Below are 57,247 nucleotides of genomic sequence, written 5' to 3' on the forward strand. Positions count from 1 at the left end.
TGTCGGCTGCCCGCAGCAGCGCCGTCACCCGCACCGATGTTTCGTGCAGCCGGTTGAACACATCCAGCACCAACTCCAACTGCTCGACCGAATACCCGGCCATCGCCGCCCCGAACTCGCGCGCCATCACCTCGTAGTGCGGCGCGATCTCATCGATCCGCTCTCGGATCACACTGATATTGACCCGCCGCCGGTCCTGCGCATCGTGTTCGCGCCGGACATAGCCCGCTTTCAGCAGCCGGTCGATCATGCGCGTGATGGCGCCGGTGGTCAGGCCGGTACGGGCGGCCAGCTCTCCGGCGGTGGCCGGACCGCCGAGGCGGAGCAGGTTCAAGCAGCGCAGATCGGTCACATGCAGGCCCAGCCGGTCCGCGACGGCCTGGTGCATCATCACGCCGTCATTGGCGCTCCGCTGGGCAGCGATGCTCAGCGCGGTCGACAGGTCCACACGATTCGACACCTTGACACCCTTGTCTGACTCGGTCGCTATCTTACTCACTCAACTATTTACTCGATCAACTATTGAGCGAATCAGATCTTACCGGGGAGGGTCACCATGACCATCGATCAGCATGCCGATGCGGCCGCCATCCGTGAATTGCTCGATCGCCGAGCCGCTGCCTGGGTCGCGGGCGACGCCGAGGCATATGCGCAGGTCTTCACGCTGGACGCGGACTACGTCACCTGGCTCGGCACCCACTACAAGGGCCGCGCGGCCATCAGCGCCTGCCATGTGCCGCTGTTCGAGAAGTATCTGAAGGGCACGCGGCTCGACGGCGAGATCACCCAGCTCCGTTTTCTTACGCCCGATGTGGCCGTCATCCACGGCAAAGGCGCGGTCGTCAAGGGCAGGCGGCGCCGCAACCGCCGCAACACCAAAGTGCAGACAACAGTGGCCGTTCGGCACAAGGGAGAATGGCTGGTGGCCGCCTTCCAGAACACGAAACACCACTGGCTCATGGAATCCGTTTCGGCCGAGTTCGATTCGCGAACGGCCCCTTCGATACTCGCGGGCTGAGGAGGTAGGAACAAATCCGCTGGGCCTCGGCCGGTACGCTGGGGTGCTGTTAGCAGCTGATTGTCGATCTTGGAGGACCCTGTCGTGGCTCTCGTTGTTCAGAAGTACGGAGGATCCTCGGTAGCGACCGCCGAGCGTATCCGGCGCGTCGCTGAACGGATCGTCGAGACGAAGAAGCAGGGCCACGACGTGGTGGTCGTCTGCTCGGCCATGGGCGATACCACCGACGAGCTGCTCGATCTGGCGCAGCAGGTGGCGCCTGCGCCGCCGGCTCGGGAAATGGACATGCTGCTCACCTCGGGTGAGCGCATTTCCAATGCGCTGGTCGCCATGGCCATTCATTCGCTCGGCGCCGAGGCTCGCTCGTTCACCGGCTCGCAGGCGGGTGTGATCACCACCGGATCGCACGGTAACGCCAAGATCATCGACGTCACCCCGGGCCGGGTGCGCGCCGCGCTGGACGAAGGTCTGGTCGTGCTGGTCGCCGGTTTCCAGGGCGTCAGCCAGGACAGCCGCGACGTCACCACGCTCGGTCGCGGCGGCTCCGACACCACCGCGGTCGCACTGGCCGCGGCGCTCGACGCCGACGTCTGCGAGATCTACACCGATGTGGACGGCGTCTTCACCGCCGACCCGCGGATCGTGCCCGACGCGCAGCAGCTCGAGCAGGTCTCCTATGAGGAGATGCTCGAGCTCGCCGCTTGCGGCGCGAAGGTACTCATGCTGCGCTGCGTGGAATACGCGCGCCGCTACAACGTTCCGGTGCATGTGCGCTCGTCCTACACCGACAAGCCCGGCACCTACGTCTATGGATCGATGGAGGACATCCCCTTGGAGCAAGCAATCCTCACGGGCGTCGCGCACGATCGCAGCGAGGCCAAGGTGACCGTGGTCGGCCTACCGGACGAACCTGGCTACGCCGCCAAGGTATTCCGCGCGATCGCCGACGCGGAGATCAATATCGATATGGTCCTGCAGAACATTTCCAAGGTCGAGACGGGTAAGACCGATATCACCTTCACCCTGCCCAAGACCGAGGGCGCGCGTGCGGTGGAGATGCTGACCAAGCGTCAGGACGAGATCGGTTTCTCGCAGGTGCTCTACGACGACCACATCGGCAAGGTTTCCCTCGTCGGCGCGGGCATGAAGAGCCATCCGGGCGTCACCGCCACCTTCTGTGAGGCGCTGGCGAACGCGGGCGTGAACATCGACCTCATCTCCACCTCCGAGATCCGGATCTCGGTGCTGGTCAAGGACACCGAACTGGACGAGGCCGTGCAGGTGCTGCACAAGGCCTTCGATCTGGGCGGCGACGAGGTCGCCGTCGTCCACGCGGGAACAGGACGATAAGCATGGGTGTACGGGTAGGAGTCGTCGGCGCGACCGGACAGGTCGGCGCCGTCATGCGAAAACTGCTGGAGGAGCGCAACTTCCCGGCCGACGAGGTGCGTTTCTTCGCCTCGGCACGCTCGGCGGGTAAGACCCTGCCGTGGCGCGGCGGCGAGATCGTGGTCGAGGACACCGAGACCGCCGATCCCGCCGGCCTGGATATCGCGCTGTTCTCCGCGGGCGCCACCATGTCGCGCGTGCAGGCCCCGCGTTTCGCGGCGGCCGGTGTCACCGTGATCGATAACTCGTCGGCTTGGCGTAAGGATCCCGAGGTCCCGCTGGTCGTCAGCGAGGTGAATCCGGAGCAGACCCGCAATCTGGTCAAGGGCATCATCGCCAACCCGAATTGCACCACCATGGCCGCGATGCCGGTGCTCAAGCCGCTACACGATGTGGCCGGCCTGCAGCGCCTGATCGTTTCGAGCTACCAGGCGGTCTCGGGCAGCGGCCTGGCCGGTGTCGAGGAGCTGGTCTCCCAGGTGCGCGCCGTGGTCGACGATGCCGAAAAGCTGGTGCACGACGGCAGTTCGGTGCCGTTCCCGGCGCCGAACAAGTATGTCGCGCCGATCGCCTTCGACGTGATCCCGCTCGCCGGTGCACTGGTCGACGACGGCTCCTTCGAAACCGACGAAGACCAGAAGCTGCGCAACGAGAGTCGCAAGATCCTCGGCCTGCCCGAGTTGCTGGTCAGCGGCACCTGCGTGCGTGTCCCGGTCTTTACCGGCCACTCACTGTCGGTGAATGCCGAATTCGCCGAACCGATTTCGGTCGAGCGCGCCAAGGAAATTCTCGCCAAGGCCCCCGGCGTCCAGCTCACCGACGTGCCGACCCCCTTGGCCGCCGCGGGCAAGGACGACTCCCTCGTCGGCCGCATCCGCCAGGATCCGGGTGTCCCCGACGGTCGCGGTTTGGCGCTGTTCATCTCCGGCGACAACCTCCGAAAAGGAGCCGCTCTCAACACCATTCAAATCGCCGAAGTCCTGTTGGCGCAGCGCTGACATTGACCGAACGGGCCGTTCCGATCATGAGATCCGAACGGCCCGTTTGCTTTTCGGTCATCTGATATCGAGTTTCACTGACGAGCCGAGCAGCGCGGTCAGCGACAGCCCGAATGTGCGCCGGAAGGTTTCGCTCAGATGTGACGGGGAGGCGAAACCGGCATCGGCGGCGCAGCGCGTGAGGTCGTGTCCGGCGGCCAAGCTCGCGAAAACCATTCGGAGCCGCGCCCATTGGCGGTAGCGGCGGAATGTGGTGCCGGTGTGTGCGGCGAAGGTCCGCAGGAAGTGGGTTTCCGACATCCCGGCTGCATCGGCCGCGTGCTCGGCCCGGATGTGTGCGGTCGGATCGTCACGAATGTCGCGGACAATGGCATCGATTCGGGGATCTGTCGCCGATTGCCGAACCGATATCAGGGACTCCAACTCGGCGACACCGGTTCGGGCCGCGGAGATGAGGACGGCTTCGGCGCTCGGATCGACAGCCGTGGACTGGACATTGCTACCCGATCCGGTGGTGACCCCAGCGATCATCGCGATGCCGGGTTCGGCGAACAGCAATGCGATCCGGCCCTCCGAGACAATCCGGGCTGGTACCCGAGCCGGTATGAACACGCTGCGGGTGATGATCGTCGCTTCCGCCGCCGTCTCCACGGCGAACGGTTCGTCCAAGCTCAGGCCGAGATACCCGATCGACGTGGCATGCATCCCGACGCCCAGCTCCGGGCCGAGATATCCGACATGTCCGGGCCGCATCCACAGCACCGGCGCACCGCAGGTTTGTGAAAGCGCGGTCCCGGTCATGTTCGTCAGGCTAATCGGTGCCCGGCGCAATCAGCCGGTGCGAGCCGCGACGACAGGAGATGAACGGAAATGACGACCGAGGGAGTTACCGCGAAGCCGAGCTGGCAGACCCGAGCCATCACCGCACTGTTGGCATCGCGCGGGCAGAAGCAGATGCTCGGCAGCGCGGAGGGGATTCATGCGGCGCTGGAAAAGCGTGACCGTCGCGTCAAAGAGGTGCGGCCCCCGGCGTTCCTGCGCAAGGCGGCGACCGTCACCCGGGATGATCTCGGCGGTTGGCCCGTGTTCCGGGTAACGCCGAGCGCCGGACCCACCGACGTCAGCGTGGTTTTCCTGCACGGCGGCGGCTTTTTCGCCGAGATCGTGCGCCCGCACTGGAGTTTCGTCCGCGAACTCGGCGCTGCCGTTCCGGCGGAGGTCGTGGTCCCGATCTATCCGCTGATCCCACACAGCAGCGCCGCGGACATGGTTGCCACCACCGCCGCGATACTCGCCCGCACGATCGAGCAGCGCGGTTCGGGCAAGACCGTGGTGATGGGCAATTCGGCCGGCGGTCTGCTGGCACTGGCGGCAGCACATGTCCTGCGCGATCAGGGTGGGCCGCAACCATCTCGGGTCGTGCTGATCTCCGCATGGCTCGACGCCACCCTTTCCGACCCGGCACTGCCCGAGCTCGAACACGTCGATCCGTTGCATCAGCGGCCCGGAATGGCCGAGATAGCGCGGCTCTACGCCGACGGCCTCGACCTGCGCGACCCCCGCGTCAGCCCGCTGTTCGGGGCTGCCGAAGGACTGCCGCCCCTGACGATCTTCTCCGGCACCCACGAACTGGTCCTGCCCGACGCCCGAAACCTCACCCGCCGCGCCGAAGCCGCGGGGGTGCCGCTCGACTACCACGAGGGCCCGGGGCTGCCGCACAACTACGCGCTGATGCCCAGCCCCGAAGGCCGTGCGGTCCGCAAGATCATCGTCGACGCCTGCCGCGCCCCACGTCATGAGTTGTCCGCGGTCGACCGGGACAGCGCGAGCCGATAAGGGTCCTGCTCACCGCGCCTTGCCCGCCCGCTTCGACCGTGGTGCGATTCGGAAGCGGCGCGAGCCCAACGAACACGTGACCGGTGCGGCCCGGCTCGGGAACCATTTGAACGCGGTGTGACGGCCGAGTAGGCCTCGGTGAGGCTGCGCCGGGCGGCACGGTTCGGTCAGTGGGGTCGTAGTCCGTCGAACACGATCGCGAAGGTGCGGTGGCGTTGGTCGGGGGTGGTGTTGGTGGAGTTGGCGGCCAAGAAGGTGCCCTTCACCACGCGCATGAGGTCGTCGATATCGATATCGCGTCGTACGTTCCCGGATTGTTGTGCGCGGGTGAGTAATTGGGCGATGGCGGCCCTCAGCTCGTGGGCGGGTTTGTGGCTTTCGGCGCCTACGGCTTCGGCTAGGTCCCGTTTGACGGTGCCCTCGGCGACCATGCGGTCGAGGAAGTCGAAGAAGGCTTTGCCCGGTTCGGGCGCGGTGGCGAGTTCGCGGGCGTAGGTGATCATGCGCTCGACGCTGTCTACGATCGCGGCTTCGAAAAGGGCTTCCTTGGTGGGGAAGTGGCGGTAGACGGTGCCTGCGCCGACGCCGGCGCGGCGGGCGATTTCGTCGAGCGGGACCGAAATGCCCTCGGCGGCGAAGGCCTCCTGGGCGGCGGCGAGTACGCGGTCGCGATTGCGGCGCGCGTCGGCGCGCAGCGGGCGCGGTTCCTCGCGATCGGTCATGAGGGCTGAGTTTACTGGAGGCATTGACAAGCGGGGCGATCGTTCCGGATGATAAGCGGGGTCAACGTTCCGCTTAATTGAAGCAGGTGTTTTCATGGTGGAGACTTCGGTGGAAAGCCCTCGTGAACTGGTAGAACGGCTGTTCCGGGAGTTGCCGGCTCGCGATGCCGACGCATTTGTCGAGTTGCTCGCCCCGGATGCGGTGTTCGAGATCCCCTTCGTCATTCCCGGAATGCCGACCCGGCTGGTCGGGCGCGAGGAGATACGCGCGCATCTCGCGCAGCGCTGGTCCGGAATTTCGCGAATCGAGGTGCACGGGATCTATCCACAGGTGTACGAAACGGCCGATCCCGAGGTGGTTTTCGTGGAGAACGAGGTGGATATGACGGTGCCCGGCGCCGAGCGGGCGCGAGTTCGCACCTCCGTCAATGTCGTTCGGGTCCGCGACGGCAAGGTCACGCTGTTCCGCGACTACATGGATACGGCGCGCTTCGCCCGGCTTGTGGAGAACTGACCCAGCAGGCCCGGGCGGGCCGAAAATTCCCCTCGCTCCGCCCGGGTGCCCACTGCTAGCCTGCGCCGATGGCGAATCCTTATCCACAGGTGTATTTCGGGGACCGGATGATCGACGCGGAACAGGCGTCGGTCGCGGTCGCTTCGTCGGCAGTGCTGTACGGGCTCAGTGTGTACACAGTGTTCCCAGTGCTTGTGGATGGATCGGCACGCACCGCATTTCGGCTCGACGACCATTTCCGGCGACTCGAGGAATCCTGCAAGATCATCGGCATCGACCGGTTCGCCGCCGAATGGGACTTCGCCCGATTCCGCACGGCGATTATCGACCTGGTCGCGGCCAATGCGCCGAACGAGGACGTATTCGTCCGCGCGACAGTGCATGTCGTCGAATCGATTCCGGGCACCCGGGTCCGGGGCTGTGCCATCCAAGTCAGTATTTTCGTCTACGACGCGGTGCCGATCGTGCCCCAGGACGGTATGCGGCTGAAATCCAGTCCATGGCGGCGCATTCCGGATAATGCGATTCCATCGCGAGCGAAAGTCAATGGCGCGTACGTCAATTCGGTACTCGCCAAACAGGATGCCATCGACAGCGGCTACGACGACTGCATCTTCCTCGACGGCAACGGCCACGTCTGCGAACTCAGCGCCGCCAATATCTTCCTCGTCCGCAACGGCACCCTGATCACCCCGGATGTGTCCTGCGACATCCTCGACGGCATCAACCGCCGCACCATCCTCACCCTCGCCGCCGAAGACGGCATTCCGATCGTCGAACGCACCGTCGACCTCACCGAGCTCTACATCGCCGACGAAGTCTTCGTCACCGGCACCTCATCCGGGACCTCGCCCGTCACCGAAGTCGACGGCCGCCTGATCGCCGACGGCCACCCCGGCCCCCTCACCCAAACTCTCCGCAAACGCCACACCGCCGCCCTCCGCACCGACACCCACCACAACTGGCTCACATCCCTCTGACCGCTCCCGCAGAAGTCGTCACTACTTCGCACTACCTCTACCGTGTGCGAGGTAGTCACCGGCTATGCGCCGCGCTCAATCCATTGCGCCGAGTGGGATTGCGCGCGCAGGGCAGCTCTGATCCCGGCGCTGCCGTGACTACCTGACGCGGCTTTACTGTGTGCGAGGTGGCACGATGCGACGTGCTCGATCCTCAGCGGCAGCGCGGGATTCCGTCGCGGGTGGATCGTAGGCATCACAAGCGCTCGAGGGCGGCGATGGTGCCGAGGAAAAGTTCCACGTTGTCGTGCACGAATTTGTCGCGGGGGTACGGCAGCGCCTGCTGGATCCAGGCGGTGACGGTGTCGCCGAACGCGCCGACCAGAAACCGCGCGGTGAGGTCGATGACGGGATCCTCCGGAGCGCGGTCCGCAACCAGCTGCGCCAGGATTCCGCGGAACGCACGCGACACATCCTCCGAGCGCGCAAGCCGCCGCTCGGCCACGGCCGGATGCCCATATGCCTTGGTGGACAGGATCTTTCCCTTGGCGGGCGCGGCCAGGAAGAAATCGACCATGGCCTCTACCACCGCTGTGACCTGTGCCCGGCGGTCCGGTGCCGCGCTTGCGGACGCCGCACCGACGGCGTTCGCAAACTGGCGAAAAGCCAGCTCGAATGCGGCACCGATCAGATCGTCGAGATCGGTGAAACTCTCGTACACGAACCGGGTGGACAGTCCGGCGGCTTTGGCGACCGTGCGGATCGTCAGTCCGCCCGCACCCTCGGTAAACTATGTGCGCCCCGCACCGCTGCACCGGCCGATGATCGTGACCGCGATCCTCGATCGGCGCGAAGGCGAGCGCAAACTGCATATCCACGCCCGCCTCGAACACGACGGTGAACTCGTCGCCGAGGGCAATGCCCTGTTCATCGCGGTCTCGCCGGATCACTTCTTCGCGCAGGGCGCGAAGGAAGGCGATATCCCTTTCTTCGGTGTGTGATTCAGCGGATGCCCGGTGTGCGCGGATCCGGACCGAGGCAGACCAGAATGGCGCAGCCGGGTGCGGTATCGGCGAACGGCGGCGCCAACGGATAATTCAGGCAGCTGAAGACATTGCAGCCCGGATATGCCGCAGGTCCGATGCCGAAGACCGCGAGCAGCAGATTCGTGTCCACGAACCGCCTCGGATCCAGACGCAGCGGCGGCTCCACATACGGACCCGGATCGGGCACCGGACGGACTTCGAAGGCCGCGAACAGCCGACGGAAGAATTCGTACGGCAGCTCCGCGGTGTTCTGCACAATCCCCGAAATGCCCTCGTTGCTGACATCTCCGAAGACTCCGGTCCACACCACCGTCAAATCCAGGCTCGGCATGATGAAGACGTTCTGCATGCCGAGTCCCGACATCGAGTAAATGTCGGCGGGTAGGTAGTCGGGGGTCTCGGCACATCCCGGTCCGATCCAGAACAGATAGCCGTAGCATTCGTTCGCCGCTGACGGCTGGCGTGCCTTGTACAGATACGTCTGCGAGACGATTTGCTGCCCGCCCCAGCTCCCGTTATTGCTCACCAGCAGGCCGAGCTTGGCGAAATCGTTCGGCGGGATCATCAGATGGGCGTATCCGTAGGTGTGCCCGGCGCGGTCGCGCGCCCAGTAGTAATCGCCGCGTTCGATGCCGAGCGGATCGAAAAGCTCACGCTGCGCGAACTGCTGCAGCGGTTCCCCGACGGCCAATTCGATGACATAGGCGAGCAGATCGACATTGCGCTGGCTGTAGCTGAATGCCACGCCCGGCGGATTGTCCAACGGCACCCCGAGCGCCTGCACCGCACTATTCGGATCGATTGGAATCACCCCGGTGACGCCCTCGGTGAGCACGCCCACCTTCATGCCGGAGGTCTCGGTCAGCAGATTCTCCACGGTGATCGACCGATGCTGCGCATCACCGAGTCCGGGCGGCAGATACCGATCGATCGGCGCTTCGATATCGAGTTTCCTCTGATCCCAGGCTATTCCGGCGAGCAGGGAAACCACGCTCTTCGTCGCACTCCAGATATTCCAGGCGACATTCCCGGTCTGGTCGTTCGTCGGCCCCTCGCCGATCAGGCAATTGTGCCGGAACACCTGCACATTCAACCGATTACGCCCGCCCGCGAACTCCAATGCCTGCGCGAGCCGCCCCGAATCCAGTCCAACCTGTTCCGGTGCCGTCCGTTCCGGCTCTCGCCCGGACGACACCCCACATGACAGCTGCTCGGTATGCGTGGCCTGCGCACTTCCGGCGAAAACGCTTCCCGCAACCAGCGATACCGCGGCGATTCCGGCCAGGAATCCGTAGATGCGCCCCATGCGCAAAGGCTATCGCGACCGACCTCGCCAGACGGGGTAACAGGCTGAATGCGTCTCAGTCAATTGCCAACTCGGCGCGTCGCTAGACGTCATAACGCAATTGCCGCGCGCCGCTCATACAAATCGATCCGCGCTTCAGACGCCGTCAGCGGCGTGTCCGTACCCCGAACCAGCCGGCGCCCACGCCAAGGACCGCTAGTCCGGTCAGCACCGAACCGACGGGCAGCGACAGCCCGACAATCACGCACCCCGCCGCGCCGACGAGCGGCACCCAGCGCGCCGGACGATTCTCCGCCTCGGTCAAGGTCGCCGCCGAGACGTTGGCGATCAGGTAATACACCAGCACCGTGAACGACGAAAACCCGATGGCCGCACGCAAGTCGAAGGTTCCCGCGATGACCGCCACCACCGCACCGACCGCCGACTCCGCCCGATGCGGCACACCGAATCGCGCATGCACGGCGGCCAGCGAACCCGGCAGATATCTGTCGCGTGCCATTGCAAGTACCGTGCGCGAAACCCCGAGTATCAGCGCGAGCAGCGATCCGGCCGCCGCGAGCACCGCACCGACCCGGACCACCGGGGCGAGCCCGGAGACCCCGGCCGTCGAGACGACCCGGGCCAGCGGATCGATCGCATGCGCGAGCCCCGCAGACCCGAGCACCTCCAACGCGGCCACCGCCACCAGTGCATAGACCGCCAGCGCGATCCCGAGCGCGATCATGATGGCCCGGGGAATCGTGCGTCGCGGATCGCGCACCTCCTCGCCGAGGGTGGCGATACGGGCATATCCGGCGAAGGCGAAGAACAGCAATCCCGCGGCCTGTAAGACGCCGCGCGGTCCGATCCGGTCCGGCAGAGTCGTTGCAGCGGAATGTTTTCCGAACAATCCCACCCCGACGACCAGCACCAGCACGGCCAATACCGCCGCCACAGTGATCCGGGTGGCCAGCGCCGATTTCTGCACGCCGGTGTAGTTGATCGCGGTGATCGCGACGACCGCCGCGACCGCGACGATCCGCGAATGTTCTGGCCATGCGTAGCCGCCCACTGTCAGGGCCATCGCCGCACACGATGCGGTCTTACCCGCGACGAATCCCCACCCGGCCAGATATCCCCAGAACGCACCCAGACGCTCGCGTCCATACACATACGTCCCGCCCGATACCGGATACCTCGCCGCCAGCCGCGCCGAGGACGTCGCATTGCAGTACGCGAGCAGTGCGGCCACCGCCAGGGCAAGCAGCAGCCAACTGCCCGCCGCCCCCGCCGCGGGAGTAAGTGCGGCGAAGATGCCCGCGCCGACCATGGACCCGAGCCCGATGACCACCGAGTCGGTGAGTCCGAGCCTGCGTCGCAGTGCGTCGCCGTGCGTTGCCATGGCTGCATCATCGACCACACCGCGGTCGACCACGAGTCGAGCCGCTCCGGAAATACGAAACGCCGCCAGGTTGGTAAACCTGGCGGCGCTGAGTCGCCGGACGCCACGCCAACGTCACGACTCGAGTGCCGACGTCCCACAAGCGCCTCTCGGCGAGTGGTCGCTCGTAGCGACGAATAGGGTGAGGCCCGGGGCTGTCCGGACGCCGACAGAGGTGATCAACGGTCCGTCGGCCGGATCTATTCCACGAATTGCGATGTGATGCGCACAACGAAAATCACCCGGTGGGATCCCGCCGCGATCCGCGTCCTCCCGATAGCTTCGAGCTGCCTGGGCAGCGCGGACCTGTCTGTGCAGCACAGACGGGTGCCACGGCCCCGTCGCAAAACCGACTGATCGGTATCTATCGAGCTAGATCAAGCTGCCTCGCCATTCACGGCCCAGCGGTGGCTGTCGCCCGGTCTTTGCCATCACGGCAGAAGCCGACGTCCTCTCACCCGCGACCGGATATGCACCGCCAGATTTGTGGGCGGCACGCCGCCGCGCGGCGCACCCGGCGACCGTGATCAGATGCGGCATGGCCGCTCGACGGGCAGGTCCCTGGCACTGTCGCCTACCCGCGGGTGGTGGTTCGAGCCGGTACGGACTCGCGTGCCGCAATCTAGAATCAACGGGCTCACGAGGTGAAGAGGGGGATCGGCGTGTCCGATGATCTGGTACTTGCCGAAATGCTGGCAGCGTTGGAGCGCAGTCCGGAGGTGCTCGCGCTGCGGGTGCGGGTGATCGAGTTGCTGATCGATCGTGGCCGCCATGCCGAGGCACTGGCCCAGTGTGCGACCGCGCTCGGTCAGGAACCGGGACATGCTCGAGTGCTGGAGTTGTTGCAGCAGTGCACAATTGCGCTCGCAAGTGGTGCGGCGCCCCCCGCTGCACCGACCCGGCCGACGTCGGGCGAGCCGATGCTGAGCCAGCCATCGCCGAGAGAGCCTACGCTGAGTGACCCATCGCCGAGCCAGCCCATGTCGGCCCACCCATCGCCGACCCAGCCCGCGCCGAGCAATACCGCGCCAACCGAGTCGGCACCGGATGAAGCGAAAGACGATCCGTCGCAATATGATTGGGTGGCGGCCGAAGAACAGGTCGGCGATATCATCGCCCCCGCATTCATCGATGAGGGCTCGCGCGAATTCGTCACCGACTCCGATGTCGGCGTATTCGAGAAGCCCACCGTCAAGCTGGCCGATGTCGGCGGCATGCAGGATGTGAAGCGTCAGCTCGAACTCACGCTGCTCGGTCCGATCCGAAATCCCCGATTCGCCAAGGCTTTCGGCACTTCCGCGCGCGGCGGACTGCTGCTCTACGGCCCGCCCGGCTGCGGTAAGACCTTCATCGCCGCGGCGGTTGCCGGTGAACTCGGTGCGAACTTCTACCCGATCGAGATCGCCGACATCCTCGATATCTATCACGGTTCCGGCGAGCGCAATCTGCACGAGGTCTTCGAAATGGCCCGCCGCAATGCGCCCTGCGTGCTGTTCCTCGACGAGGTCGACGCACTGGGGCACAAGCGCAGTCAGATGTCGGGTTCGGCGTGGATGCGCAATGTAGTGAATCAGCTGCTCAACGAGATGGATTCGGCCACCCGCAGCAACGACGGCGTCTACATCCTCGGCGCCACCAACCACCCGTGGGACCTCGATGTCGCCCTGCGCCGCCCCGGCCGATTCGATCGCATGATCCTGGTCGGCCTGCCGGATTCGGACGCGCGCCGGGCGATCCTGCACTACCACCTGAAGGATCGTCCGGTCGCGGGCATCGATCTCCTGGCAATCGTGCGGCGCACCGACGGCTTCTCCGGTGCCGATCTGGCCCACATCTGTACCTCGGCAACACAATTGGCGATGGCCGACTCGATCAGCACCGGCACCGTGCGCCCGGTCGGCATGGCCGATATCGAAGTCGCGCTGAGCCAGATCAAGCCGAGCGCGGGCCCCTGGTTCGAATCCGCCCGCAACGTAATCGAATTCGCCAATAACGACGGAACGTACGACGAACTCGCGAAGTACATGCGAGCCAAGAAGTTCCGCTCCTGAGACAAGCCCGGCCGAGCCGCTCAGGCCACACCAACCCGCACTCCATCCGACGGAGAGGCGCATAGTCGGCGTCCTGAAGCCCCGCGTCGTCTGCGTCCTGGCGGCGCATGGCGTCTGCGCCCCTGGGTGCGCGGATCTCCCCGCCTTGGAGGCGTGTTGGTAACGGCGTTCCCGGAGCTGCGCGCCGACTGCGCCGTAGAGGTGCGTGGCGCGTGCGTCCCTGCGGGTGCGCGTCACCAGCGTCCCCGGGAGCTGCGCGACGTCTGCGGGGTCGGGGTGGGTCTCGCCTGCGCCGTCGGTCTGCGTGCTCGGGGGTCACCGGAGCCCCTGGAGCTGTGGGTCGTCTGCGCCCCAGGGTGTGCGACACCTGTGCCTGGAGATGTGCGACACCTGCGCCCTGGAGGTGTGGAGCATCTCCGTCCTGGAAGTGCGCGGCATCTGCGCATGGAGGTGCGCGTCATCGGCGTCCCGCTTGCGTCTTGAAGCGCCCAGCTACCGAATGCCTCCCGTGACTGCCGCCACACCCGCTGACCGACCCGCGCGACGAGCCTATTTTTTGGATCTCCTCTAATTCTTGACTAATTCCAGAAAAAGCATAACCATCGGATGCATGCACACCAACCTCACCGATCCGCGCGAACGACTGCGCGCGGCCGGCCTGCGGGTTACTGCCCCGCGGGTCGCGGTGCTGGCTGCGGTGGCGGCCCGACCGCATTCGGATGCCGATCGGGTGGCCGCCACCGTCCGCGAAACTCTGGGCTCGGTATCCACGCAGGCCGTCTATGACGTGCTCCGGGCCTGCGTGAACGCCGGAATTCTGCGGCGCATCGAACCCGCCGGTTCGCCCGCGCTGTACGAGGCCAGGGTCGCGGACAACCATCACCATCTGGTGTGCCGAAGCTGCGGCACGGTCGTCGATATCGACTGTGTCGTGGGCACAGCCCCCTGCCTGGAACCCGAGGACGCGCACGGGTTCGTGATCGACGAGGCCGAGGTCGTCTTCTGGGGTCTGTGCCCGACCTGCCGTACCCATTCAGCGAAGGAGGCTGCCGATGACCAAGCCGACCACCACCAACACCGGAACGCCGGTATCCAGCGATAACGAATCGCTCACCGCGGGCACCCAGGGTCCGATCCTGCTGCACGACCACTACCTCATCGAAAAGCTCGCCCAGTTCAACCGGGAGCGGGTGCCGGAGCGGATCGTGCACGCCAAGGGTGCGGGCGCATACGGCGAGCTGGTGGTGACCAATGACGTGAGCCGCTACACCAAGGCCGAACTCTTCCAGCCCGGCGCGCGGACCGAGTCGCTGGCGCGGTTCTCCACCGTCGCGGGCGAACAGGGCAGCCCCGACACGTGGCGCGACCCACGGGGTTTCGCGGTGAAGTTCTATACCGAGGACGGCAACTACGACCTCGTCGGCAACAACACCCCGATCTTTTTCATCAAGGATCCGATCAAGTTTCCGGACTTCATCCGATCGCAGAAGCGCCTGCCCGGTAGCGGCCTGCGTGATCACTATATGCAGTGGGACTTCTGGACCCTGCGTCCGGAAACCGCCCACCAGGTCACCTGGCTGATGGGCGACCGCGGCATCCCGAAGACCTACCGTCATATGAACGGCTACGGCTCGCACACCTACCAGTGGATCAACGCCGCGGGCGAGCGCTTCTGGGTGAAATACCACTTCAAGACCGATCAGGGCATCGACTACCTGCCCCAGGCCGAGGCCGACCGCCTCGCGGGTGCGGACGCCGACTATCACCGCCGCGATCTGTACGAGGCGATCGAGCGTGGCGAGTTCCCGACCTGGACCCTGTACGTGCAGGTCATGCCGGTCGCCGAGGCCGATGGCTACCGCTTCAACCCGTTCGACCTGACCAAGGTGTGGTCGCATCGGGACTACCCGCTGATCGAGGTCGGCAAGTGGACCCTGAACCGCAATCCCGCCAACTACTTCGTCGATATCGAGCAGGCCGCCTTCGAACCCTCGAATATCGTTCCCGGCATAGGCTTTTCGCCCGACAAAATGTTGCTCGGCCGGGTATTCGCCTACGCGGACGCGCACCGCTACCGCATCGGCACCAACTACGCGCAACTGCCGCCGAACCGCGCACGCGCCGCGGAGGTGAACTCCTACTCCAAGGAGGGCGCGATGCGCTACGAATACAACGACGCGAATGTGCCTGTCTACGCGCCGAATTCGTTCGGTGGCCCGCATGCGGATCCGGAGCGGGCGCCCGATGGCGGCGTCTGGGAGTTCGACCCGACCGTCGTACGCGCCGGCTATCTCGAGCATGCCGAGGACGGCGACTTCACCCAGGCGGGCACTCTGGTCCGTGAGGTCTTCGACGACGAGCAGCGAGATCGTCTGGTGGACAATATCGTCGGCCATGTGCTCGGCGGTGTGCGCGAGCCGGTGCTGTCCCGGGTGTTCGAATACTGGAAGAACGTGGACGCCGAACTCGGCAAGCGCGTCGAGGAAGGTGTCCGCGCCGGACTGGGCGGCTGCTAACTCAGGTCCGAAAACAGCTCCGCCCCTGACCATTTCGGTCGGAGGCGGAGCTTTTCGTTATGGGGGAATCCACGGGCCCCAGGGCTCGGAACTACAACAGGCCCCACCAATAGAGCAGTGTGGCCAGCACCCAGACAACCACGGTCTCCATCGCCGCTCCCATTCTCCTTGGCGCCTCATCCTCCATCATCCGCCGATTCGCGCCACCGCGCCGCAAACTTGTCGGGATCTTCCGCAAATAATGCGACTACCTGAGGTTTTGTCCCTGCAAGGTCTTCTTAAGTGCCCAACAAGCCCGCAACGGCATTGTTTGTGTCAACACCGCAACACAAGCCACCACCGGGGGTGGGGAACCGGACTCGACCTGTTCACGAGGGGTAACAGGTCGCGTCACGGGGGTAGTGCCAGCCGGGCCGGTCCACGAGGGGTGACCGGCCCGCTGGCGCTTTATCGGGGGCAACCACTTCGGATGGCTCTTCCCGGAGCTGACCGGCGAATCAGTCGCCGCTGCCGAAGGTAACCATTCGGTGCGTGCCGACGATCCCATCCAAGGGTGTATGTGGCCGGGCCGGTTCACGAGGGGTGACCGGCCCGGCCCGGCCTCGAGCGGTCAGCCGACCGTCTGGACCGAGTAATCGGGCAGTTCGTAGCTCTCGGTTTTGGTGAGCATCTTCATCATGAGCGGCTTCATGATCTTGGTGGTCATCAGTCTGCTGACGAACAGACCAGCGCGAATGCCGAAGCGCGATTGGGGCGTCATCGACCGCAGACCACCCGGCGGCAGCTCCTGCGCGGTAGCGACGAACGGCCGCAGCACCTCTTCGTAGCGGGCCAGCGCCTTCTCGGGATCGGTTGCGTGCGCGGCGATTTCACCAGCCAGGACGTACGCGCCGACCAGTGCCATCGCGGTGCCCTGTCCGGTGAGCGGCGAACCGCAGTAGCCCGCGTCGCCGAGCAGCACCACGCGGCCCTTGGACCAGTTCGGGACATCGATGCGGGCCAACTCGTCGAAGTAGAAGTCGTCGGCGGTGGCCATGGCATCGCGCACGGTGCCCGCGATCGTGCCGCCGTCGGCCAGCCGCTCGCGGATGAGCTGCTGCTGTGCCGCGATATCGCGCCGCAGCGCCGGATTCGCGGCGTCGCGAATGACGACCAGCGCCTTGCAGGTGGCCGGATCGGCATCCGGACGCAGTCCCACACCGGTCGCGCCGACCAGCGAGTTCATCGCGATCCAGTGCTGCTCCGCATAGTCGGGCGTCGGCAGCGTGAAGAAGGACATGTAGCCGCCGAGATAGGTGGAGAAATCCTCCTCCGGGCCGAAGACCAGGCGCCGGGTCGAGGAATGCAGCCCGTCCGCGCCGATCACGATGTCGAACCGCTCGGTGCTGCCGGAGGCGAAGGTGACATCGGCGCCCGCGTCGTCCTGGCTGATCTCGGTAACCCATTCGCCGTAGCGGTAATCGACGCCGCCCGCCTCGTCGAGCAGATCGAGCAGCACCTGGTTCAGGTCGCCGCGGGTGACCTCGATCTCGGCGACCGCGCCCTTACCCTCGAAAACCTCCGCGGCCATGCGCAGCAGTTCCTTGCCCTCGCTGTCCACGAATACCATGCCGCGCTCGTCCAGTTGGGATTTGCGAATACCGGGCATGAGCCCCATCCGCTCCGCCACCTCGACGCTCGGACCGCGCAGATCCACAGCCTGCCCGCCGGGGCGGGGCGCGGCCGCCCGCTCGACCACGGTGGCCCCGATCCCGGCCCGGAGCAGTTGCAGGGCAACGGCGTTGCCGCCGATGCCGCCGCCGCAGACGAGGACCCGCGGGCGGTTGGTGGCGGGGTTGGTGTTGCTCATGATCTGTTCCTCACTGGCTCGAATGTCTTGCACATATGTCTAACAAACGTGTTGCACGTTTGTCTAGTACAAATGTGTAAGACGTTTGAGCCAGCGGATAGTTCTAGTGCTGCAAGTAGGCCTTCCAACTGCCGTAGGAGGTGATATCGGTGGCGGTACCTGCGGCATCGTAAGTGCAGGCGAAGCCGATGACCGTACGTCCGTCGGATAGTTCGATGCTGGTCAGCGCCATCGGCGCGGGCAGCGCGGCGAGGAAGCGGCCGAGTCCCGCCGCCGATACCCGGAACAGCTCGCCGAGGATCGGCGCACCGAGTCCCGGGCCGTGGCGCACCAGTCCGGGTTTCGCGGGCGTGGTGTCGAGTGCGGTCAGGCGGTAGGCGTCGGTGGTACGGATCTCGCCGGTGAACCGCGCGCCGATCTCCTCCAATTGCCAGTGCAGCGGCTGACCGCGCAGGTGCGCGCCGAAAACGGCCAGCTCGACACCGTCTTCGACCAGTACCGGGGCGTTGTCCGCGCCGATGATGCGGGCGGCGATGTCGACGGCGACCTGATCGGCGAAGGCGGGCGTCACGACCATCACGCCGAAGGGCGCGCCGGTCGCGGTGGGTAGGCCGGGGACGGCGACGGCCGCCATATCGAGGAGATTGCAGAAGTTCGTGAAGGTGCCCATCCGTCGGTTGATGCCGAACGGATCCGCTTGTACCGCAGCGATACTCGGATGCTCCGTGGTCGTCGGCAACAGCAGCCCGGCGAACCCCCGCAAAGTCACCGCTGCCGCAGCCTTGGCTCGCGCCAAGGTATCCAGATCAGCCGCGAATCCGGGGCCGGTCGTTGCTCGCGCGGCATTGATGATGGCCGTCACGGTGGGATCGGCGCTCGCAGGCGCGGTATCGAGGAATGTGCCGACGGCCGCATAGCGCTCCGCGACGATCGCGCCGTCGTAGAGCAGAAGCGCGGCATCGAGCATCCCGGAGATATCGACCTCTGCGGTCATTATCCCGGCGCTCGTCACCGCGGATACGGTGCGGGCGAAGGCATCTCGGTACGAATCGCTGAGCGCGACGAGATCCTCGGCGCGCGGGACCGCCAGCCGGATGGCATGCGGCGCGGCGAGCGGAACATCGGCGGGCCAGGACCGGCTGCGCGGATCCCGAGGCTCCGGTCCGACCATGACCGCGGCCGACGCGACCGCACTGTCCAGGTCGTTGGCGAAGACCGTCACGGCGTCGTAGTCCGCACAAGCCGGAACCACCCCGTGTGCCGGGATGATCCCCAAAGTGGCCTTGATACCGACGATTCCGTGCAGTGCCGCCGGAACGCGTCCGGAACCCGCTGTGTCCGTGCCGATTCCGACATCGGCGATACCGAGAGCTACGGCGACCGCCGATCCGGAACTGGACCCACCGGAAATCAACTCCGGATCGTGCGCATGGCGGACCGCGCCGTATGGGCTGCGTGTGCCGACGAGCCCGGTTGCGAACTGATCCAGATTGGTCTTGCCGAGAACCAATGCGCCCGCCGCGACCAGGCGCTCGATCGCCGTCGCGGTGACCTCGGCGGTGTAGGCGAATTCGGGGCAGGCCGCGGTGGTCGGCAGCCCCGCGACATCGATATTGTCCTTCACCGCAACCAACACCCCTGCCAGCGGCAAGGATTCGCCCGCGGCGAGCCGCTGTTCGACGCCCGCGGCCTCGGCGGCGACATCGGCCTCGGCACGCAGCGTGATCCACACCTCCGGCCGATCGACCTCCGCGATGCGTCGATACGCGGCGGCGACCCGCGCGGTCGGCGTGCCGTGTACTTCGATATTGCCTAGGACGCCTGCGGTCATTCGGCGGCTCCGATCACTGCTAGTGGGGTTCCCGGTTCCACTTTCGCGCCTGGGGTGGCCAGTACCTTCAGGACCGTGCCGGTGCCCGGGCTGTGCACCGGCAATTCGAGTTTCATCGCCTCGAGGATGGCCACCGGATCGCCCGCGCCGAGACGCTGACCCACCTCGATTTCCACCCGCCAGACATTGCCGATCATCGGTGCGGTGACCACCGTTGCGTCCGGCGGCAATCCGGCCAGTGGGTCGGTTGCGGGCTCCGGCGCGCTCTCGACGATCGTGCTCTGCTCGAATTCCCCTACGGCGCGCCAGGCCTGTTTCTCTGCTTCGAAGGCGACGGCCAGTTTGGACTCGAATTCCGTTATGGCTTCGGCATTTTCGGCGAGCACCCGCAGGTGGTCGGCGAGTGCGAAGGCGCCATCGCTGACTTCGGCGTCGAAACGCCCGGCCGCGGCGGCCGCGCGCTGTTCGAGCAACTGCTCGGGGGTCACCGGCTCCCAGACAATGCGGTCGAAGAATCGGAACAGCCACGGGGTGCCTGTTTCGAACGGTGCGGATTGCCGGTAGCTGGACCATATCGGCACCGTCCGGCCGATCAGCTGATAGCCGCCCGGTGATGCCATGCCGTATACGCAGAGGTACTTCCCGCCGATGCCGACGGCATCCGCTGGTGTCCAGGTGCGCGCCGGGTTGTATTTGGTGGTGACCAGCCGGTGCCGCGGATCGAGCGGAACCGCAAGCGGCGCACCGAGGTAGACGTCACCCAGGCCGAGCACCAGGTACTCGGCGTCGAAGACCGCGGCACGCACATCCTCGATGCTGTCGAGTCCATTGATACGGCGGATGAATTCGGTATTCGAAGGCAACCACGGCGCGGTATCACGGACCCCGCTGCGGTATCGATCGATGGCCTCGGCAATCGAGGGATCGTCGAACGACAGCGGCAATCGAATCGTGCGACTGGGCACCACGAGGTCATGGGTTGCGGGCAGTTCGGCTTCGAGGTCGCTCAGCGTGCCGAGCAGCCGATACTGCGGCAGCACCTCGGGATCGAAATGGATATGCAGTGAACGGACACCCGGCGTCACATCGATGATGCCCGGGAGACCGGTGCCCGCCAATGCTTCGGCGAGTGCGTGCACCCGCATGCGCAGGCCGAGATCCAGCACCATCTCGCCGTATTCGACCAGAATATTGTCATCGCCGCCGCGCAGATAGGTGACTTGCGGACGATCCGCACCCGCCGCAACGGTGCCGAGGATGCCGCGATCGGCCAGTCCGATCGGCGCGCGGGAACCGGTGAGCAGGCTCGGCGCCGCCGTTGGGGCCTCGGCCTTGGCGCGGGCGGTGTTCGAACGGCGCAGCGCGGTGGCCCGGTCATCGTCGACCGGCGCGAAGCGGACGGTATCGCCCGGACGCAACTGGCCGAGTTTCCAGCGATGCGCCGAGATCACGGTGAGCGGGCAGGCGAAGCCGCCGAGACTCGGACCGTCCGGCCCGAGCAGGATCGGGGTATCGCCGGAGACATTCAATGTTCCGACGCTGTACGGGTTGTCGTGCAGATTCGACGGATGCAATCCCGCATCGCCACCGTCGGTGCGCGACCAGGTCGGCTTCGGACCCTCCAGTCGAATGCCGGTGCGATTCGCGTGACTGCCGACTTTCCAAGGGTGCGAATAGAATTGGTCCATATCCGCATCGGTGAAATAGGCGGGTGCGGTCTGTGGCCCGATACCGACCGCCAGTTGCCACACGTGCGTGAATTCGGGTCGCTCATCGAACGGAACCGCTTGTGGCTCAGCGAGTTCGGGCCGATTCCTGACGATTCCCAGCACATCCCCCGCGACGATGGCTTTGCCGGTGCTGCCGCCGAAACCACCGAGAGTAAAGGTGGCGGCGCTGCCGTGATAGAGCGGCGCATCGATACCGCCACGTACCGCGAGGTAGGTGCGCAATCCGGCGTCCGACGGTGCGCCGATATCGAGCACCGACCCGGCCGGGACGGTAACCGGCTGCCACATCGGTACCGGCTGTCCGTCCACTGTGACCGGAGTCGAAGCACCCGTCACGCAGACCACGGTCGTATCGGCGAAACGCACCTGTGGCCCCTGGAGCGTGCATTCCAGCGCGGGCACACCTGCGGGGTTGCCGACGGCGATATTGGCCAGGGTGAACGACAGATCGTCCATCGGACCCGACGGCGGAATTCCGACCTGCCACAGGCCGATTCGCCCCGGATGATCCTGGATCGTGGTCATCGTGCCACCGCGCAGCACATCGATGCGATGGCCCGCAGGTCGGATATCGGCCAGTGTCGTCGTGACGTGGTCCGCGTCGAGCACCACCGCATCGGCACTCGCCGCCCGCAACTGGGGCAGATTCGTTTGGACCCCGTAGATCCTGGTCGAGGCCAGCGCATCGCTCAATCCCGCGAAGGCCGCGTCGCGAGTGGTCCCCGACGCGATCACCTTGGCCAGCAGCGGGTCGTAGTACGGACTGACTTCGGTGCCCGTCGCGACCCAGGTGTCGACCCGAACCGCCGCATCCACCGGGAAGGTCGCGGCCGTGATCAACCCGGCGCTCGGCCGGTACTCGTGTCCCGGATCCTCGGCATAGACCCGCGCCTCCACGGCCCATCCGCTGATCGCCGGTCCGGTCTCGGGCAATTCGTCGACCATCGAGCTGTCCCCGCCCGCCAGCCGCAACATCCACTCGACCAGATCGACTCTGGCCACCGCCTCGGTCACCGGATGCTCGACCTGCAGCCGGGTGTTCATCTCCAGGAACGAGGCCGCACCGCGCTCGACGTCGTAAACGAATTCCACTGTGCCCGCCGATCGGTACCCCACCGACCTGGCCAACTCCCGCGACGCCGCGAGCAACTGCTCCGACAGCTCCGGCGCGAGTCCGGGTGCGGGTGCTTCCTCGATGACCTTCTGATTGCGCCGCTGCAGCGAACAATCCCTGGTGCCGAGGCTCACCACGCGGCCGCAACCGTCACCGAAGAGCTGCACCTCGATATGCCTGGCCCGCGCCACGAACCGCTCCAGGAAAACACCGGTCGAGGAGAAATTCGTTGCGGCCAAACGTTGCACGCGCAGGTATGCCGACCGCAGCTCATCGGCATTACCGCAGGCCTGCATGCCGATACCGCCGCCTCCACCGACCGCCTTGAGCATTACCGGATAGCCGATGCGCTCGGCCTCGGCCACCGCGTGTTCTGCCGATTCGAGCAGTCCACTACCCGGAATCAGCGGCACTCCAACGACTTCGGCGGTCTCGCGAGCGCGGTGCTTATCGCCGAAGATGCGCAATTGCTCCGGCGTCGGCCCGACGAATGCGATCCCGGCATCGGTCACCGCCGTGGCGAAATCCGCATTCTCCGAAAGGAATCCGTATCCGGGATGAATCGCGCCCGCACCCGTCGACAGCGCCGCCTCGACAACCAGCTCGGCACGCAGGTAGGACTCCGCAGCCGGACTCGACCCCAGATGTACTGCGACATCTGCGATTTCCACATGGGCAGCACCCACATCGGCATCGGAGTACACGGCGACGGTTTTCAGTCCCAGCGCACGCGCCGTCCGCATGATCCGGCAGGCGATTTCGCCGCGATTGGCGACCAGAACCGTATCGAATTCCAGTGTCACCGGAAACTCCCCTATTCAGTTGCCAAGGACATCGCGGCAATCGCCCGCGTGACCCGATCGAGAACGACATCGAGCGATTCCCCGATGTGCGTGTGCAGCAGTCGATATGCCAGCGGAAGGTCTTGTGCCAGAACGGCATCCAGAATTCCCAGATGTTCGGCGATGGTGGTCTCGATCCGGTTGTTGACCATGAAGTCGTACATCCGAACATGCCTTATCCGCGAATTCACGGCCTTCAGCGAGCGCACCAGCTCGGCATTGCCCGCCGCCGTCAGCAGCGTGACGTGGAACTCCTCGTCGCGCACCACGAAACCGGGCTCCTGCTCGGGCGGATCCGCACGCAGGGCCAGCCAGGCTTCGCGCTCGGTCGCCAGTAACGCATGATCGTGCACGACCGCCGGATTATCGATGGCGCGCTGAATTCCACCTAGCTCCAAGGTGATTCGCAGCTCGTACAGGTCCCGAATCAACGGAATGCTGGGCCGCACCGGAGTGAAGCCGTATTCCTCCCGCTGCAACAGTCCGTCCGAGCACAGCATGGTCAGCGCCTCCCGGACCGGCGTCCGCGAGATTCCGAACCGGGTCGACAGCTTGGGCTCGGTAAGGCGCTCGCCGAACCGGATATCCCCGTTGATCAACTCGGCGCGCAAAGTCGTATAAACAACATCGCGCAGCGGCCGTCCCGCTGCATCCGCCAGTGTGGCCACCCGTGTCGACATGCGTGTATACGCTATGGACCTCGCATTTCATCGAGATGACCGCACGTTAGCAAGCGGTAAGAGTCTGCTCACCGCCCATATCGGACGACCGGGGACATATCGGAACCATCGCGCATTCCTTCGGCGTGCCGCCTTCCGGAATTTCGCACCGGCGGTGCACAGTGAGGGGGAGCAGACAGCAACACTCGGCAACGTCGCCGCACCACCGCAGGACACATTGTCCCCGCAGGCTGATGACAGCCGGGCACTTCCGTGCCGGTCGGTGCCGATCCGTCGCGACGCCGGGTGCACCTACGAGAAGTCTCGGGAGGTATGGATGGATGCGTTCGTGATCGTTGGCTTGCTCGCCCTGGTCTGCGGGCTACTAGCGGTCATTGCCTGCGCGGTGTGGTGGCCGACCCCCGACCGCCGGGCCAACCAGCGAAAACAGCTCCGCCCCCGACCTGTGCGGGCCGGGGGCGGAACCGTTCGTCTCAACCACGAGTCGGGGTGACAGGATTTGAACCTGCGACCTCTTCGTCCCGAACGAAGCGCGCTACCAAGCTGCGCCACACCCCGTGAAGCGAACCTGGAGTAGCTTACAACAGCTCACGTCCAGACGTTAAACCCGCAGGTCAATCAGCCTCCATGGGGGCGAAGGCTGGTGAAGATGCGCATCGCGGTGGCCGCGTCGACGGCATTGGGGACGCCGGTGTCGGCCGCGATCACCATGACGAAATTGCCGCTGTCGGTGGGGGTAGCGAAGGTGTAGATCGAGTAGTCGGTTGCGCAGCCCGGATTGACCTTGGTGGCGGTGCCCTTGGTCTCCACGAACATGCCCTGCTGGGAGCCGTCGAGCGAGCGGAGCGGCTGTGCGGCGCTCGGGATACCGCCCGGTGAGTTGGTGTAGGCGATCTTGGCGGTCCTGGTGCCGAGTTCGGTTGCGGCGGTTGCCGAATCGGTGTCCTTGGAGCCGGTCAGGAAGGCCACGGTGCGGGTCGAGCCGGGGCAGTAGCTCTTCCCCTCGGTGGCCAGCCCCTTGCCGGTGACAGCGTCCGGCGGATCGCCGAAGCCGCCGACCTTGCCGTCGGGGGCGACTGTCCAGTCGGCGGGTACGTCATAGGCGGCCCCGAGGTCCGAGGCCACCACAACCTGGTAACCGGGTACGACGGGGGTCTCGTTATTGGCGGGGGCGTGCTTGGTGGTGGTCGGCTGGGTCGAGGTACGTGAACCGGTGGGGGTGAGTGCGCTCACCATCGACGGAACCGGATTCTGCGCCGCGGTGTCGCCCGAGCCGTGGTTGGCCGTGACGATAGTCGCCGTCGCCCCGCCCGCGACCACGAGCGTCGCGACCGCGGCGGCGATCCAAGGGGTGCGGCGCCCGTGGCCTGATCGGTTCACGCTCGATGCGGCGGCCAAGTCCGAGGCGAATCGGTCACTGAAGAACGCATTGGAGCCACCGCCAGGGCCATGGGGCGCCGGCATGCCGCCATACGGTCCGGATGCTGTTGCGCCGGGATGGAATTGCGTCGTCGAGCCCGACTGCCATGCCGGAGCGGGTTGCGGCGCCCACTGCAGGGTCGGATCGAATTGACCAGGGGCACTTACGGTTTGTTGTTCGGGCTGCCACGGCATGGCCGGGGCCGGTGCGACGCCGCCGCGCCACGGTTCGGCAGTGGGTTCGGGGCCGAACGGCGACAGTGCGGCCGGATCGAGTTGAACCGGCGCACCGAATGTGCCGTGCGCCGGGTCGGCCCCCGACTGCGTCCCGGATCCGGGCTGTCCCAGCGCAGGGCCGAATTGCTCTGCGCCATAAGGCTGTTGCTGATACGGCGTACCGGTTTCGCGCCGGTCGTCGAGATCACTCACACTGTCCCCTGCCTGACGTCAGTCTCGGCAAAGGACCTTAGCGGAACTCAGCGGGCGATGGCTTCCGAGGGTGAAACGCCCTGCCCGCTATCGGCATTGGGACGTTTCGGCGGTGCGGCGACCAGCGTCAGCAGCGTCGCCTCGGGGCGGCAGCAGAAGCGGTACGGCGCCCACGGGGAGGTACCGAGACCCGCGGAGACGTGCAGTTGGGTGTGCGCGCCCCACTTGGACGAGCCCTTCACCCGCGAGCGATCGATACCGCAGTTGGTGACCAGCGCACCGTATCCGGGCAGGCACAGTTGGCCGCCGTGCGTATGTCCGGCCATGACCAGGTCGTAGCCGTCCTCGGCGAAGCGGTCCAGCACCCGGGGTTCGGGGGAGTGGGTCAGGCCGATGCTCAGCACGGCGAGCGGGTTGGGCGCACCGGCGACGGTGTCGTACCGGTCGCGTTGCAGATGCGGATCATCGACGCCCGCGCTCGCGATTCGAATGCCCGCGACCTCGACATCACGGCGGACATGGGTCAGATCGAGCCAGCCGCGCTCGGTGAAGGCCGCGCGCAGGTCCTTCCACGGCAGCGGCGCGCCGTACACCCGGCGGTGATCCTTCTTGAAGTATTTCGCCGGATTCTTCGGCACCGGCGCGAAATAGTCATTGCTGCCGAAAACGAAAAGGCCCGGGCGGGAAAGCAATCCGCCGAGGGCCTGAACCACCGCGGGCACCGACTTCTGGTGCGAAAGATTGTCGCCGGTATTGACGACCAGATCCGGCTCCAGCCGGTCCAACTCCCGCAGCCACTGCTGCTTGAGCTTCTGACCAGGCATCATGTGCAGATCGCTGATGTGCAGCACCCGTAGTGACGACGAGCCCGGCTGTAGCACGGGCATCGTGGCCTCGCGCAGTACGAAGGCGTTTCGTTCGATCAGCGAGGCGTAGCCGATACCGGCCACCGCGGCCCCGGCGGCTCCCAACGCGGTTCGTCGGATGGCGGAGGTCGAGATTACGGGCATTTGCCCAGCATAGGTGACCCCGGTCCGGAACGCTGAGTGTGTTTCCGCACAAGCGGTCGGGCCGGTGTGGTGAATCCGGGTCGAACGCCAAATGTAATGGGCCGGGAACAGGGAAACGGCTACCGTGTGGCACATGTCGGAACTCAAATCGCAGCTGCGTGCGGATATGACCGCCGCGATGAAGGCCAAGGATACGCTGCGCCTCGCCACCCTCAGGATGCTGCTCGCCGCCATCCAGACCGCGGAGGTCGCGGGCTCGCAGGCACGTGAGCTCTCCGATGCCGAGGTCGTCGCCGTACTGCAGAAAGAGGCGAAGAAGCGCAGCGAGTCGGCCGAGGTCTACGCCCAGGCCGGGCGTGGCGAACTGGCCGCCAACGAACACGCCGAGGCGCGCATCATCGATGAATATCTGCCGACGCAGCTGACCGACGCCGAGGTCGCCGATGTCGCCGATACCGCGATCGCGCAGGTCGCCGAGGAACTCGGCGAGCGCCCGGGCATGCGACAGATGGGCCAGGTCATGAAGGCCGCCACCGCGATCGCCGCCGGTAAGGCCGACGGCTCTCGCATCTCGGCCGCCGTGAAGTCGCGTCTGTAGCCGTACCGAAGAAAGCCGCCGATCCGGGATCCGGATCGGCGGCTTTCGTATTTATGAGGAGTTATCGAGGGGCAGGGAATCCCGGAATATTCGGTAATCCCGGAATGCCTGGAATGCCCGGAATCGGAAGACCAGGCGCAGGCGCCGGTCCGGGTGCCGGCGCGGGTGCCCGTTCCGTCCCGTCGCTGATATAGATCGTGATCACCGACCCGGGAATCGCCGACCCATTCGGCGCTGTCCCCATCACCGTCCCCTTCGGCGGCGCACCGGTGCCGTTCACCGGCGAGACCTGGAAGCCCGCGGCGACCAGTGCGGCAGTCGCCTGACCTTGGGTCATGCCCGCGACATCGGGGACCTGGGCCTGGTTGGACCCGCGCACATATTTGTCGTCCAGCGGTGGCAGCGCGGGCGGCGGGAAGTTCCCGATCACCGGCTTGACCGCATTGAACCAGGTGCGAGCGGGTTCATTACCACCGAACAGATTGCCGTCGCCGCAGCCGCGCAGCGGGAACGAGCAGATCTCACCGGGTGTCGGGCTGTCGCCGTAGACGTAGGCCGCGGCCGCAAGCGAATTGGTGAAGCCGAGGAACGCCGAGGAGCGGTGGCTCTCGGTGGTTCCCGTCTTGGCCGACAGCGGCGCGTTCCAGCCGGTCGCCCGCGCCGCGCCGGCCGCGGTGCCGCTGATGTCGTCCTGACTCATGGCATTGGCCAGCGTGTTCGCCAGTCCGGGATCGACGACCTGTTCACAGGCCTGCTGGGTGAGCGGCACCGTCTTGCCGGAGCGGTCGATCACCTCCTTGATCGGCGACGGCGGGCACCACCGGCCGCCGGAACCCAAGGTGGCGGCCACATTCGACAGCTCCAGCGGGTTGATCGCGACCGGGCCCAGGGTGAACGAGCCGAGGTTCTGTTCCTTGATCATGTCCGCCAGGCTCTGGTTGCCGTGGCCCGAGCTGCCCGCCTCGGTGTAGGAACGCATGCCGAGGCGCACCGCCATATCGACGGTCGGGGTGACCCCGACGGCCTGGATCAGCTTGACGAACGCGGTATTCGGCGAGGTGGCCAGTGCTTCGGTCACCGACATCGGCGACTTGTAGTTACCCGCGTTCTGTACGCAGTAGGTGGCGGGCGGGCAGCCACGCGCACCACCGTTACCCATGCCCTTCGCCTCGAACCGGCCCGGCACATCGAGCTGGGCGTTGATACCGAGACCCTTTTCCATGGCCGCGGCCGTGGTGAAGATCTTGAAAATCGAGCCCGCGCCGTCACCCACCATCGAATACGGCTGCGGCTGCACGGTTTCGTTGGCGTTGCGGTTCAGGCCGTAGGTGCGACTGCTGGCCATGGCCAGCAACGGATGCGAATCCTGTCCAGGCCCGACCACCGACATCACCTGGGCGATGTCGTCGAGGTTAGGGTTCGCGGCCTCGGTGACCGAGCGTTTCACCGAATCCTGCAGAGCCGGGTCGAGCGTGGTCTTGATCGTGTAGCCACCGGTATTGATCTGCTCGCGGCTGATACCGGCATTGGCCAGATACTGCAGCGCGTAGTCGCAGAAGAAGCCGCGATCGTTGGCGGCGATGCAGCCGCGCGGGAGCCCCTTGGGCTCGGGGAGCACGCCGAGCGGTTCGGACTTGGCCTTGCGGAATTCCTCGGCGCGGCTGGGGATGTTCTGGATCAGCGTGTCCAACACGGTATTGCGCCGCTGCAGCACACCCTCGGGATTGGTGTAGGGATTCAGCTTCGAGCTGGACTGCACCATGCCCGCGAGCATCGCCGACTGCGGCACATTCAGATTCGCGGCGTCGACGCCGAAGTAGGTCTGCGCCGCGTCCTGGATGCCGTAGGAGGAGTTACCGAACGGGACGAGATTCAGATATCGGGTGAGGATCTCGTCCTTGGTGAGCTCTCGGTCCAGCGTGAGCGCCATCCGGATCTCGCGCAGTTTGCGTGCGGGAGTGGTCTCGATGGCGGCCCGGCGCTCGGCGTCGGTCTTGGCGACGACGAGTAGCTGGAAGTTCTTCACATACTGCTGATCGAGGGTGGACGCGCCCTGTTGCACCTCGCCGCTGCTCGTATTGGTGACGAACGCGCGCATGGTGCCGGTCCAGTCCACACCTGCGTGCTCGGCGAAGCGCCGATCCTCGATTGAGACGATCGCCAACTTCATATCGTTGGAGATCTTGTCGCTGGGGACCTCGAAGCGGCGCTGCTCGTACAACCAGGCGATGGGCGTTCCATTCGCGTCGACCATGGTCGAGACGGCGGGGACGGTGCCCTCCACCAGCTCTGCGGACACATTGTCGACGGCGTCGGCGGCGCGGTTGGAGACGAACCCGAAACCGCCTGCGAGAGGGAACAACAACCCGGCGACGAGCACGGCGGCCAGCGCGCAGCTGCCGGCCAGCCTCGCGAGCGTATGTGTGATCGGCACGGACCCAGACTACGGGGTGCCGATTCGGCGCTCTCGGGTGTGTTTGCGAGTAGCTCGGATCCTGGAGTTCGCATGCCGGATTGGGCGTGTCGCGGGATGGATTCCGGCGTGTCGCGGAGGGGCGGGCCGCAGGTCGAGTCGACCGCCCGGTTCTGGATCACGGTTGCAGGGACGGACGTACCAAAAAGTCTCGGGACGGTCTTGCGCAGAAGCCATACCTTTACCTAGATTGAGAACCCAGTGTGATAGAGCTAACACTCAAAGTGGAATGTGGTGCAGTTCGCAGCGGGGTTTGGGTTGCTGCGACACTGACACGCGATTCTGGAGCGCCGTTGACCCGGTGTTCGGACTGCAAAGGGGCACACCAAATGCACATGACAACCCCCATCGCTCGATTGGACGTAGAGCAGGCCGAAGCAAGGATCGCCTGGGTAGCCCAGGCTCGATGCAAGGAAGTAGACCCTGATCAACTGTTCGTCCGCGGCGCGGCGCAGCGCAAGGCGGCGACGATCTGCAGGCACTGCCCGGTGCTGATGCAGTGTGGGGCCGATGCACTCGACAATCGAGTCGAGTTCGGCGTGTGGGGTGGAATGACCGAACGGCAGCGTCGTGCGCTGCTCAAGCAGCACCCGGAGGTGACGTCCTGGGCGGACTTTTTCCAAGCCCAGCGTCAACATCAAATCGCAATCTAACCCTGGAACTGAAGCCGAGCCCGCGATTGCGGGCTCGGCTTCGTTAACGGGTCTATATCAAACCGGCATCAGAATGACACAGTCGCTCTGGCGATTTCGCCGCCGATAACGCCTCAGGCGGTCACCTCGACCGGGTGCGCATCGGTGAGTTGCGCCGCGACGGCACGCAGCGCCTCCAGATCGGAGACCTCGAAGGGCAGGGCGGTCACCGAAGCGATCGGGACCCGTGGATGCGCACCGGTGAACCGGTGCAGCAGATGCTGTTCGCGCTTGGCGGTAGCGACCCGATGGGCGTGAATACGCAGCACCGCGGCGGTCAGCGGATCGGATTCGGCGAGCTGATCGGCGGCGGTCAGCGCATGATCGGCCGACAGTGAACTGAGCATCGGGTGGGTCCGGTTCAAGATCAGTCCGGCCAGCGGCATGCGTTCGGTCGAGAGGCGGTCGACGAAGAAGGACGCCTCGCGCAGCGCATCCGGTTCGGCGGCCGCGACCACCAAGAAGTGCGTGCCCGGCTTGGACAGCATCGCGTACGTGCGGTCCGCGCGATCCTGGAAACCACCGAACAACGACTCCAGCGACTGCAGGAAATTCGACGCGTCCTTGAGCATCTGGCCGCCGACAATGGTCGAAACCCCGCGCACGGCCAGGCTCATCGCACCGGTCACCAATCGGGTGACACCGCGACCGGGAGCCATGATGACCCGGATCATCCTGCCGTTCAAGAAGTTTCCCAGCCGCTGCGGCGCATCGAGAAAATCGAGCGCATTGCGCGACGGGGGAGTGTCGACCACGATCAGGTCCCACTCCTTGCGCCCGGCCAACTGACCGAGCTTCTCCATCGCCATGTACTCCTGCGTACCGCCGAAGGAGGAGGCGACCGTCTGATAGAAGGGATTGGCGAAGATCTGCTCCGCCTTCTCCTGACTGGTGTGCTCGAGCACCATATCGTCGAAGGTGCGCCGCATATTGAGCATCATCGCGTGCAATTCGCCCTTCGCGTCCGGACCGAGCGCCACCCGCTGCGGGGCGTTGTCCAGATCGGCGACACCGAGTGACTGGGCCAGCCGACGTGCCGGGTCGATGGTGAGTACCACGACCTTGCGCCCCTGCTCGGCCGCGCGCAATCCGATGGCCGCCGCGGTGGTCGTCTTGCCGACGCCGCCGGAGCCGCAGCAGACCACCACCCGCGCGGTGGGATCGGCGATAATGCTCGAAACATCTAGTGGCGTGGCCACATTCGGACTAGTCATCGGACCCCCTGCTTGCTCAGATGTTCGGCAAGTTCATAGATGCCACCGAGATCCATGCCGTCGGCGAGCGCGGGCAGATACATCCGCGATACATCCACCTTCGCGAGTTCGGCGGCGCTTTCGTCCTGTGCCCGCAAAGTGGCCGAATGCTCGACGGTTTCGGTGATCAGGCCCTGGAAGTCCTGGTCCGACAGGGAAATTCCGGTTTCGGTGAGTCCGGCGCGAATGGCATCGCGATCGATATCGCCCTGTGCGGCTTTATTGCGCACGTCGGCCGGCAGTTGGCCCTTGGTCGCCCGGTTCACGATGACGGTGCCGATTCGCAGGTCATTGGCGGTGAGTTCGGCGACGGCGTCGGCGGTTTCCTGCACGGGTAGCGCCTCGAGCAGGGTGACCAGGTGGATCATCGTCTGATCGGAGTGCAGCAGCCTCGAGACGCCCTCGGCCTGCGAGGCGATCGGCCCGCCCTTGGCCACCTCGACCATGGCCTGGGTGACATCGAGGAAGCTGGCGATCCGTCCGGTCGGCGGTGCGTCGACGACGATTTCGTCGAATACCGGCTTGCCCTGCTTATCTACCCGGACCGCGCATTCCTTGATCTTGCCGGTCAGGATGACATCGCGCAGACCGGGTGCAATCGTGGTGACGAATTCGATGGCGCCGACCCGGCGCATCGCCCGCCCGGCGAAGCCCAAGTTATAGAACATGTCGAGGTATTCGAGGAAGGCGTGCTCGATATCGAGTGCGAGCGCGACTACTTCACCGCCGCCGTCCGCGGTGGCGATCCTGGTTTCGGTGGGCGGCAGCGGCGGCAGATCGAACAGTTGGGCAATGGACTGCCTGCTCTCCACCTCGACCAACAGCACCCGTCGTCCGCCCGCGGCCAGCGCGAGTGCCAGCGCGGCGGCGACCGTCGACTTGCCGGTTCCCCCTTTGCCGGAGACATAGTGCAGGCGGGCCTTATCCGCGCGCTCCGGCCAACCTGTTTCCGGCCCCGGCTCCGCCGAAATAGGCACTGCTGTTGGTACTCCCACGATCGCGAGCCTATAACCCGTTCTGACATCGCGTCCCAGCGATATGGTCAGCGCCTCATTTTCCAGCGATTCCGTCCCAGACGGCAGGCTGCAGGGTTTGCCGCAAGGTGAGATACCCGCTCTCTCGACCACAACGGAGCGAGTCTTACGAGCGAGGAGTTCGCGGCCCGTCTCGCGTCCGAGTCGTCGAAGCGCATGCGACGAAGTCGCGAGTCTCGACGGCGCCGCTAGCGACTGCTTGCAGGTCGCTCGAAAGGGTCAGCCGCGAGACACCAGGGGGCCGCGAACACGCAGCGCCGAAGGCGCTGCCAAAGTAACTGCATGAGTGATTCGAAGGTGTGGGAGTACGCCACCGTTCCGTTGCTGACGCATGCGACCAAACAGATCCTGGACCAGTGGGGCGCCGACGGTTGGGAGCTGGTGACCGTGCTGCCCGGTCCGACCGGTGAACAGCACGTCGCCTACCTCAAGCGCCCCAAGTAACCGAAGGGACTTGCACTTATGACCCAGTGGGAGAAGAACCTCGCCCAGCTCGGCCTGACCCTGCCGCCGGTCGTGGCGCCGGTCGCCGCCTACATTCCGGCGATCCGCACCGGATCGCTTGTCTACACCTCCGGTCAGCTGCCGTTCGTAGACGGCCAGCTCTCGGCGACCGGCAAGGTCGGCGCGGAGGTCTCGCTCGAACAGGCCAAGGAGGCGGCCAAGTTCTGCGCGCTGAACGCGATTGCCGCGGTGCACGATCTGGTCGGGCTCGATGCGGTGGTGCGCATTGTGAAGGTCGTCGGATTCGTCGCCTCCGCACCGGGATTCACCGATCAGCCGCAGGTCGTCAATGGCGCCTCGGAATTGCTCGGTGCGGTCTTCGGTGATGCGGGCGTGCACGCGCGCTCCGCGGTCGGCGTCGCCGAACTGCCCCGCAACACCCCCGTCGAAGTCGAACTGATCGCCGAAGTGCGCTAGACAGGTTCGATGACGCTCACCCATCCCGCATACGGCCGGCTGCGCCAGGTCACGCCGACCGCGGCGGTCGTGCTCGCGGACAATCCCGGCCAGATGACGCTGGAGGGGACCAATACCTGGCTGCTGCGTGCGCCGGGGCAATCGGAATACGTCCTCGTCGATCCGGGACCGAAGGACAAGGCGCACAGCGAGACGCTCGCCCGCGTCACCGACGGCAATATCGCGCTCACCCTGATCACGCACCGGCATCACGATCACACCGGTGGCATCGACCGGCTGGTCGCGCTGACGGGTACGCCGGTGCGGGCCAGGACCGCCGAATTCCTGCGCGGTTCGGATGCGCCGCTGATCGACGGCGAGGTGATCGAGGCCGCCGGACTGCGGATCACCGTCCTCGATACTCCCGGCCACACCAAGGATTCGGTGAGTTTCGTACTCGACGACGCGGTGTTGACCGGTGACACCATCCTCGGCTTCGGCACCACCGTGCTCGATTCCACCGACGGCACCCTCGCCGATTACCTGGCATCGCTGGACAAGCTGGTCGAGGCGGGTGCGGGACGTGCGCTGCTACCCGCGCATGGTCCGGATCATCCCGATCTGGAACCGATCGCGCGGTACTACATCGAGCATCGGCAGGAGCGGCTCGATCAGGTGCGGGCGGCATTGCGCGTGCTCGGGCCGAACGCGGGTGCGATGTCGGTTGTGCGCAAGGTCTATGCCGATGTGGACAAGCGGCTGTGGCCTGCGGCACGCAGTTCGGTGCAAGCGCAGTTGGAGTACCTGCGCGCCGAGCAGAACTAGAAACACCGAAGCACGCTGAGTTCATTCGGTAGCTGAACTCAGCGTGCTTTTGCGTTCAGATGCGTCAGCGCGCGCGGCGGGCCAGGCGCTCGGAGTCGGAGATCAGCACGCTCTTGCCCTCCAGCCGTAGCCAGCCGCGGTGCGCGAAGTCGGCCAGAGCCTTGTTCACGGTCTCGCGGGAGGCGCCGACCAGCTGTGCGATCTCTTCCTGGGTGAGGTCGTGGGTGACCCGCAGCGCACCGGCCTCCTGGGTGCCGAACCGCTGCGCGAGCTGCAGCAACGCCTTGGCGACCCGGCCGGGGACGTCGGTGAAGATCAGGTCGGCCAGGTTGTTGTTGGTGCGGCGCAAACGGCGGGCGAGAACGCGCAGCAGTTGCTCGGCGATCTCGGGCCGCTGGTCGATCCAGGACTTGAGCGCGTCACGGTCCATGGTGACCGCCCTGACCTCGGTCACGGTGGTAGCGGTCGAGGTGCGCGGACCCGGGTCGAAGATCGACAGCTCACCGAACATGTCCGACGGACCCATGATGGTCAGCAGGTTTTCCCTGCCGTCCGGGGAACGTCGTCCGATCTTCACTTTTCCGGAGGTGATGATGTACAACCGGTCGCCGGGCTCGCCCTCGTTGAAGATGACATGGCCGCGCGGAAAATCCACGGGCTGCAGTTGTTTGGCGAGAGCCGCCACCGCGGTGGGCTCTACGCCTTGGAAGATGCCTGCTCTGGCGAGGGCCTCGTCCACGAATGTGCTCCTTATGGGAAATGGCTCTGTCCTGGACCGAAGCGATTCGGCCAACAGCGCAGTCTACGCGGCATTACAGCAGCGTAGTGACAGACACCACGTAACGAGTCGATTGCGCGGCGTGCCAGGTACCGGTTGGTAGGGGATTCAGCTGGCGCGTGCGACGTCCAGCTCTTCGCCACGGGACCGACGCCTGCGCATCCGTGCCACCGCGGCGGGCAGTCCGAGCTTCGTCAGCTCCTTCACTTCGGCGTTGCTTGCCTTGTCCAGGTACTGCTGAACCTCTTCGTCGGGTTCGAGAAGTTTGCGGAGCCGATTCTCGACCCGCTCCATGCCCAGTGCAAAAAGCATCAGCACCACTGGGAAGAGCACCACAGCGAGTCCTTGCATGACGAGCAGTAAACACGGTCTAGGTCTCAGATGGAACACGGCAAGAGATCTAGGAGGGCACCGTTGTGGGGTGGTTCCGTATGGTGGACGCGTGCGTGTCTCCCCCTCCACTGCTGCCGTGAGCGGGCCTGCGCCTGCCGTCGAGGCGACCGATGCGCAACCCGGCGCGGTCCCCGCGCCGAAGCGCAAATCCCGAGCGCGACAAGCGGAAACCCAGCTCGGCCTGACCCGAAGGGCCCGCCGGATGAACCGCACTCTCGCGGTGGCTTTTCCGGACGCGCACTGTGAGCTGGATTTCACCACACCGCTCGAATTGGCGGTTGCGACAATACTTTCCGCGCAGTGCACCGATGAGCGGGTGAATCTGACCACACCCGCGCTCTTCGCGCAGTATCAGGACGCTCGCGCCTACGCCGAGGCAAACCGCGCCGAGCTGGAGGAATACATCCGGCCGACGGGCTTCTTCCGCAACAAGACCAGTTCGCTGATCGGGCTCGGGCAGGCGCTGGTCGAACGCTTCGATGGTGAATTGCCTCACACCCTCGACGAACTGGTGCAGTTGCCGGGCATCGGCCGCAAGACTGCCAACGTCATCCTCGGCAACGCCTTCGGGGTGCCCGGCATTACGGTCGACACCCATTTCGGCCGGCTGGTGCGCCGCTGGGCGTGGACCACCGAGGAAGATCCGGTGAAGGTCGAACACGCCATCGGCGCGATCATCGAACGCAAGGAATGGACGATGTTGTCCCATCGCGTGATTTTCCATGGGCGCCGGGTCTGTCATTCCCGCAAGCCCGCATGCGGTGTCTGCATTCTGGCCAAGGACTGCCCGTCGTTCGGGGTCGGGCCGACCGATCCGGAAACCGCGGCCAAGCTGGTGAAGGGTCCGGAGGCGGAGCATTTGCTCGAGCTGGTGGGCCGGTGAGACGAATACCTGTCGCGGCGCGTTTGGCGCTGGCAGGGTTGATCACCGTGGTGGCCTTGGCGGTCGCGCTGTGGCCCCGCGCTGACGACGAGACCGCGACGAGCGGCGACCACTCGGCGAATTCCCTTGCGAGCGCATCGGTCGAAGCGCGCACCGCCGCCGGGCTCGCGAATTGCCCGACGCCCGCAGCGGATGCGGTGGGACGCGGGCCGCTTGCCGGACTCGCCCTGACCTGTCTGTCCGACGGCAAACCGGTCGACCTGGCAGCCGCACTCGCGGGCAAACCGGCACTGCTGAACCTGTGGGCGTACTGGTGTGGACCGTGCGCCAAAGAGTTGCCAGATGTGCAGGAGTACGCGCGACGGGCCGGAAACGCGGTTACGGTGCTGACCGTGCACAGCGATCCGGATGAGGCGAGGGCGCTCGCGCTGCTGACCGACCTGAAGGTGACGTTGCCTGGCGTCCTCGACCCGCGCACCAAGGTGCGAACCGCGGTCGGTGCGCCCGCCGTGCTGCCGGTATCGGTGCTGTTGCGTGCCGATGGTTCGATCGCCGAGGTGGTGGTGCGGGCATTCAACGGCGTCGACGACATCGCCGATACGGTCGCGAATAATCTGGGAGTTGCGGCATGACCGAGATCCCCATGCCGGACAGCATCCCGAAATGGCTGCGCCGAGCGGCGGACCCGAATACCGATCCCACCGACACGCTGTCCTTGGCGCGGGCGGTCCGGCGGGCCATGACGATCAGCACCACACCGCGGCAGGCGGCAGTGCTCGTGCTGTTCAGTGGTTCGCCCGAAGCCGATCCCGAGGCGCCGGGCGGGCTGCCCGCCGATGCGGATGTGCTGCTCACCCAGCGCGCTTCCACCATGCGCCAGCACCGCGGTCAGGTCGCCTTTCCCGGCGGTGCGGTCGATCCCGGCGACTCCGGTCCGATCGACACCGCCCTGCGCGAGGCCTGTGAGGAGACCGGGCTGGCGCGCGAGGGCGTCGAACCCTTTGCGGTGCTGCCGAAGCTTTTCGTGCCCCCTTCCCGATTCGACGTGACCCCGGTGGTGGCCTACTGGCACACCCCGAGGGCGGTCCACGTGGTCAACCACACCGAGACCGAACGCGTCGTGCGGGTGCCGCTCGCCGACCTGCTGGACCCGGCGAATCGCTTCATGGTGCGTGGCAGCCTCGGCTATCAGAGTCCGGCATTCCAGGTGGACGGAATGCTGGTGTGGGGACTGACCGGCGGCATTCTGGCGGGCATCTGCAAGACCGCCGGGTGGGAACGGAACTGGGACCACAGCGATGTTCGCGATCTAGAGTCCGCGCTGGCGGCCGTAGGGATGACGTTATGAGTTCATCGGCTTGGCTCGATATCGCGGTGGTGCTGCTCGCGCTGCTGGCCGCCTCCTCCGGTTGGCGGCAGGGTGCGGTGGCCTCCGCGCTGGCCTTTCTGGGCGTCGTACTCGGCGCGGTCGCGGGCATTCTCATCGCTCCGCACATCCTGATCCATGTCAATGAGGGCAGACCGCGGGTACTCACCGGCGTGCTGTTGATCGTGCTGCTGGTCATCGTCGGTGAGGTCGCGGGCATGGTGCTCGGCCGGGCCGCGCGCGGCGGTATGCGACATCCGTTCACCCGCAGTGTGGACAGCGTCGTCGGCGCGGTACTGCAGGCGGTTGCGGTGCTGGTCACCGCATGGCTGCTGGCGTTGCCGCTGGCCACCTCGTCCCAGCCGGCCATCGCCGCGGCCATCAATGGTTCGAAGGTGCTCGCCGACGTCAACGATGTCTCCCCGAGTTGGCTGCGGCGGCTGCCGAACGAATTCTCCAAGCTGCTCAACACCTCCGGGCTGCCGGATGTCATCGGACCGTTCGGTCGCGCGCCGATCGCGGCGGTCGAACCGCCGGATCCCAGCGTGCTCGCCAGCCCGGTCGCGGCCTCGCTGCAGCAGAGTGTGCTGCGCATCCGCGGCGTGGCCCCGAGTTGCCAGCGGGCGCTGGAGGGTTCGGGCTTCGTCATCGCGCCCGAACGGATAGTTACCAACGCCCACGTCGTCGCGGGGACGACCAGCATCACAGTTGACGCCACCAACGGGCCACTGAATGCCACTGTTGTCTTGTTCGATCCGTCCAAGGATGTCGCGGTGCTCTCGGTACCGGGGCTCACCGCGCCCGTGATCCCAACTGCTCCGCAGCCAGCGCACTCCGGTGACAGCGCTATCGTGCTGGGCTACCCAGGCGGCGGTCGGTACACCGCCAGTGCTGCCCGCGTTCGCGAGACGCTGGACTTGACGGGCCCGACGATCTACCGCAACGGCACCGTCGAGCGGGAGGTCTACACGGTTCGTGGCCAAGTGCGTGCAGGTAATTCGGGTGGGCCGCTTGTGGATACGGAGGGACAGGTGCTCGGCATCGTGTTCGGTGCGGCGGTAACCGACGATGACACGGGATACGTACTGACGCTGTCCGAGGTCCGGGCGCAATTGAATACTGCCCCTGGTGCGGTTGCACCAGTCGAGACCGGCGCCTGTGTGCTGAGCTGAACACCGACGGCGCATCGGGTGGTAGCCGATGCGCCATGTCGGCTGCACGTCGCGCGAATTCGCTAGTTACGCTAGCGAATTCGATGTCAATGGATGACACGGTCCACACTCGCTCGCTAGCCTGAGCTTGCCGTCCGGCCAAGGAAATCGCGCCGGGGCTACGGAATTCTATTGTGGCCATATATGTTCAGAGGAACCATCGCAGAGCGCTTGCCTGCATGGTGGTTCGGAGGGGATGATCCGATGTCGAGAAATCTGCTGTGAGAAGCATCCCTGCGGTCGCGACCTTTGCCACAGTTGCGACCTTTGCCAGCGTGGTCGCGCTTGGTGTGGCGATGCCCGGGACCGCGGACGCGGATGACGGGGCAAAGTTTTGCTACACCTATGTCGACATCAGTTATGACCGCGGCGGGCGATGCAGCGACGGTGGTGCGGGGACGGCGATCTATCCGGAGCGATCCCCGATCGCGACTATCCAGGCCGGTTCCCATCAAGGTCTGATTGAAACCGAGAACCATCAGCCCTATCACTTCGGGGAACACGACCTGATCACCAACATCAACGACATAGTGATCAGAATCACTTTCGATTACTAGCTGTCGTCCCTGCGGGCAATCGGTTTCGGATCGGTTGCCCGCCAGGTCGACGTGAGACTTGCTACCCGAGCAGCTTGGCCAACTCCATCGTGACGGCTTCCGGGTTCTCTTGGTGCGCAAAGTGACCCGCGCCGGGAATCACGACCTGTCGCCGCTGCGGTGACAACCGGCGGCCGCGCTGGAAGGTCGCGGGCAGGATGTAGCCGTCGAGTTCACCGCGCATGGCCAGGACCGGAATGTGGATCGGCACCCGCATGGTGGCCATGAACCGCCGACCATCCGGACGCCACTGACTGCGGAAGGCCCAGCGCTGGTATTCCAGCGCACAGTGCGCCGCACCGGGAATCTGGATGGCCGAGCGCATCCGATCGGCCGTCTCGATGAATTCGGCGGTGCCCGACCAGGTTCGGCTCACTCGCTGGCGCAGTAGCCGTTCGACCTCGAAGCCGTTCCCGGTGGTCAGCAGATGTTCGCCGTAGCGCGGCAGCTGATAGCGCAGGAAATTCGGCAGCCAGGTGCGCCGCTGACGCCGGTCCCGCAGTACCGCGCTCTTGAGCGCGGCCGGATGCGGGGAACTCACCAGTGCGATCGAGCGCACCAGTCGTGGATGCAGCACCGCGGTCGTCCAGCACACCAGTCCGCCGTCGGCATGTCCGACCAGCGTGGCCTCGGAATAGCCCATGGCGCGGATGAGGCCGGCGATATCACCGGCCAGCGTCCAACCGTCATAGCCGCGCGGCGGTTTATCGCTGTCGCCGTAGCCGCGCAGATCCACCGCGACCGCGCGGTAGCCGAGTTCGGCGAGTCCGGTCAGCTGATGCCGCCAAGACCACCAGAGATCGGCGAATCCGTGCAGCAGGACGACCAGCGGTGCGTCCGGGCGGTCCGGCTCGGCCTCGACGACATGGAAGCGAATGCCGTTTGCGTGCACGTCTCGATGCGTCCACGGACCGTCGTAACGGACGCTGGACGGATCGGGAAACGAGTTCGACGACACGCCGACCGAGCCTAGTAGGGGTCCGGCTCACCGCCTAGTCGACGCTGCCGCGCCGCTACTTCGACGGCTGCTCGAGCGACTTCGACTGCGTCGGCTCCGCCAGCGTGAGGTGCTCCTCGTGCGAGCCGAATCCGCTCGGCAGCACCGTGCGCGCCTGCTTGAGCGAATCGATCGTCTTCTCCGGCGCCCGCAGCTTCTTGACCCGCAGATAGCCGAGCAGGGCGAGCACCGCCGTCGCGACGATCATCAGCAGGAACACGATCAGGAACGCCGCCCAGCGCGCCAGCCAGACATCGAGCAGCTCGCCGAGGAAGAAGAAAAAGAAGAAGGTGCTGAACAGCAGCACGGTCAGTGCGAGGATGAAGTAGACGCTGCCCTGCAGCCCCTTCTTGATCTCCCCGGTCACCTCGGCCTTGGCCAGTTCGACCTCGGCCCGCACCAGCGTCGACATCTGCTCGGTGGCATCGCGGACCAGGGCGCCGAAGCTCGCCGACCCGGCCGGGTTGGCGTCCGAGAGGGGAATCGAGGTGACAGTGCGGTCGCGACGCGACTCATCCCCGTTACCGCCGTTTGCGAAACTCACTTGGTCGACCCTTCTCCCTGTCCCGGCACTGCTTCCGCCTCAGTCTCTCGTTCTATCGCACGCGCGTCCCGCCGCGCCTGGTGGACACGCCCACGCCGCAACAGTAGCGCCGAACCCGCGAGCGACGCCGTCATTGACGTCACCAACACCGCGGCCTTCGCCAATTCGACGGCTGAGCCGTCACCGACGTCGGTCAGCGCGAGTTCTGCCACCAGAAGGCTAACGGTGAAGCCGATCGCACCGAGCACCGAGAGGGCGAACATGTCTCGGTAGCCGAGGCTGACCGGACGCTTCGCAATGCCCAATCGGATTGCCACCCAGCTGATTCCGAAGATACCGGCAGTCTTGCCGAGCAGTAATCCGAGAATTATGGCCAGCGGCAGCCTGTCACTGAACAGGTGTTGGAAAACCTTGCCGTCCAACGGAACTCCGGAGGCGAACAAGGTGAACAGCGGCACGCAGAGGCCGGCCGAGATCGGCTGGATCATATGCTCGAGCCGCGTTGCCGGGGCTTCGGTCTCGCCCGAATCCTTGCGCACCCTGGTGAGCAGGCCGAGCGCGACACCGGCCAGCGTCGGATGGATGCCCGCCTCGTGCAGCGCGTACCAGGAGACCAGCGCCAGCGGCACATACAGCAGTGGTGTGGATATCCGCCTGTGCTGGGCCAGTGCCCACACAGCGAAGCAGGCCGCCGCGCCGAGCAGCCACAGCGCCGACAGTGTCGTGGTGAACAGCACCGCGATCAGGATGATGGCGAGCAGATCGTCGACTACCGCGAGGCTCAGCAAAAAGACCCGCGCGCTTGCCGGAATCCGGGATCCGGTCATGGCCAGCACAGCCAGCGCGAACGCGATATCGGTGGCCACCGGAATCGCCCAGCCACGGTCCATCCCGTCGACGCCGAACCCGACCGCGAATGCGATCAGCGCCGGGGTGACCACGCCGCCGACCGCCGCGATGATCGGCAGGAGGGCCCGTTTCGGATCGGCGAGCTCGCCGACCACCAGCTCGCGTTTGAGTTCCAATCCGGCGACGAAGAAGAAGATGGCCAGCAGACCGTCCTTGGTCCAGTCCGCGACGGTGAGATCCAGATGCAGTGCTTTGATCGGCAGGACGTACTCGGTGACGGTGAAGTAGCTATGGCCCCATGGCGAGTTCACCCACAGCAACGCGGCAGCAGCCGCGATCAGAAGGATTGCACCACCAACGGTTTCGGTGCGTAGATACCGCGTCAGCTCCGAGCGAACTTGGGTGATCACGGGAAACCTTCCGCCGGGGTGGGCTGGACCGCGGACGCGCAATCCCACCGATCCGGCTTTCAGGTACGCGACCGCATGCCGACCAGGCTTCCCGGCACACCTTACGCAATTCTAACGGGTGCGGCCGGCGACGAATTCCGTCACCGGCCTCACGCGGATGTGCGGGCTCAGGCGCGGCTGGCCCGGATCGCCTCGAAAACGTTCGGATCTACCAGCGTCGAGGTGTCGCCCAATTCGCGGCCCTCCGCGACATCGCGCAGCAGTCGCCGCATGATCTTGCCGCTGCGAGTCTTGGGCAGCTCGGGCACCACGTGGATCTCGCGCGGCCGGGCGATCGGGCTGATCTCCCGTGACACCTCCGCCTTCAGTTCGCCGATCAGCGCGTCGCCGGTGTCCTTGGCCTCGGCCGTCAGGATCACGAAGGCGACGATGCCCTGTCCGGTGGTCGCATCGCTGGCGCCCACCACCGCGGCCTCGGCGACGCCGGAGTGACCGACCAGCGCGGATTCGACCTCGGCGGTGGAGATGCGGTGACCCGACACATTCATCACGTCGTCGACCCGGCCCAGCACCCACAGGTCGCCGTCGGCATCGAGCTTGGCGCCGTCACCGGCGAAGTACCAGCCCTGTTCCGCGTAGCGCTCCCAATAGGTGGACCGGTAGCGGTCCATATCGCCCCAGATGCCGCGCAGCATCGACGGCCACGGCTGATCGAGCACCAGATAGCCGTTGGCCTCGGTCTCACCGAGTTCGACCGCCTTGCCTTCTTCGTCGACGACCATCGCCGAAATTCCGGGCAGCGGTGTCATCGCGGCGCCGGGCTTGGCGGCGGTGACCCCAGGCAGCGGGGAGATCATGATCGACCCTGTCTCGGTCTGCCACCAGGTGTCCACGATGGGCGCGGTGTTCGCACCGATCACCTCGCGGTACCAGCGCCAGGCCTCGGGATTGATCGGTTCGCCGACGCTGCCGAGCACCCGGATGCTGGACAGATCATGTGCGGCCGGAATCTCCCTACCCCACTTCATGAATGTGCGAACCAGCGTCGGCGCCGTGTAATAGATTGTGACGCCGTACTTTTCGACGATGTTCCAGTGCCGGTGCTCATCCGGGAAGTTCGGCGTGCCCTCGTAGACGACCTGGGTGGTCCGGTTCGACAGCGGTCCGTAGACGATGTAGGTGTGCCCGGTGACCCAGCCGATATCGGCGGTGCACCAGTAGATGTCGCGTCCGGCCTTGTGGTCGAAGACATTTTGGTGTGTGTAGGACGCCTGGGTGAGATATCCGCCGCTGGTGTGCAGGATGCCCTTGGGCTTTCCGGTGGTGCCGGAGGTGTAGAGGATGAACAGCGGATGCTCGGCGTCGAAGGCCTGTGCCTGGTGATCGGACGAGGCCTGCGCGACGGTCTCGTGCCACCACAGGTCGCGGCCCTCGGTCCACGGCACCTCGATATCGGTGCGCCGCACCACGAGTACGTGCTCGACAGTGTGCGGCACATCGCCATCGGCGTAGAGCGCCTCGTCGACAGCCTCCTTGAGCGGTGCGGCCTTACCGCGCCGCCACTGACCATCGGTGGTGATGATCAACCGGGCGCTCGCGTCGTCGACCCGCTGGCGCAATGCGGTGGGGGAGAAGCCCGCGAATACCACCGAATGCGTGAGCCCGAGTCGGGCGCAGGCCAGCATCGACACGATCGCCTCGGGAACCATCGGCATATAGATGGCGACCCGGTCGCCCGCTTCGAGCCCGAGTTCGGTCAGATAGTTTGCGGCGCGGGAAACTTCGGCGAGGAGTTCGGCGTAGGTGATGTCGCGGGAGTCGCCCGGTTCGCCCTCCCAGTGGATGGCGACCTGATCGCCGTGCCCGTCGAGCACATGGCGGTCCACGCAGTTGTAGGCGACATTGAGCTTGCCGTCGACGAACCACTTCGCGACGGGCGCGTCACTCCAGTCGAGCACCTGTGTCCACGGCTGCTCCCAGTGCAGCCGGTCGGCCTGCTCGGCCCAGAACGCGTCGCGATCCGCCGTGGCCCGCTGGTACAACGACGCGTCGGCATTCGCCGCCGCGGCGAATTCCGCGGTCGGCGGGTACGAGTCCCGGTGGTCGGTGGTTTCGGTCATCTCGTCTCTTCCTCACGTAGCCCCGTGGTGCTGGCAGTCGCAGTCGATTTCGACAGTAACCAACTGTGATCCAGCCCGCGCCTGCTGTGTCCAATGGGTTTCCACCGCGTCACCGCGGCGGGTATCCTGCGCGATCCGCTGACAAACCGAGCCTTCGGTAGCTATCGTCATAGACCAACCAGCTCCGGATCCCGGAAGCCCCAACGGAGGCATACTTCCGGCGGATGGCTGTCTTCTCTTTAATGTTTAGCGTGTTTCGATGATGTTGCCGGATTGGTAACAAGTGGAACGAACCTCTGTCAATCCGGTGACAAGGCTGCTTCGAATAGCTAACGTCCCAGGCATTCCAAGGCGGATCGAGTCGAGGCGCGCTGGGCAGATACTCATGCGTCGTCGCGGATCCCCTTCGCCTGTCTCGAAATCGGGAGAACGCGTTGAGATTCAACAGAGCTACAGCGTTGACCGCGGCAGTCCTGCTGGCCACAAGCCTGGGACTGTCCGCATGTTCGTCGAGCGATAGTGCCGACGCCGACATCGTCACCACCAACGGTGGCGAACCGCAGAATCCGTTGGTGCCGACCAATACCAACGAGAATATGGGCGGCCGTGTCGTCGACCGCCTGTTCGCGGGTCTGAAGTACTACGACGGCAAGGGCGTTGCGCACGATGAGATGGCCGAGTCCATCAAGACCAACGACCGCAAGACCTACACGATCACCATCAAGCCGGACTGGAAGTTCACCGACGGCAGCACGGTGACCGCGAAGTCGTTCGTCGACGCCTGGAACTACGGCGCTCTCGGCACCAATGGTCAGCTGCAGAGTTACGCGTTCACCCCGATCGTCGGATTCGACGAGGTGTCGGCGGAAAAGCCCACGGCGCAAACGATGTCGGGGCTGAAGGTGGTCGACGACCGAACCTTCACCGTCGAGCTGAAGTCACCGTCCATCGACTTCGAGACCGAACTCGGCTACGCGCCGTTCTATCCGCTGCCCGATGCCGCGTTCAAGGATATGAAGGCCTTCGGTGAGAACCCGATCGGCAATGGCCCGTACAAGTTCCAGACCTGGGAGCACAACGTCAAGATCGACTTGGTGCCCAACCCGGACTACAAGGGCGGCCGTGCGCCCAAGAACAAGGGTCTGCGCTTCGTCATGTACCAGTCGTTCGATACCGCCTACTCGGATCTGCAGGCAGGCAATCTCGATACCCTCGACACCATTCCGGACAGCGCGCTGACTTCGTACAAGAAGGACCTCGGCGATCGCGCGATCCTGGATCCGTCCGCGCAGAACCAGCACATCGGCGTCCAGTCCAATGTCCCGCATTTCGGCGGTGAGGAAGGGCTGCTGCGGCGCCGGGCGATCTCGATGGCGATCAACCGGCAGCAGATCTGCGACACCATCTTCAACGGCACCAAGATTCCGGCGCGCGACTTCACCTCGAGCACCCTGCCCGGATTCAACGGCAACCTGCCCGGCTCGGAGGTGTTGAAGTACAACCCCGAAGAGGCCAAGAAGATTTGGGCGCAGGCCGATGCCATTTCGCCGTGGTCGGGTCGTTACGAGATCGCCTACAACTCCGACGGCGGCCACCAGGCGTGGATCGAAGCCGTGGCCAACAGCATCAAGAACACCCTCGGTATCGATGCGGTCGGCGCGCCGTATCCGACGTTCAAGAACATCCGAGATCTGGTGAACCAGAAGACGATCGGCAAGTCGTTCCGCTACGGCTGGCAGGGCGACTACCCGACCATGCTGCAGTTCCTCACCTCGCAGTACTACAGCTACTCCGAAACCAATAACGTCGACTACAAGAGCCCCGAATTCGACCACCTGCTCGACGCCGCATTGGCCGCGCCGACGCTGGACGAGTCGTACAAGATCGTGGCGCAGGCGCAGGCGTTGCTGATCAAGGATATGGCCGATATCCCCGTGCTCGATTATCTTGCCGCGGCGGGACGTTCGGACAAGGTGAAGAAGGCCGACCTGGCCTGGAATGGTCTGTTCGACTTCGAAAACATCGAGAAGTAGCCGCTCGGCGCGGTCGTGTCGCAATTCCGACGGCACGGCCGCGCCGCTCACCCAGGAGATGAAATGGCCTGGTATGTCGTGCGGCGTCTGCTCCAGATGATCCCCGTCTTCCTCGGGGCGACGCTGCTCATCTATGCACTGGTCTTCTTAGTTCCGGGCGATCCGATCCACGCGCTGGCCGGTGACAAGCCGATGACGCCTGCCGTCGAGGCCCAACTGCGTGCGCGGTATCACCTGGATCGTCCGTTCATCGTGCAGTATCTGCTGTATCTGAAGGGCATTTTCACCCTCGACTTCGGGACGGCCTTCTCCGGTCGACCGGTGCGCGACGAACTCGCCCGCGCCTTCCCGATCACCATCAAATTGGCGTTCATGGCGGTGCTCATCGAGGGCGTCTTCGGTGTCGTCTTCGGTCTGATCGCTGGACTGCGCAAAGGCAAACTGTTCGATTCCACGCTGCTGGTGGTCAGTCTGATCATCATCGCGGTGCCGATCTTCGTGATCGGCTTTCTGGCCCAGTTCGTACTGGGTGTGAAGTGGGGGATCGCGCCGGTGACCGTTACCGGTAAGGCGAGCGTCGGTGAATTGCTCGTGCCCGCATTCGTTCTCGGGTCGTTGTCGTTCGCCTATGTACTGCGGCTGACCCGAAATTCGGTGGCGGAGAACATGTCCGCCGATTACGTGCGCACCGCGACCGCGAAGGGGCTCAGTCGCCCGCGGGTGGTCACCGTGCACATTCTGCGTAACTCGATGATTCCGGTGATCACCTTCCTCGGCGCCGATCTCGGTGCGTTGATCGGCGGCGCGGTCGTCACCGAGGGCATCTTCAACATCCCGGGCGTGGGTGGGACGCTGTACCAGGCGATTACCCGCGGTGAGCCGCCGACGGTGGTCTCATTCGTGACCGTGCTCATCGTGATCTTCCTGATCTCGAATCTGATCATCGATCTGCTCTATGCCGCGCTCGACCCGAGGATCCGATATGCCTGAGCTCGATAAGAAAGCTCCGGACCGGCAGCAGCATTTCGTCGCGCCGCCCGATGAAGTCGAGGTGCTCGCCACCGATCAGGTCGTCGATACCGGTTCACCGACCAGCATCTGGCAGGACGCGTGGCGGCAGTTGCGCCGCAATCCGATCTTCATCGTGGCCGCGGTGCTGATCGTGTTCATCGCCATCGTGGTGCTGTGGCCCGGCCTGTTCTCCGATCAGGATCCGCGCTACTGCAACGGCGATTTCAGCATGGATCCGCGCGGGCCCGGACATCCGTTCGGTTTCGATAAGCAGGGTTGCGACGTCTACACCCGAACCGTTTACGGCGCCCGAGCTTCCGTGATGGCGGGCTTGGGCGCGACCACGGTGTTCCTGCTGGTCGGCGGCACACTCGGGGCGCTCGCGGGCTTCTACGGTGGGTTGCTCGATTCGGTGGTGTCGCGCATCGCGGAGATCTTCTATGCGATTCCGCTGATGCTGGCCGCGATCGTCATCATGCAGTTGCTCGATTCGCGCACGATCTGGACCGTCATCCTGATCCTGGCCGCATTCACCTGGCCGCAGGCCGCACGCATCGCGCGCAGTGCGGTGATCGAGGCGAAGAACAGCGAATATGTCACGGCGGCGAAGGCATTGGGGGTATCCCGAATACGCACGCTGCTGCGCCATGTGCTGCCGAATGCGGCCGGACCGCTGATCGTGGTCACCACGATCTGGCTCGGTGCGTTCATCGTCACCGAGGCGACGCTGTCCTACCTCGGTGTCGGCCTGCCGCGCACGATCGTGTCCTGGGGCTCGGATATCAATACCAACCAGCACGAACTGCGCGGCGGGTCGCCGATTCTGTTCTATCCCGCAACGGCTTTGGCGCTCACCGTGCTGAGCTTCATCCTGCTCGGCGACGCGCTGCGGGACGCGCTCGATCCGAAGGCGAGGAAGAGGTGACCGCGGCGATGTCGGATAAACCGTTGCTCGAGATCGAGGATCTCAACGTCTGCTTCTCATCCGAGGGCAAGAAGATTCCGGCGGTGCGCGACGTCAGCCTGACGGTGTATCCGGGCCAGACCGTCGCCATCGTCGGCGAATCCGGATCCGGGAAGTCCACGACCGCGCACAGCATCATTGACCTGCTGCCCGGCACCGGCCAGGTCACCTCCGGCTCGATCAGGTTCGACGGCAAGGATCTGGCGAAGGCGTCGAAGCGGGAGGTCGTCGCGGTCCGCGGTAGCGGTATCGGATTGGTGCCGCAGGATCCGATGTCGAATCTGAATCCGGTGTGGAAGATCGGCTTCCAGATTCGAGAGACCTTGGAGGCCAATGGCATTGCCAAGGGCAAGGCGGCCAAACAGCGCGCCATCGAACTGCTCGAGGAAGCCGGGATGTCGGATGCGGCGCGCCGGGTGAACCAGTATCCGCACGAATTCTCCGGCGGTATGCGCCAGCGCGCGCTCATCGCCATCGGATTGGCCTGCCGACCCAAACTGCTGATCGCCGACGAGCCGACCTCGGCTCTCGATGTCACGGTGCAGCGGCAGATCCTCGACCATCTCGACGGACTCACCAGCGAACTCGGTACCGCGGTCCTGCTCATCACCCACGACCTCGGCCTGGCCGCCGAACGCGCCGAGCACCTGGTGGTGATGTATCGGGGCAAGGTGGTGGAATCCGGTCCGGCACTGCAGATTCTGCGCGAACCGCAGCACCTGTACACCAAGAAGCTGGTGAATTCCGCGCCCTCGCTCGCCTCGCAGCGGCTGTCCTCGGTGCGTGAGCGCATAGCGGTGCGTAAGCAGGCCGTACAGGTCGCGGAAGAGGTCGCGGCGGCCGATGCCGAAATCGCGGCGGTCTCCGATGACGTGGTGGTCGCACAGAATCTGACCAAGGCGTTCAAGATTCGGGGTAGTACGCCGTGGAAGTCGACGGATTTCGTCGCCGTAGACGATGTGTCGTTCCGGCTGAAGCGCGGCACGACCACTGCCATCGTCGGCGAGTCGGGTTCGGGCAAATCGACTGTGGCACAGATGGTTCTGGGTCTGCTCGAACCGACATCGGGTTCGGTGACCTTCGACGGTCGCGAAGTGGCGAAGCTGGATCGCAAGGGCGCGTTCGCATTTCGCCGCCGAGTGCAGCCGATCTTCCAAGACCCTTACGGTTCGCTGGATCCGATGTACTCGATCTACCGCACCATCGAGGAGCCGCTGCGCACGCACAAAATCGGCACCGCCAAGGAACGTGAGGCGACGGTGCGCGATCTGTTGGACAAGGTGTCGCTGCCGTCCTCGGTAATGCGCCGCTACCCCAATGAACTCTCCGGTGGCCAACGCCAGCGCGTCGCAGTGGCGCGTGCGCTTGCGCTGTCCCCGGAGGTCGTGGTGTGCGACGAGGCGGTCTCCGCGCTCGACGTCCTCGTCCAGGCTCAGATCCTCAAGCTGCTCAACGACTTACAAGCCGAGCTGGGTCTGTCCTATCTGTTCATCACCCATGACCTGGCCGTCGTCCGCCAGATCGCCGACGACGTCCTGGTCATGCAAACCGGCAGGATCGTGGAAGCGGCCACCACCGACGAGGTCTTCCAGAATCCCACGGAGGAGTACACCCGCCGCCTGCTCGACGCCATACCCGGACGGGACCTGCTGGCGGGCTGACCAGGGGGTCGTGCATCGGTCGCGGTGCGGGCGCGGCAAAATCAGCACGGTGACCGATCCGCTACAGCCCCTCGTCGATCTGCCAGGTGTGCGCGAAGCCGCCGATAAGGCGCGTGACGCGCTCGCCGCGGTGCACCGGCACAAGGCGAACCGGCGGGGCTGGCCGACCACGGCCGCCGAGGCGGCCGTGCGTGCCGCGCGCTCATCCGCCGCCATCGAGGGCGGCAGTACCGAGCTGCCCGCCGACGGCCGGGTCGCGGATCCGATCCTGGCCGGCTCGCTGCGGGTCGGGCAGGCGCTCGACGGTGACGCGCTGCGGAATCTGGTCGGCACCTGGCAGCGCGCACCGCTGCAGGCGCTGGCCCGGCTGCATCTGCTGGCCGCGGCCGATCTGGTGACCGACGAGGCGCTGCTCGGACGGCCACGCGCTGACGACGGTGTGGCCGAACGGCTAGACCTGCTGGTGCAGACCGTGCTCGGATCCAAGGCACCCGCGCCGGTCATCGCGGCGGTCGTGCACGGTGAATTACTGACCCTGCGGCCGTTCGGTACGGCCGACGGCATCGTTGCACGGGCGGCCTCTCGACTGGTGGCCGCGTCCAGTGGGCTGGACCCGCACAGCCTCGGCGTACCGGAGGTGTTCTGGTTGCGGCGGCGTCAGCAGTATCTGGATGCGGCGGCCGGATTCGGCGCGGGTGCCCCGGATGCGGTGGGCGGCTGGGTGATCCTGTGCTGCGGCGCCTTCGAAGACGGTGCGCGAGAGGCGACATCGATCGCCGACGCGGCATCCGGATAGGGGCCGATACACATCAAAGCGGGCGGCGTTGTCGTTTGACGACCTCACCGCCCGCTAGCACGGATACCCGGTTACCAAGCGTGCTGGGTGGGTTGTGTTCTGCGGCCTCGGCGATTATCCGAACTCCGCCGGTTCATCCCCGCAACCTGTGCGAGGCCTTCGCCGTCGAAAACCCGGATCTCGCAGGCCCACAACGCTTCTGCCCTTGTCGCGGCGCGCTCCGCGTGGGTGCCTGGTGCCCGTGCTGGGAAGGGTAGGTCGGGGAGCTGAACCTTCTCTTCCGGTTCCGCTCAGGCCTTCCGCCCTTCCGTAGTTACCTTTCTACACCTGTGACTGCCCTCACATCAAGGCTTGGAAAAACATTAAATAACCGGCGTGCCTACCGGTGTTTCATGGTTAAATGCCTGGTCGCAGCGGCCTCTGTGTTATGTCGGCAAGCCCTCCGTCACGCCCCTCGACAGCCCGGCAACGCGGCCCGCGCCGGGCGGCGATGGCTCAGCGGCGCCGACGCAACAGTCGGTAGCTGATCGCCCCGGCCAGCACCGCGCTCAGCCCGACCGCCGCCGTCGCGGCAAGGGTGGTCGACGACGGACTCTGGAAACGCGCCCACAGCGAGACCGGGTTGGAGAACGTGAGAATCGGCCAGCCCTTGGCCACCGCTTCGCGGCGCAGATTGCGATCCGGGTTCACCGCCGTCGGATGGCCTACCGCGCTCAGCATCGGTAGATCGGTCACCGAATCGGAGTAGGCATAACACCGCGAGAGGTCGTAACCCTCAGCGGCGGCGAGCTTTTCGATCGCGGTCACCTTACCCGCACCGTAGCAATAGAATTCGACCTCGCCGGTGTAGCGGCCGTCCTCGACCACCATCCGGGTCGCCGCGGTATGCGAGGCGCCGAGCACCTCGGCGATCGGACCGACGATCTCCTCGCCCGAGGCCGAGACGATCACCACGTCGTGTCCCCGGATCTTGTGGTCGGCAATGAGATCCGCTGCCTCGGCATAGATCAACGGGTCGACGAGTTCGTGAAGTGTTTCGGCCACAATGGATTTCACCTGCTCCACATCCCAGCCCGCGACCATATTCGTCAGATTGGCGCGCATGCGCTCCATCTGATCGTGGTCGGCGCCCGAGAGCATGAACAGGAAGTGGGCGTAACTGCTCTCCAGTACCGCGCGCCGGTTCAGCAGTCCCTGTGCGTAGAAGGGCTTACTGAACACGTAGGTGCTCGATTTCGCGATCACCGTCTTGTCGAGATCGAAGAAGGCGGCCACGCGCTCGCCACCGGCGCTCGGTCGCTTCGTTGGTGTCGCGTCCCGTGCCGTCTGGTCCTCGAGCTCTGTCTGGTCGCCATCGGCCGTCACCCGTTCAGAATATGCATGCCGCCGCGAGACTGTCGGACGGGTCGGGGTCTGGTTCGTTCGGCGGGTTTGCCCCGGAGACGCCGGGCCGGTGGTGGCCACAAAGTTCTCCGTCGACAGACTTGCGTTGTGGCCCGGGCTTGGGTGTAGTATTGCTGGCACCTGGACATAGTCCAGGCGCGTTCAGCCCGACCCCCCGGGGCTGAACCCGACGGCCCCAGCCTCCTCCCCCCCCGGCTGGGGCCGTCCTCTATTTCGGGGTAGGTTCCCCCGGTTTCGGGCCTCCGGATTTATCCACACCCCCCGAGTTATCCACATTCGGCATATTCCATCTTCTGCTCGGCTTCGTCTTCGAGCACGCTGACCTGCATGAATCTCGATGCCGCCCCGGCACTCACACCGCCGCCCGCGCTCGTGCTCATCCAGAACACCCGGCTGCGCGATGAGGTGCGCCGGGTCGCGGCGGCCGCGGAGCGCGAGCTCGACGAGCGCGCGCTCTCTGTCGGTCGGCATGCCTGGGTGGCAGCACCTCTGGTAATCCTCGACACAGTGGCGGCCGAGAGCTGTGCGCGGGCCGGTCATCTCCGACGGATCGGCATCGTGCTGGTGACCGACGGGGAACCCGGATTGACCGATTGGCAGGCCGCCGCGGCTGTCGGTGCCGAGCGCGTCATCGCGCTGCCCGGTGCCGCGGTCGGACTTATCGAGAAGTTTGCTGAGCACGGTGAATACCGTATGGGCGATGGTGTTGTCGTCGCGATCGCGGGTGCCGGCGGCGGTGCGGGCGCCTCCACATTGGCCGCGGCGACCGGACTGCGATCCGCCGCCGAGCGGTTCCGCCACGACACCGTGCTGGTCGACGGCGCACCGCTCGGCGGCGGTCTCGACCTGCTGCTCGGCATCGAGACCGGGGCCGGACTGCGCTGGCCGGATCTGGTGATCGAGGACGGCCGGGTGTCGGCCGCCGCACTGCACAGCGCACTGCCGGCAGCCGCCCCGGGACTGGCGGTGCTGTCCTGCGGCCGCGGCGGTGCCGGACGCTTGCCCGCCGAAATCGGCCCTGCCGCCGTGCGCGCCGTCATCGAAGCGGGCCGTGCCGCAGGCGATCTGGTGATATGCGATATCTCGGGCGAACGCGGCCCGCACGCCGACCAGATACTCGACGCGGCCGACCTCGTCGTCCTGGTCGTGCCTGCCCGCCTGCGCGCCGTAGCCGCCGCCGAATCGGTCGCCGCGCATATCGGTAAGCGAAATCCCAACCAGGGCTTGGTCGTCCGCGGCCCGGCACCCGGCGGACTCCGCGGCCAGGAGGTCGCCGAGGTCCTCGACCTCCCCCTCCTGGCCGCCGTTCGAGCCCAGCCCGGACTGGCCGCCCGCCTCGAACGCGGTGGCCTTACTTTGCGCCGCGGGCCTCTCCGCGACGCGGCGGACGCAGTGCTCGGGGTGCTCGGCGCTCCGGCAGGGAAGGGGCTGCGATGAGTGCGCTGGTTACGTCGGAGTTGTTGGATCGGGTGCGGGAACGGCTGTCCGGTGCGTCGGGGGATCCGGATCCTGCGCAGGTGGCGGCTGCTATCCGGGCCGAGGCGGGTGGCGTGCTCGGTGATACCGATCTGCTGCGGGCATTGCGGCTGTTACAGACCGAGATGACCGGGGCTGGGCTGTTGGAGCCGCTGCTGCAGGATCCCCGGGTCGCCGACGTGCTGGTGACCGCGCCGGATGCGGTGTGGATCGACCGGGGCCGCGGGCTGGAACGAACCTCGGTCGTCTTCCCCGATGAGGCGGCGGTGCGCCGCTTGGCGCAGCGGTTGGCGCTCTCGGCCGGCAGGCGGCTCGACGACGCACAGCCGTGGGTGGACGGCAGGTTGACCGGAAGGGAAGCGGCATTGGGGGATTCGTTCGGAGTCCGGCTGCACGCGGTATTGGCGCCGGTGGCACACGACGGCACCTGTCTGTCGCTACGTGTGCTGCGTCCGGCGACACAGGGATTGGATGCGCTCGCCGCAGCGGGCGCGGTACCCGCCGAGGCGAAACTTCTACTGGAGCAGATCATTCGGGCCAGGCTCGCCTTCCTGGTGGTCGGCGGCACAGGCGCGGGCAAGACAACGCTCCTGTCCGGCCTATTGGCCAAGGTCGCCAACGACGAACGCATTATCTGCGTCGAAGACGCCGCCGAACTGGCACCCCCGCATCCCCACGTCGTGCGCTTGGTCGCGCGCACGGCGAACGTCGAGGGCGTCGGGGCGGTAACCGTCCGCGATCTGGTCCGGCAGGCCCTGCGAATGCGCCCCGACCGAATCGTCGTCGGCGAAGTCCGCGGCGCAGAGGTAGTCGACCTCCTGACGGCCCTGAACACCGGCCATGACGGCGGCGCGGGCACGGTCCACGCGAACTCACCCCGCGAAGTCCCGGCCCGCCTGGAAGCCCTTGCCGCGCTGGGCGGAATGGACCGAGCCGCCCTCCACAGCCAACTCGCCGCAGCCGTTCAGGTCGTACTGCACGTCCACCGCCGAGCCGACGGCTCGCGCGGCCTCCGCGAAATCGGCATCGTAGCCCGCAACCCCCAAGGCCGCGTCACCATAACCGCCGCATGGCACGCCGACCAAGCCCCCACCCCGGCCGCATCCACCCTCACCCGCCTGCTCGATGAACGGCTCGGCCGGTGAATGCGGGAATCGAGCGCACGGCGCTCGCAACCCGGACGGCATCGCTGTCGCGCGTGCTTGCCGTCCCGTCGTCGGATGTGGTGCTGGTGCTCCTCGAGGACGTGACTCCGGCAGCGTTGCGGTCCAGCCTGATCGCGGCAGCGGTGCACTCGGGAATTGCTGGTCGGATGGCGCCGGTGCGGTGCCTGGTCGGTGAACGGCTCGGTCGATGATCGCGGGATTGGTGTGTCTGGCGCTCGCGGTTCGGCTGGCGCCGCCGCCGAGTTCGCGGCGTCGGTTCGTCAGGCTGTTCACGGCGTCGGGCGGCGCCCGAAAGTTCCGGCGGGGCAGTCGAGTTCGGGTCACCTTCGGTGTTGTCATCATAGGGGCGTCGGCCGTTGGTGTCGGTCCGTTGGTTGCGGCGGTGTTGGTTGCGGGAACGGTCGGTATTCGGGTGCGGTGGGCGAGCCGGGAGCGGCGGCGCAGTGCGGAGTGCGCCCATCTGTTGGACGCGCTCGAGGCGGTGATCGGGGAACTGCGGGTGGGTGCGCATCCGAGTGCGGCGGCGGAGGTAGCCGCGCAGGAGTCGCGCGGGGAGGCGGCACGCGTCTTCGCGGTGAGCGCGGCGCGCAGCAGACTCGGTGGTTCCGGCGCGGACGGGCTGCGCGATTCCGATTCCATCGTCGACGCGGAACTCGCCAGGATCGCCGACGCATGGCAGGTCGCCGAGCACCACGGTCTAGCTCTCGCGGAACTACTCTCGGCTGCTCGCGCGGACCTACTGGGGCGCATCCGTTTTCGCACGCGCACCACAGCCGCACTGGCCGGTGCTCGCGCCACAGCGGCGGTCCTGGCGGGCCTACCGGTCCTCGGTATCGGCCTTGGCCAACTGATGGGTGCCGCCCCACTGCACGTGCTGCTGAGCCCGGGTGCCGGAACCGTACTGCTGCCACTCGGCGCGGCACTGGCGTGCATCGGCTTGCTGTGGACCGACGCGATCACGCGAAAGGTCTTCGTATGAAACAGATCTGCTGGTCGATCACGGATTCGAAGGGGTTGCGGATGGTTGGAATTGCCAGTGCGCCGCTGCTTTTGCTTGCGATGGCATTAGTCGTGCTGCCTGGACGAGTTGCGACGAATCGGCGATTGCGGGCGCTACGAGAGCCTGGTCCACAGCCGGTCGCCCTGGTGTCTCCGCGCAGCACCGACAGCGATCCGATGGCCATAGCCTCGGTATTCGACCTGCTGGCCGCCTGCCTACGAGCCGGATTGCCGATGGCATCCGCAGCACGCGCAGTGGCACCGAGCGCCCCGACGGCCCTCGGCGCGGCACTGCGCAAGGCAGCCGACCTGCTGGCACTGGGTGCGGACGCGGCAACCGCCTGGGATCAGGTGGCTCGTGACGGCGCAGGCCAACCAGGCGCCGAGGAGGTCGATTCACTGGCACGCATGGCCCGGCGCTCCGCCCGCTCCGGCGCATCGCTCGCCACCGCCATCGGCGAACTGGCCGAACAGCGCCGCAGCGGAGTCGAGGATGCGGCCGCCGCCCGCGCCGAACGTGCCGGAGTCCTCATCGGCGGCCCCCTTGGCCTCTGCTTCCTCCCGGCCTTCGTCTGCCTCGGCATCGTCCCCGTAGTAATCGGCCTCGCAGGCCGCGTCCTCGGAGGCGGACTGCTGTGAGAACTACACGGCAGGGAAGTACTGCATCACGCGCGACGGGTTCGCGAACGACCGAGTTACGAACGACCCAGCGAGGCGTTACCGGTTCCGACAGTTCTGCTGCCCCGGACAGCGCAGCACGGGGCGCTACCGAGCTGGGGATGCCAACTCGGAGCAGGACCTACCTGGGCGCGATCGCGCCGGACTTTGTCGGGCCGGAGACCGCCGCGCGGGGCTCTGTCGATCACGGCTCTGCCAAAGGTGCCGTTACTGAGCTGTTGGGTGCTGTGCTCGGGAGCGTTGACCTGTGTGGTGCGGTGCCGGGGCGCGGGCGGCCGGGAAGAGCGTATGCGCGCGGAGTGCGCGCGCGGGACATTGTCGACCCGGTGCAGGGCGCGCATGGTTCTGTCGAACGCGGCGGTGTTGAAGGTGCCGTCGCGGAGCTGCCGGGTGCTGCGCTCGGGAGCGTTGAGCTGTGTGGAGCGGTGCCGGGGCGTGCGCGACGGGGAAGAGTGTGT

52 protein-coding genes and 1 tRNA gene (1 of these 53 only partly in view) are annotated in these 57,247 nt (G+C 65.8%); 30 read left to right on the forward strand and 23 right to left on the reverse strand.

Annotated features, from left to right (window positions below):
* On the reverse strand, positions 1 to 460 hold the 5' portion of the coding sequence (locus tag ACFYOW_RS33860) for a MarR family winged helix-turn-helix transcriptional regulator (protein WP_387294142.1). 8 nt of this gene lie to the left of the window's left edge; the window shows 460 of its 468 coding nt (coding positions 1-460); the start codon lies at positions 458 to 460; its stop codon lies beyond the left edge, outside the window.
* Between the two features lie 96 nt (positions 461 to 556).
* Between ACFYOW_RS33860 and ACFYOW_RS33865 the strand changes: the two genes are divergently transcribed.
* The 3 genes from ACFYOW_RS33865 (at position 557) to ACFYOW_RS33875 (ending at position 3,405) form a co-directional block, all read left to right on the forward strand.
* Positions 557 to 1,018 carry an SgcJ/EcaC family oxidoreductase gene (locus tag ACFYOW_RS33865; protein ID WP_387294143.1) on the forward strand — a complete coding sequence of 154 codons (462 nt, stop codon included), beginning with the start codon at positions 557 to 559 and terminating at the stop codon, positions 1,016 to 1,018.
* Between the two features lie 84 nt (positions 1,019 to 1,102).
* Positions 1,103 to 2,368: an aspartate kinase gene (locus ACFYOW_RS33870; RefSeq protein WP_327094449.1), complete on the forward strand. Its 1,266-nt coding sequence runs from the start codon at positions 1,103 to 1,105 to the stop codon at positions 2,366 to 2,368.
* 2 nt (positions 2,369 to 2,370) lie between these two features.
* On the forward strand, positions 2,371 to 3,405 hold the full coding sequence (locus ACFYOW_RS33875; RefSeq protein WP_387294144.1) for an aspartate-semialdehyde dehydrogenase: 1,035 nt from the start codon (positions 2,371 to 2,373) through the stop codon (positions 3,403 to 3,405).
* A gap of 57 nt (positions 3,406 to 3,462) precedes the next feature.
* Here ACFYOW_RS33875 and ACFYOW_RS33880 read toward each other — a convergent pair whose 3' ends face one another.
* On the reverse strand, positions 3,463 to 4,206 hold the full coding sequence (locus tag ACFYOW_RS33880) for a helix-turn-helix domain-containing protein (protein WP_387294145.1): 744 nt from the start codon (positions 4,204 to 4,206) through the stop codon (positions 3,463 to 3,465).
* A gap of 69 nt (positions 4,207 to 4,275) precedes the next feature.
* Here ACFYOW_RS33880 and ACFYOW_RS33885 point away from each other — a divergent pair, with 69 nt between their 5' ends.
* Positions 4,276 to 5,241 (forward strand): alpha/beta fold hydrolase, encoded by a 966-nt coding sequence (locus ACFYOW_RS33885; protein ID WP_387294146.1) that lies wholly within the window; start codon positions 4,276 to 4,278, stop codon positions 5,239 to 5,241.
* Between the two features lie 167 nt (positions 5,242 to 5,408).
* Here ACFYOW_RS33885 and ACFYOW_RS33890 read toward each other — a convergent pair whose 3' ends face one another.
* Positions 5,409 to 5,963, reverse strand: a complete 555-nt coding sequence (locus ACFYOW_RS33890) for a TetR/AcrR family transcriptional regulator (protein WP_387294147.1) — start codon at positions 5,961 to 5,963, stop codon at positions 5,409 to 5,411.
* A 94-nt stretch (positions 5,964 to 6,057) separates the two neighbouring features.
* Between ACFYOW_RS33890 and ACFYOW_RS33895 the strand changes: the two genes are divergently transcribed.
* A complete protein-coding gene (locus tag ACFYOW_RS33895) occupies positions 6,058 to 6,477 on the forward strand; it encodes a nuclear transport factor 2 family protein (protein ID WP_387294148.1) in 420 nt (139 codons plus the stop codon).
* A 68-nt stretch (positions 6,478 to 6,545) separates the two neighbouring features.
* On the forward strand, positions 6,546 to 7,457 hold the full coding sequence (locus tag ACFYOW_RS33900) for an aminotransferase class IV (RefSeq protein WP_387294149.1): 912 nt from the start codon (positions 6,546 to 6,548) through the stop codon (positions 7,455 to 7,457).
* A 235-nt stretch (positions 7,458 to 7,692) separates the two neighbouring features.
* Here ACFYOW_RS33900 and ACFYOW_RS33905 read toward each other — a convergent pair whose 3' ends face one another.
* Complete coding sequence (locus tag ACFYOW_RS33905; RefSeq protein ID WP_387294150.1) at positions 7,693 to 8,157, reverse strand: hypothetical protein; 465 nt, start codon at positions 8,155 to 8,157, stop codon at positions 7,693 to 7,695.
* Between ACFYOW_RS33905 and ACFYOW_RS33910 the strand changes: the two genes are divergently transcribed.
* On the forward strand, positions 8,141 to 8,437 hold the full coding sequence (locus ACFYOW_RS33910; RefSeq protein ID WP_387294151.1) for a hypothetical protein: 297 nt from the start codon (positions 8,141 to 8,143) through the stop codon (positions 8,435 to 8,437). The genes ACFYOW_RS33905 and ACFYOW_RS33910 overlap by 17 nt on opposite strands.
* A gap of 1 nt (position 8,438) precedes the next feature.
* Here ACFYOW_RS33910 and ACFYOW_RS33915 read toward each other — a convergent pair whose 3' ends face one another.
* Positions 8,439 to 9,788 (reverse strand): serine hydrolase domain-containing protein, encoded by a 1,350-nt coding sequence (locus ACFYOW_RS33915; RefSeq protein ID WP_387294152.1) that lies wholly within the window; start codon positions 9,786 to 9,788, stop codon positions 8,439 to 8,441.
* A 145-nt stretch (positions 9,789 to 9,933) separates the two neighbouring features.
* The gene (locus tag ACFYOW_RS33920) at positions 9,934 to 11,169 is read right to left on the reverse strand and encodes an APC family permease (RefSeq protein ID WP_387294153.1); all 1,236 of its coding nucleotides are present in this window, start codon (positions 11,167 to 11,169) and stop codon (positions 9,934 to 9,936) included.
* 701 nt (positions 11,170 to 11,870) lie between these two features.
* Between ACFYOW_RS33920 and ACFYOW_RS33925 the strand changes: the two genes are divergently transcribed.
* The 3 genes from ACFYOW_RS33925 to ACFYOW_RS33935 all read left to right on the forward strand — a co-directional run bounded on the left by ACFYOW_RS33925 (position 11,871) and on the right by ACFYOW_RS33935 (position 15,775).
* Entirely contained in the window at positions 11,871 to 13,259 is a 1,389-nt protein-coding gene (locus ACFYOW_RS33925) for an AAA family ATPase (RefSeq protein ID WP_387294154.1), read from the forward strand.
* Positions 13,260 to 13,869: 610 nt separating this feature from the next.
* Entirely contained in the window at positions 13,870 to 14,361 is a 492-nt protein-coding gene (locus ACFYOW_RS33930; protein WP_387294155.1) for a Fur family transcriptional regulator, read from the forward strand.
* Entirely contained in the window at positions 14,312 to 15,775 is a 1,464-nt protein-coding gene (locus ACFYOW_RS33935; protein WP_387294156.1) for a catalase, read from the forward strand. Before ACFYOW_RS33930 ends, ACFYOW_RS33935 begins: the two co-directional genes overlap by 50 nt.
* Before the next feature lie 610 nt (positions 15,776 to 16,385).
* Here the strand turns inward: ACFYOW_RS33935 and ACFYOW_RS33940 are convergent.
* From ACFYOW_RS33940 to ACFYOW_RS33970, 7 genes are all read right to left on the reverse strand, one after another.
* Positions 16,386 to 17,624, reverse strand: a complete 1,239-nt coding sequence (locus ACFYOW_RS33940; protein WP_387294157.1) for an FAD-dependent monooxygenase — start codon at positions 17,622 to 17,624, stop codon at positions 16,386 to 16,388.
* A gap of 103 nt (positions 17,625 to 17,727) precedes the next feature.
* Positions 17,728 to 19,455, reverse strand: a complete 1,728-nt coding sequence (atzF, locus tag ACFYOW_RS33945) for an allophanate hydrolase (RefSeq protein WP_387294158.1) — start codon at positions 19,453 to 19,455, stop codon at positions 17,728 to 17,730.
* Positions 19,452 to 23,102 carry an urea carboxylase gene (uca, locus tag ACFYOW_RS33950; protein ID WP_387294159.1) on the reverse strand — a complete coding sequence of 1,217 codons (3,651 nt, stop codon included), beginning with the start codon at positions 23,100 to 23,102 and terminating at the stop codon, positions 19,452 to 19,454. The genes atzF and uca overlap by 4 nt, the downstream gene beginning before the upstream one ends.
* Positions 23,103 to 23,113: 11 nt before the next feature.
* Positions 23,114 to 23,821, reverse strand: coding sequence for a GntR family transcriptional regulator (locus tag ACFYOW_RS33955; protein ID WP_387294160.1), 708 nt, complete (start codon positions 23,819 to 23,821; stop codon positions 23,114 to 23,116).
* A 484-nt stretch (positions 23,822 to 24,305) separates the two neighbouring features.
* Positions 24,306 to 24,379, reverse strand: a tRNA-Pro gene (locus tag ACFYOW_RS33960).
* A gap of 60 nt (positions 24,380 to 24,439) precedes the next feature.
* Positions 24,440 to 25,669, reverse strand: coding sequence for a hypothetical protein (locus tag ACFYOW_RS33965; RefSeq protein ID WP_387294161.1), 1,230 nt, complete (start codon positions 25,667 to 25,669; stop codon positions 24,440 to 24,442).
* Between the two features lie 47 nt (positions 25,670 to 25,716).
* Positions 25,717 to 26,679: a metallophosphoesterase gene (locus ACFYOW_RS33970; RefSeq protein WP_387294162.1), complete on the reverse strand. Its 963-nt coding sequence runs from the start codon at positions 26,677 to 26,679 to the stop codon at positions 25,717 to 25,719.
* A gap of 133 nt (positions 26,680 to 26,812) precedes the next feature.
* Here ACFYOW_RS33970 and ACFYOW_RS33975 point away from each other — a divergent pair, with 133 nt between their 5' ends.
* Positions 26,813 to 27,277, forward strand: a complete 465-nt coding sequence (locus ACFYOW_RS33975; protein ID WP_387294163.1) for a GatB/YqeY domain-containing protein — start codon at positions 26,813 to 26,815, stop codon at positions 27,275 to 27,277.
* A gap of 61 nt (positions 27,278 to 27,338) precedes the next feature.
* On the opposite strand, the gene ACFYOW_RS33980 is transcribed toward ACFYOW_RS33975, so the two are convergent.
* On the reverse strand, positions 27,339 to 29,711 hold the full coding sequence (locus tag ACFYOW_RS33980; protein WP_387294164.1) for a penicillin-binding protein: 2,373 nt from the start codon (positions 29,709 to 29,711) through the stop codon (positions 27,339 to 27,341).
* Between the two features lie 368 nt (positions 29,712 to 30,079).
* Between ACFYOW_RS33980 and ACFYOW_RS33985 the strand changes: the two genes are divergently transcribed.
* Positions 30,080 to 30,403: a WhiB family transcriptional regulator gene (locus tag ACFYOW_RS33985; RefSeq protein ID WP_040686051.1), complete on the forward strand. Its 324-nt coding sequence runs from the start codon at positions 30,080 to 30,082 to the stop codon at positions 30,401 to 30,403.
* Between the two features lie 113 nt (positions 30,404 to 30,516).
* On the opposite strand, the gene ACFYOW_RS33990 is transcribed toward ACFYOW_RS33985, so the two are convergent.
* Both ACFYOW_RS33990 and ACFYOW_RS33995 read right to left on the reverse strand, forming a co-directional pair.
* On the reverse strand, positions 30,517 to 31,656 hold the full coding sequence (locus tag ACFYOW_RS33990; RefSeq protein ID WP_387294165.1) for an ArsA family ATPase: 1,140 nt from the start codon (positions 31,654 to 31,656) through the stop codon (positions 30,517 to 30,519).
* The gene (locus ACFYOW_RS33995) at positions 31,653 to 32,672 is read right to left on the reverse strand and encodes an ArsA-related P-loop ATPase (RefSeq protein ID WP_063046862.1); all 1,020 of its coding nucleotides are present in this window, start codon (positions 32,670 to 32,672) and stop codon (positions 31,653 to 31,655) included. Before ACFYOW_RS33995 ends, ACFYOW_RS33990 begins: the two co-directional genes overlap by 4 nt.
* Before the next feature lie 339 nt (positions 32,673 to 33,011).
* Between ACFYOW_RS33995 and ACFYOW_RS34000 the strand changes: the two genes are divergently transcribed.
* Genes ACFYOW_RS34000 through ACFYOW_RS34010 form a run of 3 tightly spaced genes read left to right on the forward strand, consistent with a single transcriptional unit; the run spans position 33,012 to position 34,454 of the window.
* Complete coding sequence (locus tag ACFYOW_RS34000) at positions 33,012 to 33,173, forward strand: DUF4177 domain-containing protein (protein WP_085998464.1); 162 nt, start codon at positions 33,012 to 33,014, stop codon at positions 33,171 to 33,173.
* An 18-nt stretch (positions 33,174 to 33,191) separates the two neighbouring features.
* Positions 33,192 to 33,650 (forward strand): RidA family protein, encoded by a 459-nt coding sequence (locus ACFYOW_RS34005; protein WP_063046861.1) that lies wholly within the window; start codon positions 33,192 to 33,194, stop codon positions 33,648 to 33,650.
* Positions 33,651 to 33,659: 9 nt separating this feature from the next.
* Positions 33,660 to 34,454, forward strand: coding sequence for an MBL fold metallo-hydrolase (locus ACFYOW_RS34010; RefSeq protein WP_387294166.1), 795 nt, complete (start codon positions 33,660 to 33,662; stop codon positions 34,452 to 34,454).
* 64 nt (positions 34,455 to 34,518) lie between these two features.
* On the opposite strand, the gene ACFYOW_RS34015 is transcribed toward ACFYOW_RS34010, so the two are convergent.
* Together ACFYOW_RS34015 and ACFYOW_RS34020 are read right to left on the reverse strand one after the other, a co-directional pair.
* Entirely contained in the window at positions 34,519 to 35,193 is a 675-nt protein-coding gene (locus ACFYOW_RS34015) for a Crp/Fnr family transcriptional regulator (protein WP_011206875.1), read from the reverse strand.
* A 147-nt stretch (positions 35,194 to 35,340) separates the two neighbouring features.
* Positions 35,341 to 35,583: a hypothetical protein gene (locus tag ACFYOW_RS34020; protein WP_040686056.1), complete on the reverse strand. Its 243-nt coding sequence runs from the start codon at positions 35,581 to 35,583 to the stop codon at positions 35,341 to 35,343.
* A gap of 244 nt (positions 35,584 to 35,827) precedes the next feature.
* Here ACFYOW_RS34020 and nth point away from each other — a divergent pair, with 244 nt between their 5' ends.
* From nth to ACFYOW_RS34045, 5 genes are all read left to right on the forward strand, one after another.
* Positions 35,828 to 36,508, forward strand: a complete 681-nt coding sequence (gene nth, locus ACFYOW_RS34025) for an endonuclease III (RefSeq protein WP_387294272.1) — start codon at positions 35,828 to 35,830, stop codon at positions 36,506 to 36,508.
* A complete protein-coding gene (locus ACFYOW_RS34030) occupies positions 36,505 to 37,140 on the forward strand; it encodes a TlpA family protein disulfide reductase (RefSeq protein ID WP_387294167.1) in 636 nt (211 codons plus the stop codon). Before nth ends, ACFYOW_RS34030 begins: the two co-directional genes overlap by 4 nt.
* On the forward strand, positions 37,137 to 37,856 hold the full coding sequence (locus tag ACFYOW_RS34035) for an NUDIX hydrolase (protein WP_387294168.1): 720 nt from the start codon (positions 37,137 to 37,139) through the stop codon (positions 37,854 to 37,856). Before ACFYOW_RS34030 ends, ACFYOW_RS34035 begins: the two co-directional genes overlap by 4 nt.
* The gene (locus ACFYOW_RS34040) at positions 37,853 to 39,046 is read left to right on the forward strand and encodes a MarP family serine protease (protein ID WP_387294169.1); all 1,194 of its coding nucleotides are present in this window, start codon (positions 37,853 to 37,855) and stop codon (positions 39,044 to 39,046) included. The genes ACFYOW_RS34035 and ACFYOW_RS34040 overlap by 4 nt, the downstream gene beginning before the upstream one ends.
* Before the next feature lie 260 nt (positions 39,047 to 39,306).
* Positions 39,307 to 39,642, forward strand: coding sequence for a hypothetical protein (locus ACFYOW_RS34045; protein WP_387294170.1), 336 nt, complete (start codon positions 39,307 to 39,309; stop codon positions 39,640 to 39,642).
* Positions 39,643 to 39,703: 61 nt separating this feature from the next.
* Here ACFYOW_RS34045 and ACFYOW_RS34050 read toward each other — a convergent pair whose 3' ends face one another.
* From ACFYOW_RS34050 to acs, 4 genes are all read right to left on the reverse strand, one after another.
* The gene (locus ACFYOW_RS34050) at positions 39,704 to 40,639 is read right to left on the reverse strand and encodes an alpha/beta fold hydrolase (protein WP_387294171.1); all 936 of its coding nucleotides are present in this window, start codon (positions 40,637 to 40,639) and stop codon (positions 39,704 to 39,706) included.
* Between the two features lie 55 nt (positions 40,640 to 40,694).
* On the reverse strand, positions 40,695 to 41,222 hold the full coding sequence (locus ACFYOW_RS34055) for a phage holin family protein (protein WP_387294172.1): 528 nt from the start codon (positions 41,220 to 41,222) through the stop codon (positions 40,695 to 40,697).
* Positions 41,219 to 42,478 (reverse strand): Na+/H+ antiporter NhaA, encoded by a 1,260-nt coding sequence (gene nhaA / locus ACFYOW_RS34060; protein ID WP_387294273.1) that lies wholly within the window; start codon positions 42,476 to 42,478, stop codon positions 41,219 to 41,221. Before nhaA ends, ACFYOW_RS34055 begins: the two co-directional genes overlap by 4 nt.
* A gap of 170 nt (positions 42,479 to 42,648) precedes the next feature.
* The gene (acs, locus tag ACFYOW_RS34065; RefSeq protein WP_387294173.1) at positions 42,649 to 44,601 is read right to left on the reverse strand and encodes an acetate--CoA ligase; all 1,953 of its coding nucleotides are present in this window, start codon (positions 44,599 to 44,601) and stop codon (positions 42,649 to 42,651) included.
* A gap of 434 nt (positions 44,602 to 45,035) precedes the next feature.
* On the opposite strand from acs, the gene ACFYOW_RS34070 reads away from it, so the two are divergent.
* From ACFYOW_RS34070 to ACFYOW_RS34090, 5 genes are all read left to right on the forward strand, one after another.
* A complete protein-coding gene (locus ACFYOW_RS34070; protein ID WP_387294174.1) occupies positions 45,036 to 46,634 on the forward strand; it encodes an ABC transporter substrate-binding protein in 1,599 nt (532 codons plus the stop codon).
* 63 nt (positions 46,635 to 46,697) lie between these two features.
* Complete coding sequence (locus ACFYOW_RS34075; RefSeq protein ID WP_040686063.1) at positions 46,698 to 47,624, forward strand: ABC transporter permease; 927 nt, start codon at positions 46,698 to 46,700, stop codon at positions 47,622 to 47,624.
* A complete protein-coding gene (locus ACFYOW_RS34080; protein ID WP_387294175.1) occupies positions 47,617 to 48,570 on the forward strand; it encodes an ABC transporter permease in 954 nt (317 codons plus the stop codon). The genes ACFYOW_RS34075 and ACFYOW_RS34080 overlap by 8 nt, the downstream gene beginning before the upstream one ends.
* Positions 48,571 to 48,578: 8 nt before the next feature.
* Complete coding sequence (locus tag ACFYOW_RS34085; RefSeq protein WP_387294176.1) at positions 48,579 to 50,270, forward strand: dipeptide ABC transporter ATP-binding protein; 1,692 nt, start codon at positions 48,579 to 48,581, stop codon at positions 50,268 to 50,270.
* Between the two features lie 49 nt (positions 50,271 to 50,319).
* Positions 50,320 to 51,066 (forward strand): oxidoreductase, encoded by a 747-nt coding sequence (locus ACFYOW_RS34090; RefSeq protein WP_387294177.1) that lies wholly within the window; start codon positions 50,320 to 50,322, stop codon positions 51,064 to 51,066.
* 495 nt (positions 51,067 to 51,561) lie between these two features.
* Here the strand turns inward: ACFYOW_RS34090 and ACFYOW_RS34095 are convergent, their stop codons facing one another.
* Positions 51,562 to 52,431, reverse strand: a complete 870-nt coding sequence (locus ACFYOW_RS34095; protein WP_387294178.1) for an HAD family hydrolase — start codon at positions 52,429 to 52,431, stop codon at positions 51,562 to 51,564.
* A 366-nt stretch (positions 52,432 to 52,797) separates the two neighbouring features.
* On the opposite strand from ACFYOW_RS34095, the gene ssd reads away from it, so the two are divergent.
* The 5 genes from ssd to ACFYOW_RS34120 are packed head-to-tail and all read left to right on the forward strand — an operon-like array spanning position 52,798 to position 56,750.
* Complete coding sequence (gene ssd, locus ACFYOW_RS34100) at positions 52,798 to 53,907, forward strand: septum site-determining protein Ssd (RefSeq protein ID WP_387294179.1); 1,110 nt, start codon at positions 52,798 to 52,800, stop codon at positions 53,905 to 53,907.
* The gene (locus ACFYOW_RS34105; RefSeq protein WP_387294180.1) at positions 53,904 to 55,091 is read left to right on the forward strand and encodes a TadA family conjugal transfer-associated ATPase; all 1,188 of its coding nucleotides are present in this window, start codon (positions 53,904 to 53,906) and stop codon (positions 55,089 to 55,091) included. The genes ssd and ACFYOW_RS34105 overlap by 4 nt, the downstream gene beginning before the upstream one ends.
* Positions 55,088 to 55,303: a hypothetical protein gene (locus ACFYOW_RS34110; RefSeq protein ID WP_387294181.1), complete on the forward strand. Its 216-nt coding sequence runs from the start codon at positions 55,088 to 55,090 to the stop codon at positions 55,301 to 55,303. Before ACFYOW_RS34105 ends, ACFYOW_RS34110 begins: the two co-directional genes overlap by 4 nt.
* A complete protein-coding gene (locus tag ACFYOW_RS34115; RefSeq protein ID WP_387294182.1) occupies positions 55,300 to 56,091 on the forward strand; it encodes a type II secretion system F family protein in 792 nt (263 codons plus the stop codon). Before ACFYOW_RS34110 ends, ACFYOW_RS34115 begins: the two co-directional genes overlap by 4 nt.
* Positions 56,092 to 56,132: 41 nt before the next feature.
* The gene (locus tag ACFYOW_RS34120) at positions 56,133 to 56,750 is read left to right on the forward strand and encodes a type II secretion system F family protein (protein ID WP_387294183.1); all 618 of its coding nucleotides are present in this window, start codon (positions 56,133 to 56,135) and stop codon (positions 56,748 to 56,750) included.
* Positions 56,751 to 57,247 lie beyond the last annotated feature (497 nt).

Origin of the sequence: Nocardia sp. NPDC006982, assembly GCF_042869435.1 — a bacterium.
Lineage (GTDB): Bacteria > Actinomycetota > Actinomycetes > Mycobacteriales > Mycobacteriaceae > Nocardia.

Coding starts and splice junctions, on each gene's coding strand:
- ACFYOW_RS33865 (WP_387294143.1), top strand. CDS start 557: ATGACCATCGATCAGCATGCCGATGCGGCCGCCATCCGTGAATTGCTC.
- ACFYOW_RS33875 (WP_387294144.1), top strand. CDS start 2,371: ATGGGTGTACGGGTAGGAGTCGTCGGCGCGACCGGACAGGTCGGCGCC.
- ACFYOW_RS33880 (WP_387294145.1), bottom strand. CDS start 4,206: ATGACCGGGACCGCGCTTTCACAAACCTGCGGTGCGCCGGTGCTGTGG.
- ACFYOW_RS33885 (WP_387294146.1), top strand. CDS start 4,276: ATGACGACCGAGGGAGTTACCGCGAAGCCGAGCTGGCAGACCCGAGCC.
- ACFYOW_RS33890 (WP_387294147.1), bottom strand. CDS start 5,963: ATGACCGATCGCGAGGAACCGCGCCCGCTGCGCGCCGACGCGCGCCGC.
- ACFYOW_RS33895 (WP_387294148.1), top strand. CDS start 6,058: ATGGTGGAGACTTCGGTGGAAAGCCCTCGTGAACTGGTAGAACGGCTG.
- ACFYOW_RS33900 (WP_387294149.1), top strand. CDS start 6,546: ATGGCGAATCCTTATCCACAGGTGTATTTCGGGGACCGGATGATCGAC.
- ACFYOW_RS33915 (WP_387294152.1), bottom strand. CDS start 9,788: ATGGGGCGCATCTACGGATTCCTGGCCGGAATCGCCGCGGTATCGCTG.
- ACFYOW_RS33920 (WP_387294153.1), bottom strand. CDS start 11,169: ATGGCAACGCACGGCGACGCACTGCGACGCAGGCTCGGACTCACCGAC.
- ACFYOW_RS33930 (WP_387294155.1), top strand. CDS start 13,870: ATGCACACCAACCTCACCGATCCGCGCGAACGACTGCGCGCGGCCGGC.
- ACFYOW_RS33935 (WP_387294156.1), top strand. CDS start 14,312: ATGACCAAGCCGACCACCACCAACACCGGAACGCCGGTATCCAGCGAT.
- ACFYOW_RS33940 (WP_387294157.1), bottom strand. CDS start 17,624: ATGAGCAACACCAACCCCGCCACCAACCGCCCGCGGGTCCTCGTCTGC.
- atzF (WP_387294158.1), bottom strand. CDS start 19,455: ATGACCGCAGGCGTCCTAGGCAATATCGAAGTACACGGCACGCCGACC.
- ACFYOW_RS33955 (WP_387294160.1), bottom strand. CDS start 23,821: ATGTCGACACGGGTGGCCACACTGGCGGATGCAGCGGGACGGCCGCTG.
- ACFYOW_RS33970 (WP_387294162.1), bottom strand. CDS start 26,679: ATGCCCGTAATCTCGACCTCCGCCATCCGACGAACCGCGTTGGGAGCC.
- ACFYOW_RS33975 (WP_387294163.1), top strand. CDS start 26,813: ATGTCGGAACTCAAATCGCAGCTGCGTGCGGATATGACCGCCGCGATG.
- ACFYOW_RS33985 (WP_040686051.1), top strand. CDS start 30,080: ATGCACATGACAACCCCCATCGCTCGATTGGACGTAGAGCAGGCCGAA.
- ACFYOW_RS33990 (WP_387294165.1), bottom strand. CDS start 31,656: ATGACTAGTCCGAATGTGGCCACGCCACTAGATGTTTCGAGCATTATC.
- ACFYOW_RS34000 (WP_085998464.1), top strand. CDS start 33,012: ATGAGTGATTCGAAGGTGTGGGAGTACGCCACCGTTCCGTTGCTGACG.
- ACFYOW_RS34005 (WP_063046861.1), top strand. CDS start 33,192: ATGACCCAGTGGGAGAAGAACCTCGCCCAGCTCGGCCTGACCCTGCCG.
- ACFYOW_RS34010 (WP_387294166.1), top strand. CDS start 33,660: ATGACGCTCACCCATCCCGCATACGGCCGGCTGCGCCAGGTCACGCCG.
- ACFYOW_RS34020 (WP_040686056.1), bottom strand. CDS start 35,583: ATGCAAGGACTCGCTGTGGTGCTCTTCCCAGTGGTGCTGATGCTTTTT.
- nth (WP_387294272.1), top strand. CDS start 35,828: ATGAACCGCACTCTCGCGGTGGCTTTTCCGGACGCGCACTGTGAGCTG.
- ACFYOW_RS34035 (WP_387294168.1), top strand. CDS start 37,137: ATGACCGAGATCCCCATGCCGGACAGCATCCCGAAATGGCTGCGCCGA.
- ACFYOW_RS34040 (WP_387294169.1), top strand. CDS start 37,853: ATGAGTTCATCGGCTTGGCTCGATATCGCGGTGGTGCTGCTCGCGCTG.
- acs (WP_387294173.1), bottom strand. CDS start 44,601: ATGACCGAAACCACCGACCACCGGGACTCGTACCCGCCGACCGCGGAA.
- ACFYOW_RS34075 (WP_040686063.1), top strand. CDS start 46,698: ATGGCCTGGTATGTCGTGCGGCGTCTGCTCCAGATGATCCCCGTCTTC.
- ACFYOW_RS34080 (WP_387294175.1), top strand. CDS start 47,617: ATGCCTGAGCTCGATAAGAAAGCTCCGGACCGGCAGCAGCATTTCGTC.
- ACFYOW_RS34085 (WP_387294176.1), top strand. CDS start 48,579: ATGTCGGATAAACCGTTGCTCGAGATCGAGGATCTCAACGTCTGCTTC.
- ssd (WP_387294179.1), top strand. CDS start 52,798: ATGAATCTCGATGCCGCCCCGGCACTCACACCGCCGCCCGCGCTCGTG.
- ACFYOW_RS34105 (WP_387294180.1), top strand. CDS start 53,904: ATGAGTGCGCTGGTTACGTCGGAGTTGTTGGATCGGGTGCGGGAACGG.
- ACFYOW_RS34115 (WP_387294182.1), top strand. CDS start 55,300: ATGATCGCGGGATTGGTGTGTCTGGCGCTCGCGGTTCGGCTGGCGCCG.
- ACFYOW_RS34120 (WP_387294183.1), top strand. CDS start 56,133: ATGGTTGGAATTGCCAGTGCGCCGCTGCTTTTGCTTGCGATGGCATTA.